Origin of the sequence: Erwinia persicina (assembly GCF_014838825.1) — a bacterium.
Taxonomy (GTDB): Bacteria; Pseudomonadota; Gammaproteobacteria; order Enterobacterales; family Enterobacteriaceae; genus Erwinia; species Erwinia persicina_A.
The window spans coordinates 513,925-570,799 of sequence record NZ_JACYMO010000001.1 but is presented as its reverse complement, the minus strand read 5'-3'; the positions used below and the strand labels follow the sequence as shown (position 1 = coordinate 570,799).

The following is a 56,875-nucleotide window of genomic DNA, read 5'->3' as shown; positions in this document are numbered from 1 at the left end:
TATAGTTACTGTAATATTCAGGCAAGTGACCATCCCTGTTAATTCGAGTAAAAAATATGTTTTGTGTGATCTACAGAAGTCCCCAGCGCGACCAGACTTATCTTTACGTTGAAAAAAAAGACGATTTTTCTCGCGTCCCGGAGGCGTTGCTTAAGGGCTTTGGTAAACCTAAGCTTGCCATGGTGTTGCCACTGGACGGGAGCAAGAAGCTGGTAGGGGCAGATATTGAGAAAGTGAAAACCGCACTGCGCGAAGACGGTTTTTATTTACAACTTCCGCCCCCACTGGAAAGTCTGCTTAAGATGCATCTTAACGATGTAAAAAAAGATTAATTCGGAATCATCTGCAAATATATCTCTGCCGGACAGGATGCGTCCTGATATTTAAACATTACGGTAGAGATAGCGATAAAAAGGATGCCCGCATGAAGCCGTTAGCCCTTAAAGCCCTCGTTGTTTCTCTTGTACTGACCGGCAGCAGCGTCAGTGACGCCAGCTTCCTTAACCCACCCGCCAGCACCAGCAGTGCCGGTTCCACCGACAGCACGCTGGCAGCGCAGGGGCGCGATCCCGCGCAGTTCCCTGCCTATGTATTGCAGCTCAAAGAGCAGGCCCGCCAGCAGGGCTTCGATCAGGCGACCATCGATACGGCGTTTAACGGGGTTCACTTTGTTGACCGGGTGATCAAATCTGACCGGGGTCAGCTAGAGAATAAGGTGACGCTGGATGACTATCTGACCCGGGTAATAACCCCGGAAAAAATTGCCCAGGGGCGGGAATACCGCCAGCAGTATCAGAACGCACTGCAGCCAATAGCGGCGGCCTCAGGGGTACAGTCAGACTATATTGTTGCTCTGTGGGCGCTGGAGAGCCATTTCGGCAAGATACAGGGTAAGGAAGAGGTGGTATCGGCGCTGGCCACGCTGGCGTTTGAAGGGCGACGTGAAGCCTTCTTCACCAAAGAGCTGATGGCTGCCGTGCGTATTATTCAACGCCAGCAGATGACTGCAGCCGATCTGAAAGGATCCTGGGCCGGTGCGATGGGGCAAAGCCAGTTTATGCCCAGCTCCTTCCTGAACTACGGCAAAGATGGCGACGGCGACGGCAAAATTGATATCTGGAATAATCTGGATGACGTGTTTGCCTCCATTGCTAACTATCTGCAACGTGAAGGCTGGCGCGCCGGGCAGGGCTGGGGGACGGAGGTTACGCTGCCCGCAGGGTTCGATGTGCAGCAGGCCGGACTGAAAACGGCCCAGGCGAAAACACCGGCCCAGTGGCAGCAGGCTGGCGTTCAAGTGATCGATCCGGCAAAGAATAGCGCGCCGGGCCAGCGGGCCTGGATTATCACCCCCCAGGATGGCGGCGGGCGTTCGTTCATGGTTTATGACAATTTCCGTACGCTGATGAACTGGAATCGCTCGTACTATTTCGCTATCAGTATTGGCATGATGGCCGATGCCATTGCCGCGCAGTAACATGACAACCAGCCGCGCTGAGACGGCATGATGCCGACGCAGCCACGCTCACTCATCAGAGGTAAAAGCATGTATCAGCATCATAACTGGCAGGGCGCACTGTTAGATTTTCCGGTAAGCAAAGTGGTGTGTGTGGGCAGCAACTACGCCCAACACATTAAGGAAATGGGCAGTGCCACCCCGACGGAGCCGGTATTATTTATCAAGCCTGAAAGCGCTATCTGTGATATCCGCCAGCCGCTCGCGATCCCCCAGCATTTGGGTGCCGTGCATCACGAGATCGAACTGGCCGTTCTGATTGGCTCTACGCTGAAGCAGGCCACGGAGCAGCATGTGGCGCAGGCGATTGCCGGCTATGGCGTGGCGCTGGACTTAACCCTGCGCGACATTCAGGCGGGCTGTAAAAAAGCCGGACAGCCCTGGGAAAAAGCCAAAGCCTTTGATAATTCCTGTCCGCTGTCAGGGTTTATCCCGGTCAGTGAATTTACCCACGACCCTCAGAATGTAGAGCTGAAACTGATGGTCAATGGCGAAATTCGTCAGCAGGGATCAACGGCAGATATGATCCATAAAATCCTGCCGCTGATTGCCTATATGAGTCAGTTCTTCACGCTGCGCGCGGGTGATGTGATCCTTACCGGCACGCCAGCGGGCGTGGGGCCAATGGCCTCAGGCGATCGTCTCGAAGTCTCGCTGGGCGGTCACGGTGTGGCTACCCGGGTACTGTAAAGTCGGCTGAAAACTTGCAACTGAAGCCCAAACCCTCTATAAGGGCGGGGCTTTTTACTTTTACCGGACACCCAACATGACTGATACCCCTTTCTGGCAGCGGAAAACGCTGGAACAAATGAGCGACGAGGAATGGGAGTCCTTATGTGATGGCTGTGGCCAGTGCTGCCTGAATAAACTGCAGGACGCCGACACCGATGAAATCTATTTCACCAACGTCGCCTGCAACCAGCTGAACATTAAAACCTGTCAGTGCCGCAATTACGACACCCGCTTCGAGCTGGAAGAGGATTGCATTAAGCTGACCCGCGATAATCTGCCGACCTTCCAGTGGCTGCCGCCGAGCTGCGCCTATCGCGTACTGGCCGAAGGCAAAACGCTGCCGCCCTGGCATCCTCTGCGCAGCGGTTCGCGTGCTGCCATGCATGCCGCGCGGATCTCGGTACGCCATATTGCCGTGCATGAAAGCGAAGTGGTTGACTGGGAAGAGCACATTATTAACCGTCCGCGCTGGTACGGTAAATAATCACGCAGGTGGGAACAGGATGGGAAAGCTCCGCTGAGGCGGGGCTTTTTTTATGCCCGCGAGAAAAGAGCAGTACAGGCGGGCCGTAGCCCGCCCGCCGGGATTAACGCGAGAACAGATCGCGTCGTTTCGGCCGGAAAGGCTGACTGATCAGCACCAGTACGGCGATAGCCAGATACACGGCAAAGATACCTGCCAGCCACTGCGGCATGCCTAGCGTCAGGAAGGACCAGGACTTCTCAGCACAGTCACCGCTGGCAACGAAGACCGAAGGCAGCCACTTATCCAGCGGAAGCCAGGTTGGGAAGCGGGCCGCAAAATCGCAGGTGGCAAACGGAGAAGGGTGCAGCTGGATCATAGTGTGTTCCCACGCCAGCCTTACGCCTTCCCAGGCACTGTACAACCATATCAGGATCGCCACCCAGCGCAGCGGTGTTTTGGGGGCGATGGCACCGACAAGGCCTGCGCCCATAATGCCAAACAGGGCACAACGTTCATAAATACACATTACACAGGGTTTCAGCATCATGACATGCTGAAAGTAGAGTGCGGTCATCTCAAGCGCAAAAGCAGTCAGGGCCATCAGCAGCCACGCACCACGACCGCGAGAGCAGCTATTCAGGTATCTCAACATTCGTCTGTCCGTCTGGAATACATTTGTACGGCAGTGTAAACGAAAAGCCGCTGCAATCCAGCCAGCCGGGAGAAAAATTTAAGCAGGAAAATGACTTAAATTAATTCTGCCGGGAATAAATATCCTTTTTCCTGCCTGGGTCAGATACCTGACAAAGCGTGGCTGAACACCCCGTCTGACGGGCAACAGAGAAAGTCAGTTTTTTGCAGACGATCGCTTTTTCCTCCCCGGGTGAGCTAGGTGATGCCTGGTGCGTCTGGTATGATGAGCTGAATATTGAAGAAATAAACGCAACGGAAAAAGAACGCTATGGTCATTAAGGCGCAGAGCCCGGCGGGTTTCGCTGAAGAGTACATTATTGAAAGTATCTGGAACAGCCGCTTCCCCCCTGGGTCAATACTGCCCGCTGAACGTGAACTGTCTGAACTGATCGGCGTGACCCGTACAACATTACGTGAAGTCCTGCAGCGACTGGCACGCGACGGCTGGCTGACAATCCAGCACGGCAAACCCACCCGGGTCAATAACTTCTGGGAAACGTCCGGACTGAGCATTCTTGAAACTCTGGCCCGTCTTGATCACGACAGCGTGCCGCAGCTGGTGGACAACCTGCTCTCCGTACGGACCAATATTTCTTCAATCTTTATCCGTCGTGCTATACGCACCTACCCGGATAAAGCGCGTGAAGTGCTGGAAACCGCCAATCACGTTGAAGATCAGGCTGAGGCCTATACCAACCTCGATTACAGCATTTTCCGCGGACTGGCATTTGCCTCCGGCAACCCGATTTATGGCCTGATCATCAACGGCCTGAAAGGGTTATATACCCGCGTGGGGCGTCACTACTTCTCTAACCCTGAGGCGCGGCGTCTGGCCCAGGCTTTTTATCAGCAGCTCCTCACCATTCTGCAGACCCAGCAGTACGATCAAATCGTGGATAGTGTGCGTGACTACGGTCGCCGCAGCGGTGAAATCTGGCACGCCATGCAAACCAGCATGCCGACCGATTTACCCCCCCCGCGCCGTTAACCGACGCCAGCAATGTAAAAAGGGCTGACCGCTACTGCGGTCAGCCCTTTTTTTGTCAGGCGGCAGACCGGCTGCCGGGCCGGTCACTGCCGGGTGGTGTCAGAGCGTGCCTCCGGGACGGGGAGGGCAGCGATCAAGAAGTTCGACGGTGCCATCATCATTCTGCTGTTCCAGATTGATGTCGAAGCCCCACAGGCGGTGCACGTGTTTCAGCACCTCACGACGGCTTTTGTCCAGCGGCGCACGGTTATGCGGCACGTAACGAAGGGTCAGGGAGCGGTCACCGCGCAGATCGACGTCATAGACCTGAATATTGGGTTCCAGATTGCTCAGGTTGTACTGGGCGGAAAGCTGCTGGCGAATCGCCCGGTATCCCGCCTCATCATGGATCGCCGCAATCTCCAGGAAGTTATTCCGGTCATCATCCAGCACGGTAAACAGGCGGAAGTCCCGCATCACCTTGGGCGACAGGAACTGACTGATAAAGCTCTCATCCTTAAACTCCTTCATGGCAAAGTGCAGCGTATCCAGCCAGTCTGAACCGGCAATATCCGGGAACCAGTGGCGGTCTTCTTCCGTCGGCGCTTCGCAGATACGCTTAATATCCTGGAACATCGCAAAGCCGAGCGCATACGGGTTGATACCGTTGTACCACTGGCTGTTGTAGGGCGGCTGGAATACCACGTTGGTGTGGCTGTGCAGGAACTCCAGCATAAAGCGCTCTGACACTTTTCCTTCGTCATACAGATGATTCAGGATGGTGTAGTGCCAGAAGGTCGCCCAGCCTTCATTCATTACCTGGGTTTGTTTTTGCGGATAAAAATACTGGCTAACCTTTCTGACAATGCGCAGGCATTCACGCTGCCACGGCTCCAGCAGCGGGGCATTCTTTTCCATGAAATAGAGCAGGTTTTCCTGTGGTTCGGCAGGATAGCGAGTGCTGGAAAAAGGGGTTTCCTCACGCTCACGGCGCGGCAGAGTGCGCCACAACATATTGACCTGGCTTTGCAGGTACTCTTCGCGGCTCTTCTGCCGGGCTTTCTCCTCCTGCAGGGAAATTTTCTGCGGACGTTTATAGCGGTCTACGCCGTAGTTCATTAAAGCGTGGCAGGAGTCCAGCAGGCGCTCAACGTTTTCCACGCCATACCGTTCTTCACACTCGGTAATGTAATTACGCGCAAAGATCAGGTAATCAACGATTGAGCTGGCATCCGTCCAGCTGCGAAAGAGATAGTTATTCTTGAAAAAGGAGTTGTGCCCGTAGCAGGCGTGGGCCATGACCAGCGCCTGCATCGTCATGGTGTTCTCTTCCATCAGATAGGCGATACAGGGGTTGGAGTTAATGACGATTTCGTAGGCCAGGCCCTGCTGACCATGCTTGTAACGCTGTTCGGTTTCGATAAATTTCTTACCGAACGACCAGTGCGCATAGTTGATGGGCATCCCCACGCTGGAGTATGCGTCCATCATCTGTTCCGAGGTGATCACCTCGATCTGATGGGGATAAGTATCCAGCCGGTAGGATTTCGCGACGCGGTCAATCTCCCTGAGGTATACATCAAGCAGATCGAAGGTCCAGTCTGGTCCATCATCGAGTCGTTTGCTGTCCTTAACCGGAACGTCAAAGATCGTGGTCATAGCGCACTCCTTTTTATAAAACCGGATTATCCTGCGGCAGAATCTCCGTTTTCATGTCGACCTGTCCGCACCCGGATGGCGCGGAGAAGCCTGGAATTAAAGCCAATATCTCAATGATAGTTCACTGTCTCTTATCCCTCCCGTTAAAACAATTGAAATCTACGATACAAAATCCATCCTTGTTTAAAAAAAGATTTTTACGTGATGGTAAATCCATTTTCAACACTCTTTTGTGGAATAAAATTCTGTTTATAACCTTATGTTATGGCACGGTGGGAATGTTCTGGCATTAGCGCATTTATGCTATTTACTGTTTATTATCTGCTTTAAAAAGCAATAAGGCAGATTATGCTACTGAATTTGGCGCTCAATGTTGTTTTTATTTACCTGCAGGGTAAAAAAGATGTGAAATATGCCAGCGCAATGTGAATGTTATCACTGGTGTTTTCCTCCGTCATGTGGGCGATAATCCAGTGCATAATGCTATTATTTTTGTTTGTGGGGGTAGGTATGCGAGTTGTCATTTTGGGCAGTGGCGTCGTCGGCGTGGCCAGCGCCTGGTATCTGGCCCAGGCCGGGCATGAGGTGACGGTTATCGATCGTCAGCCAGCCGCCGCGCTGGAAACCAGCGCGGCTAATGCCGGTCAAATCTCGCCGGGCTATGCCGCTCCGTGGGCGGCCCCTGGCGTGCCGCTGAAAGCCGTTAAATGGATGTTCCAGCGCCATGCACCTCTTGCCATCCGCCTGGACGGCAGCCGTTTCCAGCTGGCCTGGATGTGGCAGATGCTGCGCAACTGCGACATGCGTCATTACCAGCAGAATAAGAGCCGGATGGTGCGCATTGCGGAGTATAGTCGCGACTGCCTGAAAGCACTGCGCCAGGAAACCGGTATCGCCTATGAGGGGCGACAGGGCGGCACGCTGCAACTGTTCCGCACGGCCCAGCAGTATGAGAGCGCGGCAAAAGATATCGCCGTATTGAAAGAGGCGGGTGTGCCCTATGAACTACTGGAAGCTGCCCAGCTTCGTCAGGCAGAACCGGCGCTGGCGGCCACTCAGCATAAGCTGACCGGCGGGCTGCGTTTGCCTAATGACGAAACGGGAGACTGTCAGCTCTTTACCCAGCGCCTGGCAGCCATGGCTGCGGAGGCGGGGGTAACTTTCCGTTACAACACTGCAGTGGATGCTCTGGAACAGGAAGGGAATCGTATCACCGGCGTCAGATGCGGCAGTGAACGGATCACCGCCGACGCCTACGTTGTGGCCTTTGGTTCATTTTCGACGGCGCTGCTGGACGGCATTGTTAACGTGCCGGTTTACCCGCTAAAAGGGTATTCCCTGACAATACCGATAACGGATGCCGGGGCTGCCCCGATCTCTACCGTGCTGGACGAAACCTACAAAGTGGCCATTACCCGATTTGATGACCGTATCCGTGTTGGGGGGATGGCCGAAATCGTCGGGTTTAACACCCGTCTGTTACCTGCGCGCCGCCGCACGCTGGAGATGGTAGTCGGCGATCTCTTCCCCCAGGGGGGCAATATTGAACAGGCAACGTTCTGGAGCGGTTTACGCCCGATGACACCGGATGGAACGCCTGTTGTAGGTCGTACCCCTTTGAAAAACCTGTTCCTTAATACCGGTCATGGTACTCTTGGCTGGACGATGGCCTGTGGTTCTGGACAGCTCCTGGCGGATCTTATTTCCGGCGTGACACCGGCGATTTCTGCTGACGATCTGTCCGTTATGCGCTACCTGCCCGGTTTTATTCCGGCACCGGCCCGCACGACGCTGCACAGCGCCAACGTTCGTTAACGCATCGTATTGTTTTACAAGGAGAGGGTATGGCTCGTCCGATTGTCGCAACGATTAACCGCGCCGCGTTGCGGCAAAATCTGGCAGTAGCGCGCCAGGCTGCTGGCGGCTCACGCCTGTGGTCAGTGGTCAAAGCCAACGCTTACGGACACGGTATTGAACGTGTCTGGCAGAGCCTGGCGGATACCGACGGTTTCGCCCTGTTAAATCTTGAAGAGGCGATCCTGCTGCGCGAGTGCGGCTGGAAAAAACCGATCCTTCTGCTGGAGGGATTCTTCCATCCTGAGGACCTGGCGATCGTCGATCGCTACCGGCTGACCACAAGCGTACACAGTAACTGGCAGATCCAGGCCCTGGCGAAAGCGTCCCTCTCTGCCCCGGTGGATATCTACCTGAAAATGAATAGCGGAATGAACCGGCTGGGCTTTCAGCCCGGACAGGTACATAACGCCTGGCAGAAGCTGCGTTCGCTCGGTAACGTCGGTGAGATAACGCTGATGGCCCATTTTGCCGAAGCAGAAACAGCGGAAGGCATTGCCGAACCGCTCAGACGCATTGACGAGGCCGCCGAAGGTCTGAACTGCCCACGTTCGCTGGCGAACTCGGCCGCCACGCTGTGGCATCCGCAAACGCACCATGACTGGGTGCGTCCGGGGATTATTCTGTATGGTGCCTCTCCGAGCGGCCAGTGGCAGGACATTGCCAGCAGCGGTCTGCAGCCGGTGATGACGCTGACTTCCGACATCATCGGCATTCAGCAGCTGACGGCCGGTAGCGGAGTCGGCTACGGCAGCCGCTACCGTGCAACGGGCGAGCAGCGTATCGGTGTGGTGGCCTGTGGCTATGCAGACGGCTATCCGCGCCATGCTCCCACCGGTACGCCGGTGATGGTGGATGGGGTGCGCACACAGGTAGTGGGCGCCGTTTCGATGGATATGATCACCGTCGATTTAACCCCGTGCCCGCAGTCTGGCATCGGCAGTCAGGTGGAGCTGTGGGGGAATAACGTGAAGATTGATGAAGTGGCTGCGGCATCCGGCACCGTGGGATATGAGCTGATGTGCGCGCTCGCCCCCAGAGTGCCGGTGATTGTTGACTGAACTCAGAGCGCGGTCAGCGTACCGCGCACTTTTTTGCTCATCCGCCACGCGGTCAGTGCCAGCAGGGCTCCGGCCACCATCATCAGAGCCAGGGCAGATTTTTCTGCAATGGGCAGCGCCATCACCAGCAGACCGGCGGCCGAACCGCCCGCCATCTGAATGAAACCAGCCAGCGCCGAGGCCACCCCCGCCTGCTGCTGATAAGGTTCCAGCGCGTAGCTGGTCGCGGGTCCCACGGTGAAAGCCAGCCCGGCAACGGAGATGGCCACCGGCAGCATATACAGCGCCCAGTGCGTCTGTGCGGCGACAGGGAACAGCACTACCCCTGCCATCAGTGATACCGCGCCCAGCGTCATCGCCAGTGCGCCTGTGGCCAGACAGACAGGACGGCCGAGCTTGCGGATCATCTTATTCACCAGCACACTCACCAGCATGATCCAGAATCCGTTGGCCCCGAAGGCAATGGAGAACTGGAGCGCGCTGAGTTTTCCTTCGGTCATCAGCACCTGCGGGGCCAGCGAGACATAGGTCAGTACCATACCCAGCGCCCCGGCGTTAGCAAAGGCGAAGGCAAGGAAACGCGGCTGACGCAGGATCTGCCAGTATTGCCGTACCGGCAGGCTTTTTACCTTCTGCGTATCGGCAGGACGGGTTTCCGGCAGGAAAACGATCACCAGCAGGGTGATAAACAGCGCATAGCCCGTCAGGAACCAGAAGTTCGCCCGCCAGCCGAACGCACCGGCCAGCACTCCACCAAGTAAAGGGGCGAGCGCCGGAACGATATTCAGGGCACCGTTTAAGAAACCGTAGGCGCGTGCCGCCTCGTCGCCATTCAGGCGGTCGCGCACGCCGCTGAATGCCACTACGGCGGTACAGCATACGGCACAACCCTGAATAACGCGGGCGCTGAGGAACTGAGGCCAGCCACTGGCCGTTGCCGCCAGTACGCTGCCCGCGACATACAGTAACAGGCCGGTCAGCGCGACAGGTTTACGGCCAAGATTATCAACCAGCGGACCGGCAATAATCTGACCCAGGCCCATCACCAGTAAAAACAGCGGGATGGTGGTCTGGATAGCAGAAACCGGCGTGTTCAGACCGACAGCGATATCGGGCAGCGTGGGCAGATAGAGATCGATGCCCAGTGGCGCAAGCAGCACCAGGCTCAGTAACAGTAGCGTAAATTTTTGCATGGCAGGTGAGGCGTCCAGAGTAAAGCAAGCCCGACAGGGTAAAGATAACCGACAGAAAAGAAAAGGGGAAAGTGATCAACGCGGGGAGGGAGAGTGTCAATCGTCATTGCCACGGTGGCAATGACGATGACAGTCAGAGATACAGAGCGGGCCGGTTAATACGCACCGTCGCGGCGCAGTACCACCCCGGCGGTTTTAAACAGAATGGCAATATCCGTCCACAGCGCCCAGTTTTTGACGTACCAGGAATCGAAGTACACGCGGGTATCATAATCGATATCGTTGCGGCCGCTGACCTGCCACAGGCCGGTCATGCCCGGTTTGGCCATCAGATAGTAATCAACATCACCGGCGTAACGTTCCAGCTCGGCTTCGATTACCGGACGCGGCCCCACCAGACTCATTTCTCCGCGGATCACATTCCATAGCTGTGGCAGTTCGTCTAGGCTGGTCTTGCGCATAAATGAACCAATCTTCGTCACCCGGGGATCGTTCTTCAGTTTGAAGTCCTTATCCCATTCGGTCCGCGCCTCTTCGCTGGTGGCCAGCAGTGTTTCCAGCACTTCTTTAGAGTTCATCACCATTGAGCGGAATTTAAGGCATTTAAACTTTTTACCGTCCTGGCCGACACGTTCATGGCCGTAAATCGGGCTGCCGCCATCACGGCTGACCAGCCAGCAGATCAGGCCAAAGGCCGGGGCCAGAAACAGCAGCAGCAGCGACGCGACGACCACATCAAAGGTACGCTTGAGGAAGCGGGATGAACGTTTCGCCAGGTTATTGCTGACGCGTAGCAGCATTACTTCATGACTGAAGATAAAGGACATGTCAGTGCCGTACAGGGGAACCCCTCGCAGGGTGGGCACCACGGAGACAGAACGACACTTCTTCTTCGACAGTAGCTTCAGCCATTTATCGCGACTGGCGCGCTGGTCGTTCTCCATTGCAACGATAAACTGGGTGTTATCCAGGTCGACGCTGTCCCAGACGATATCCTTATGGGTGATCACCGGAATACCGTTGAACGACTCCGCGCCATCCTTCTCCCCGGAAGCGGCGACAAACGCTTTAACGTCGTAACCCAGCAGCTCTTCACTTTGCAGCGCCGCATAGGCTTCACGGGCATTTTTACCGGAACCGATGATAATCGTGTGTTTCTGCCACTGGCCGGCTTTCAGGATGGCATTCTTTACGCAGGAGCGCAGGAGAGGCACCAGAATTAAGGCATACAGCCAGGTGAAGCTCCACAGCATGCGGGAAAAATCCCATTTGGAAAACGCAATCAGTGCCAGGTCTAACAGTGAGAAAATCACCAGCGTTTTAATAATTTCTTTTAATTCAAACCAGAAGGGTTTGCGATAAGTATAGTGACGCAGCCGCATCCAGAACCAGGCGGTACATAATACTGACATTACGGATTGTGCAATAAAACGGACTTCTACTTCCTGCGGTGGGATAAAAATATCCAGGTTACCCCAAATACCCTGCAATGTGGCAGCGGATAAAAACAGGGCCAGATTGATAGAGAGTAAATCTGAAAAACTTAACGCAACTTTCGCAATAACATTCTTACGTGTGCCGCTAAACGTACGGCGACTGTCGTTGAGTACCAGAGTACTTGCCATAATGCCTGCTCTCTTTTAATGAGAAATCAATGACCTGACGAGGATCCAGCCCGCGTGCAGGCGTCTCTACATTAACCCCTTTGGGTTTATCAGACTGACGTTGTGTGGCCATTATTGTTACGGTGTTCAGGGCAGCGGAGCGGTGGTTTAAAGAGGGTGACCACGCAATTCCGTCACATAATGAAGAATGAAGTATGCAGGAGTTAATTGTGTTAGTTAATACGGGATAATCCTAAAAGCAGGTGAAAAATCAAACAGCGGATTAATCTTAAGGGGAGAGTGAAGCGGGCTGTAATAATTAAAAATGATGACAGTGGGATAAATGAATAAAGGCGATTTGATGAATCTGAACGCCTCACAGATAACAATTCTGTATTCCAATTTTGTCAGAAGGCAGAGTGCCTCTGCCAGCGGGCAGAGGCGCGGAGGAGGTTATTCTTTCTCTTCCTGAACCTTGACGCCAATCTTCACAATTTCATTGGCTTCTTTTTCTGCTACCGTCCAGATCATGTTTTTCCATTCCACCTGATCACCCACCACCGGTGCTCCGCCAATCAGGCCCAGCACCAGTTGGCCCAGCGTCTGATGCGTGTCGGCATCGTCATCCAGCTCAATACCGTAAATCTCTGAGACATCGTGCAGGCGGGCATCGGCCTGCAAAATAAAGTCACCAAAGAAGCGCTGATCGAGCGAAACCGGCGGTGACTGGCTGAACAGCTTACCCAGTGCCGGAAGATCCCGTTCGCGGCCGATGACGCACAGCACGTCATTCTCTCTCAGGCGTGTGCTACCCGTCGGGTGCAGCAGCAGATTGTCACGGAAAAGGGCAGCAATGCGTGTTTCCCGTGGCATCACCAGGTCGCGCAGCGCGGCACCCACACACCACTTGTCCGCGCTGAGCTGATAAACAAACTGCTCCCACGGGTTTTCCGGGTGAATATCCAGACCCACGCGGGAGATGGGGGAAGCCATCGGCGGCACCACCACGCGCGCCTTGCGCGCTGCCCAGCCCAGTGATGTTCCCTGAACCATCAACGATACCAGCACCACAAAGAAGGCAATATTGAAGAACAGCGAGGCATGGGGCAGCCCCGCCATCATCGGGAAGACGGCGAGAATGATCGGCACCGCGCCGCGAAGTCCGACCCAGCTGATAAACACCCGTTCGCGAATGTTGAAGCCGCGAAACGGCAACAGTCCGATCATCACCGACAGCGGACGGGCAACCAGAATCAGGCAGAGCGACAGCAGGGTGGCAGGGATAGCGATATGCCACAGGTCCGTCGGATTAACCAGCAGACCAAGAACCAGGAACATGCCAATCTGACTCAGCCAGGCCATACCGTCGAAGGTTTGCAGAATGCCATGCCGGTTGCGGATCGGCCGGTTGCCCAGCACATAGCCACACAGATAAACGGCCAGGATACCGCTGCCTTCCAGGACGGTGGTCAGGGCAAACACCAGAATGCCGCCGCTGACCGCGAGCAGTGGGTAGAGGCCGCTGGCCAGTGAAACGCGGTTAATCAGCTGCAATAAGGCCCAGCCGCCGCCCAGACCGAGCACGATGCCCAGGCCAAACTGCTGTACCAGGTGCACGACAAACATCCAGCTTAAGCCACTCTCGCCGTTCTGGATCATTTCGATCAGGGTGATAGTCAGGAAAACGGCCATCGGGTCGTTGCTGCCGGACTCAATTTCCAGTGTGGCGCTGACGCGTTCGTTCAGCCCCTTGCCGCCCAGCAGAGAAAACACGGCGGCGGCATCGGTGGAGCCGATAATGGCCCCAACCAGAAAACCGTTCATCAGATTGAGGTCAAACAGCCAGGCAGCGGCCAGTCCGGTCAGGCCTGCGGTGATCAGCACGCCGACCGTAGCCAGGGACAGCGCCGGACCTAACGCCACTTTAAAGGAGCTGGCCTGAGTTCGCATTCCCCCATCCAGCAGGATCACGGCCAGAGCGAGGTTACTGATCAGATAGGCGGCAGGATAGTTGTCAAAAGCAATCCCGCCGATGCCGTCAACGCCGGCCAGCATGCCCAGCACGAGGAAGATCACCAGAATCGGAATGCCCAGCCGGGAGGAAAAAGAACTCAGGAGAATGCTCGACGCAACCAGCACAGAACCAATAATGAACAAACTATAAATCGCGCTGGCTTCCAAAGGGCACCTCTCAGTCACGTAAAAAAAACCGGATTCACCGGGGCGGCAGGCCGCAGTAAAAGGTCAAAATCTGAACGCAAGCTATGTGCATCCAGAAAAAATTTATAACTCAGGATAAAATATCGCAAAACAAGCAGAAGTAAATGCCGCACAGTGCGCCGAAAATGGCCTTTAATTGGCCAATGGGCGACTGGGCATCAAATAAACGGTATGAAAACGCGATAAAAGCCTGTTACTGGCTATTATGCCACGTGAAAGCCGTCGGTAAGGTAACAATGCGAGGACAGGGCAGAAATATCTCAGCCGACAGGGTGCCGGCTGAGGAGGCGGCGTCAGTATTTCTCTTCCACCTGTTTATGGAACAGGGCGCGGAACACCGGATAAATGTCTTCGGGTTCACGTATGTGCTGAATGGCAAAATTATCGAACGTGGACTGCAAATGTTCATATTCGCGCCACAGGGTCTGATGGGCGCGCCGGGTGATTTCAATATAACTGTAGTAACGCACCACCGGCAGAATGTTTTTCGCCAGGATTTCGTGGCACAGCGGGGAGTCATCAGCCCAGTTGTCGCCATCCGAGGCCTGTGCTGCATAGATGTTCCACTGTGTGGGGTCGTAGCGCTCCCTGACTACCTCATCCATCAGTTTGAGCGCGCTGGAGACAATCGTCCCGCCAGTTTCCTGCGAGTAGAAAAACTCCTGCTCGTCGACCTCCTTTGCCTGGGTGTGGTGACGAATGTAAACCACATCGACATTTTTATAAGTCCGGCTGAGGAACAGATACAGCAGGATATAAAAGCGCTTGGCCATATCCTTAGTGGCCTGGTCCATCGAACCGGATACATCCATCAGGCAGAACATAACGGCCTGGCTGGAAGGCTCCGGTCGCTTCTCGAAATTCTTATAGCGCAGGTCAAATGTATCAATGAAGGGCACGCGCTTGATGCGGGCGCGCAGTTCATCAATTTCCAGCCTGAGGCGCTCCTCTTCCAGCAGTTGAGCCGGTTCGCTGTTTTCAACCTGCAGCAGGGTCTCTTCCAGTTCGGCCAGTAAACGACGCTTACCTGCGGTCATAGCGGTGCGGCGTGCCAGCGAGTTCTGCAGGGAGCGCACCACGCTGATGTTGGCCGGTACGCCGTTAGCGGTGTAGCCCGCACGGTGGGTTTTATACTCATTCAGCTGCCGGTGCTGGTTTTTTTTCAGATTCGGCAGGGCAAGGTCCTCAAACAGCAGATCGAGGTATTCATCTTTAGAAATGTTAAAGACAAATTCATCCTGGCCTTCACCGTCCTTGCCGGCATTTCCCTGACCACTTCCACTGCCGCCACCCCCTCCCTGAGGACGTTCCACCCGGTCATTTTGCACAAAGTGGTCATTTCCCGGGTGTACGCGATGGCGTTCACCGCCGCGGCCCTGATGAAATCCCGGCTCGTTAATATCTTCTACTGGAATAGAGACGGATTCCCCGCTCTCAACGTCGGTCACCGAACGCTTGTTGATGGCCTCGGAAATCGACTGTTTGATTTGCGATTTATAGCGGCGCAAAAAGCGCTGACGGTTCACCGCGCTTTTGTTTTTACCGTTAAGACGCCGATCGATAAAATAGGCCATAGCTCCCCCAAACAGTGTTGCCGTCCGGACCAGCCTTGCTGCACGGGTCCGGATGGGTGCGACTTCCGAATCAGGATGATTTTCTAACGCGCAAATACCATTCACACAGCAGGCGAACCTGTTTGCGGGTGTAGCCTTTCTCCATCATGCGGTCGACAAAATCGTCGTGTTTTTTCTGCTCATCCGTGGATGTTTTTGCGTTAAAGGAGATAACCGGCAGCAGCTCCTCGGTATTCGAGAACATTTTCTTCTCGATCACGGTGCGGAGTTTTTCATAGCTGGTCCAGTTCGGATTCCGCCCGTTATTATGTGCCCGGGCGCGTAGCACGAAGTTGACGATCTCATTACGGAAATCTTTCGGGTTACTGATCCCCGCCGGTTTTTCAATTTTCTCCAGCTCCGCATTCAGGGACTCACGATCAAACAGCTGGCCGGTATCCGGGTCGCGGTATTCCTGATCCTGGATCCAGAAGTCAGCGTATGTGACGTAGCGGTCGAAAATATTCTGACCATACTCGGAATAAGACTCCAGGTAAGCCGTCTGGATCTCCTTGCCGATAAACTCAGCGTATTTCGGGATCAGGTAGCCTTTCAGATGTTCAAGATACTTCTCAGCCTGTTCCTGAGGGAACTGTTCGCGGTCGATCTGCTGTTCCAGTACATAAAACAGGTGTACCGGGTTGGCTGCCACTTCCGCGTGATCAAAGTTAAACACGCGGGAAAGTATTTTAAAGGCAAAGCGCGTGGATAAACCGTTCATTCCTTCGTCCACGCCCGCATAGTCACGGTACTCCTGATAGGATTTCGACTTAGGATCGGTATCTTTCAGGCTCTCCCCGTCATAGACGCGCATCTTCGAATAGGTGCTGGAGTTTTCCGGCTCTTTCAGGCGTGAAAGAATTGAGAACCGTGCCAGGGTTTCCAGCGTGCCTGGCGCACACGGTGCGTGCGTCAACTCGCTGTTCACCAGCAGTTTGTCGTAAATCTTAATCTCTTCCGAGACCCGCAGGCAGTAAGGGACTTTGACAATGTAAACACGGTCAAGGAAGGCCTCATTGTTTTTGTTATTGCGGAAGGTCACCCATTCAGATTCGTTAGAGTGGGCAAGGATAATACCGTTGAACGGCAGGGCAGAGATCCCCTCCGTCCCGTTGTAGTTCCCTTCCTGCGTGGCGGTCAGCAGGGGATGCAGCACCTTAATCGGTGCCTTAAACATTTCCACAAACTCCATAATGCCCTGGTTGGCCCGGCACAGCGCGCCTGAATAGCCATAGGCATCCGGATCGTTCTGAGCGTGATTTTCCAGCTTACGGATATCCACTTTCCCCACCAGCGCAGAGATATCCTGGTTATTCTCATCCCCGGGTTCAGTTTTGGCTATGGCCACCTGTTCCAGAATGGAAGGCCAGACTTTGACGACTTTAAAGCGGGTGATATCGCCGCCAAAATCATGCAGGCGCTTTGCCGCCCACGGCGACATGATGGTACCCAGGTAGCGGCGCGGTACGCCGTACTCTTTTTCCAGAATATGGGCATCTTCCTGCGGATTAAACAGGCACAGCGGATGGTCGTTGACCGGGCTGCGCTCACCGTCCGCCGTCAGCACATAAATCGGTACGCGTTGCATCAGGGATTTGAGACGTTCAGCGAGGGAAGACTTCCCGCCGCCCACCGGTCCCAGAAGGTAGAGGATCTGTTTCTTCTCTTCCAGTCCCTGTGCTGCGTGTTTCAGGTAGGAGACAATCTGCTCAATCGCATCTTCCATACCATAAAATTCTTCAAAAGCCGGATAACGGGCGACCACTCGGTTTGAAAACAGTCGGGAAAGTCGTGGCTCCAGGGCGGTATCCACCATCACTGGCTCACCAATAGCCATTAACAGTCGTTCCGCCGCGTTGGCGTAGGCACTGCGATCCTGACGACAAATGGTCAGAAATTCCTGCAGTGTGAACTCTTCGTCCTTGGCAGCTTCATAGCGCTGACGGTAGTGATCGAATATATTCATGGGATGCCCGTCCTTTCTTTTTTAGCACAGGTACCAGGAGCCTAAGAAGAGTCAGCCCCTGAAGGAACTTAAGTGAGTACAGCAACCCTTATGCCAACCTGACGGTTTTATCGGGCGGGATAACATTGCCGCTCACTCTACTCGTTGGAATTTAGCGTCTTATAATTAAGCGTAGATCGCATTCAGGAAATTTCCTGACGGGTCTGCCATTTTCAATGAAATTTCAATAACAAAGTCATAAAGCGGCAAAACAAAGGCCTTGTCTGACGCGGGCTGACAGACTTTTGTAAAACAACCCTGCCCATTACAATTGGGAATGTGTCGGATAATTGATGATATGTGCTACTAATCATGTAAATTTATGACTCTGTCCGCCCATACTGTTTAAACTGATCAGTTGATTGTTATATTAATGGAATGAATAAATTGTGAACCAATTCAAACTTACAGCGCTTACTGTTCTTTTACCTGCCTGTTTTGCTGCGCCACTCGCACAGGCCAACCCGCTGACGCTGGGCGCGTCTCTGCTTTACAGTCAGAGCCCTTATAAAAGCGGGCAGGACCGTTACTATCCCGTGCCCATCGTTAACTATGAAGGCGACAGCTTCTATATCCGCAGTCTGCAGGCGGGTTACTATCTGTGGAAAGATCCGCAGGACCAGCTGTCTCTGACCGTGCTGGGCTCACCGCAAAACTACGATCCAGACGATGCGGACGACAGTGACATGAAGTCGCTGAATAAACGGCATATGACCCTGATGGGCGGTGTCGCTTACCGTCACAGTGCCGACTGGGGGATTGTCCGCACTACGCTGGTAGGGGATATGCTGGATAACAGCAACGGCATTATCTGGGACCTGACCTATCTCTATCGCTTCGAATTCAGCCAGTTCAGCCTGACGCCGGGTATCGGTGCGCTGTGGAGCAGTTCTAATCAGAATAACTATTACTACGGTATCTCGTCTGCGGAATCGCGCCGCAGCGGACTGGATCGCTACGATGCAGACAGCAGCTGGAGCCCGTATGTTGAACTGACCGCCGGCTGGAATATCAGCGAACACTGGAATGCCACGCTGGCCGGCCGCTACAGTCGCCTGGGCGATGAGATCAAAGACAGCCCGATGGTCGACACCAGCTCTCAGATGCTGCTGTGGACCGGGGTCAGTTATACCTTCTGATGCCAGCCAGTCTGCACCATAAAAGGGCGCTTTGCGCCCTTTTTGCCAGATGAACTGCGCCAAAACCGTGCAAGGAGAAACCAGTGAGCCGCAAAATCACCTTTGCCGATGGGACCGTTTTACCTGCTATAGGTCAGGGAACCTGGTTTATGGGAGAAGATCCGGGTCAGCAACGCCATGAAATCGCTGCACTGCAGGCCGGTCTGGAACGGGGACTGACGCTGATTGATACTGCTGAAATGTACGCGGACGGGGGTGCAGAACGCGTGGTCGGCAAAGCGCTCGAAGGGCGTCGGGATCGTGCGTTTGTGGTGTCTAAGGTTTACCCGTGGAATGCCGGCGTGGACGATGCAGTGGAGGCGTGTGAGCAGAGCCTGAAGCGCCTGAACACCGATTATCTCGACCTGTACCTGCTGCACTGGCGCGGTAATATTCCGCTGGAAGAGACAATACGCGCCATGATAGTTCTGCAGCGGCAGGGTAAGATCCGCCGCTGGGGCGTGTCGAATTTTGATACTGACGATCTGCAGGAGTTACTCGCCCTGGAGGGCGGCGGGCGTTGTGCGACCAATCAGGTGCTTTACCATTTGGCCTCCCGGGGGATTGAGTACGATTTACTGCCCGAGTGCCAGCGGCTGGCGATGCCGGTAATGGCTTACTGTCCGCTGGCGCAGGCGGGGCGACTGCGCACTGAGCTGATGAATCACCCGCCGCTGGTCGGCATTGCGAGGCAGAAGGACATCAGCGTCGCCCGCCTGCTGCTGGCATGGGCAATCCGTAAAGAAGGGGTGATGGCGATCCCCAAGGCGGGCAGCATCGCACACGTGGAAGACAATGCCGCCGCGCTGGACGTGTCACTGAGCAATGAGGAGCTGGCGCTGATCAATCAGGCTTTTCCACCTCCCGCTTCAAAGCTGCCACTTGACGTGGTCTGAAGCGGCAGGGAGCCCCCGGCGGGGGCTCCTGACCGGATCCTCAGCGGCGGTTACGCACGCGGAAGGTGGTCGCCAGGCGGGCGGGTTGTTCACCTGCACTGATCATCGGCTTACTGACGTGTGCGGTTTCAACGCAGACCATCGTTTTAAAGCCTTCATTCGCCATGTCTCCCATGCTGCAGGAAAGTTCTGCACCCGGGTTCCATGTGACAACGTCACTTTGGTAATGGTGATGGACTTCGATGACCCGCTGTCCGGCCTTATCCTCAATGACGCTGCAGTCTGACGGCTGCGTATAGATGCGGTCGATACGCTGCGGGTAGGTCTGTTTGCCGTCCACAGCGGTGCCGGTGATGCCGTTATTCACCTTGTCGATGTAGCTCTGCCCCAGGCCGCTGACTTCCACCCCTGCAATGTCAGCCACGGCAAAATAACTGTGCAGAGCGGCGGTGGCTTCAAAGTCTCCGTGCGCTTCCAGTTCGATCTCACAGCGGTCCCCCAGGCGGAAGCGGGCAAGAAGCGTGAAATCGTGTGGCCACAGTTTCCGGCTCTGTTCACTGCTTTTTAATTCAAAGGTCAGCATTACGCTGCTCTCATTTTCATCATGCGCCGTTAAGGTCCACGGCAGCGTGCGGGCAAAGCCATGTGCCGGCTCACCGGCGGGCCCGAACCACGGCCAGCAGATCGGCACACCGCCGCGAATAGCCTTGCCCGGCGTCCACGCCGTTTTTTCGCTTAACCAGATAACGGGTTTTTCACCGGCAGGCTGCCAGGCGATCAGCTGCGCACCCTGCAGCGTCACCGCGGCACGCACTTTGGGATGCACGACCACTACCACGGGCAGGTCGCCCACCTGACGCTGGGAGAGGTAAGGGGTAATCTGGTTAATCACCGGCAGTGAAAAAAGTGTCTCGTTCATCATTCAGCCTTCTGAAATTTAACCATAAAAAAAGGGCGACATTGTCGCCCTCATCATCATCGTTCCACGTCGCTTATTTAGCGATGTGTGCAACCAGGTCCAGGACCTTGTTGGAGTAGCCAGTTTCGTTATCGTACCAGGAAACCAGTTTAACGAAGGTGTCGCTCAGTGCGATACCGGCTTTAGCATCGAAGATAGAAGTCAGTGTTTCACCGTTGAAATCGGTAGAAACCACTTCGTCTTCGGTGTAGCCCAGAACGCCTTTCATTTCGCCTTCAGCAGCCGCTTTAATGACAGCACAGATTTCTTTGTAAGAAGCCGGTTTAGCCAGACGTGCAGTCAGGTCAACAACAGAAACGTTAGGGGTAGGAACGCGGAACGCCATACCGGTCAGTTTGCCGTTCAGTTCAGGGATCACTTTACCTACCGCTTTAGCTGCACCGGTAGAAGAAGGGATGATGTTCTGAGATGCGCCGCGGCCGCCGCGCCAGTCTTTGTGAGACGGGCCATCAACGGTTTTCTGAGTCGCTGTTGTCGCATGCACGGTGGTCATCAGTGCTTCAACGATACCGAAGTTGTCGTTGATTACTTTTGCCAGCGGTGCCAGGCAGTTGGTGGTACAGGAGGCGTTAGACACGATATCCTGGCCAGCGTAAGACTTGTGGTTTACACCCATAACGAACATTGGGGTGTCATCTTTAGATGGACCGGTCAGAACAACTTTCTTCGCGCCCGCTTCGATGTGTTTACGTGCAGTTTCGTCGGTCAGGAAGATGCCGGTTGCTTCTGCAACCACATCCACGCCTACTGCATCCCACTTCAGGTTAGCCGGGTCGCGCTCAGCGGTAACACGGATGGTTTTGCCGTTAACAACCAGATGGCCGTCTTTGACTTCCACGGTGCCATTGAAACGGCCGTGAGTTGAGTCGTATTTCAGCATGTAAGCCATGTACTCTGCGTCCAGCAGATCGTTGATTGCAACGATTTCTACATCAGAACGTTCCTGAGCAGCACGGAAAACGATGCGACCGATACGGCCAAAACCGTTGATACCTACTTTGATAGTCATATATTCCACCAGCTTGTTGATAGTGAATAAAAGGTTGGCTGTAAAATTACAAAAACCATACCAGGCGTCAAGCGGAATCGTGTCAATTGTTGCGACAAATCAAACTGTCGAACAGGAATTATTCAACGCGAAACCTTATTCTTGATGCACGAACAGCATTGATCTTGGGGCATGTTGCCCGAATATAAAGGGGGCAGCACGCTAAAGGGTGATCTGCGTCACAAAATGAGTGCAGACTGGATCACCCTGTGCTGACGATGCGAAAAATTCACCTGATCTTGTTAAGTATTTGTTAGAATACTAACCGATATTTCCAGAATAACACTGCCAGAGAGTCTAGCATGGCTAAAGATAATACACCTTCCTCACCCGAAAATGAGTTAACTGAGATGCAGCGCTACGTGACCCAGCAGCGGGGAACCGAACCGCCGTACTCAGGAAAACTGCTGCACAACAAAAACGAAGGCATCTACCATTGCCTGGTGTGTCAGGCGCCGCTGTTCCTTTCTGAAACGAAATATGACTCTGGCTGTGGCTGGCCAAGCTTTTACCAGCCCTACAGTGACGAGGCCATTCGCTACCTGGAAGATGACACCCACGGTATGCAACGTATTGAAATTCGTTGCGGGAGCTGCGATTCGCACCTTGGTCATGTTTTCCCGGATGGCCCGCAGCCGACCGGTGAACGTTTCTGCGTCAACTCCGCCTCGTTGAGCTTCACCGACGACGACGGCCACAGTACCCAGGGGTAGGAGGCACGATGGAACTGGAAGAGATGATTGCCAGTATGACGCCGGAAGTCTATCAGCGTCTGGTGACGGCTGTGGAAACGGGCAAGTGGGGGGATGGCGTGGCTCTGACCCCGGAGCAGAAAGAGAACAGCCTGCAGCTGGTGATGCTGTGGCAGGCCCGTCATAACGACAATCCGCAACATATGAGCATTGCGAAAGGCGGAGAGATCGTGACAAAGAGTAAAAAACAGCTGAAAGAAGCCTTCGGGATCCCCGACGATGCCGTAACGCGTATCAAGCTGCAATAAATTATTCCTGCAGGAATAATTTGCATCATGCCTCAGTCGGGGCCAGCGACACTGTGCCCCGTTTTTATCCGTCCTGAATGAGGCTGGCCCCGGCCTGCGCCATTTCTGCCAGCGCCCGTTCACTGTCATTTTTCTGCAAGTTAACCCCGCGACAGCCAGCGCTGACGACCCTAACCCGGTAGCCCAGCATCAGAGCGTCCAGCACGCTGTATTTCACGCAGTAGTCGGTGGCCAGCCCCATGACGGTCAGTGCGGTGATCCCCCGCGCCTGTAGCCATTCGTGCAGCACCGTTTGCTGGCGATGCCCGTTATCGTAAAAGGCGCTGTAGCTGTCGATGTGCGGATCCTCGCCTTTACGCACCTGGAACGTCAGCCGTGACCGATCGAGCCCGGGATGCAGTTCGGCTCCCGCGCTGTGCTGAACGCAGTGATCCGGCCACCACACCTGCGGCAGACCGTGCAGCTCGCCCAGCGTACCCGGCTGCGTACCCGCATTGCTGGCAAAACTCCCGTGATCTGCCGGGTGCCAGTCGAGGGTGGCAATCACCGGCTCCCCGCGCTGGTGGAACGCGGCGGCCAGCGCATTAGCGGGGGCGATAGTCTGATCGCCCTCACTTACCGCCAGCGCGCCGCCGGGGCAGAAATCATTCTGTAAATCGATTAATAACAGCGCCTGGCGGTCATACATGATCAGTCCTGGGTCAGTTCGCCGCGCAGGTTCTGCGTCATCAGCTGGCGAATGTCGTCCGTGGACAGATCCTGACTGAGGAGGAAGTGCAGTTTGGTCAGCGTCGCCTCCACGGTCAGGTCAGCCCCGCTCACCACCCCGGCATGTGCCAGTGCGTTACCGGTGGCGTAGCCGCCCATGTTGACCTTACCCGACATACACTGGGTCAGATTGATCACGACAATGCCGCGCTCCGACGCGGCTTTCAGCTCCTGCAGAAACGCTTTATTCTGCGGGGCATTGCCGACGCCGTAGGAGCGCAGGATCAGGGCCTTAACCGGCTGTTGCAGGAAGTTACGCACCACTTCAGCAGAGATCCCCGGATAAATGGTCACCACGCCAATGGGCTGCGGCGTGATGGGGTGGACAATCAGTGCCCCCTGGCCTGCCGGTGCGGGCGGCGTATTCAGACGACGAATGTGGATACCGGCTTCCAGCAGCGGTGGCAGGTTAGGGGAAGCAAAAGCATTAAAACCGTCAGCATGCGCCTTGGTAGTGCGGTTGCCACGGTAAAGGGTGTTATTGAAGAACAGCGTCACTTCATTGATCGGATAGTTAGCCGCAACGAACAGTGAGTTAAGCAGATTTTGCTGACCGTCGGAGCGCAACTGCTCAAGGGGGATCTGGGATCCGGTCACGATGACCGGCTTGGCCAGGTTTTCCAGCATAAAAGACAGCGCCGAGGCGGTGAAGGCCATGGTATCGGTGCCGTGTAAAATGACAAAGCCGTCGTAATGGTCGTAATTCAGGCGAATGTCATCAGCAATCGATTGCCAGTCCTGCGGCGTCATATCCGAGGAGTCAATCAGCGGCTGGTATTCATGGATAGTGAAATCAGGCATTTCCGGCCGGTGAAACTCAGGCATATTTGCCAGCTGGCGTTGCAGGTGCCCGGACACCGGGATAAAACCGTGCTCGGAGCGCTGCATACCGATCGTTCCGCCCGTATAGGCGACATAAATGGATTTCTTTTGCATTAGTAAACTCGGGACTTGCCAAAAAGGCGCAGTATAAGGGGAAAGCGGGGGAAAAGCAGCCCGACCAGATGGCGTCGGGCTGATTAGTGAACCGGGTCACATCTACTTGACGTTACCGCATGTCAGGCAGAAGGCATAGCGGTTCTGCGGGTCATTCAGCTGTCCCATCAGTCCTGGCTGCGCTTTCATGGCGTTCATCACGTCCAGCATCGGCGCAGGAAGGTAGGCCTTCAGTGCGTCAGGCAGGACCGCATGTGCCGAAGCATCGACCTGACTGAACAGCACTTCCAACAGGCCGGGCTCGGTCTGATACCAGTCCAGCTGCACGTCATTCAGCTTCGCCAGCTCTTTGGCTTTCGCCACGGCATCGTCGAAATCACCCAGCGCATCCACCAGGCCGTTGGCTTTGGCATCACTGCCGGTCCAGACGTGACCCTGCGCGATCTGGTCAATCTGTTCCGGGGTTTTATTACGCGACTTCGCCACCAGGCCAATAAAGTTTTTATACCCGTTTTCAATGGTTAACTGCATCATCTGCTGGACTTCCGGCGGCAGCGCCTTGGTACTGGCAACGTCAGCCAGCGGTGAGGTGGCCACACCGTCGGTGTGTACGCCAATCGCATCCAGTGAGTTTTCCACGGTGTTGATCACGCCGAAGATCCCGATAGAGCCGGTCAGGGTATTCGGGCTGGCGATAATGTAGTTCGCCGGCGTCGACACCCAGTAGCCGCCTGAAGCTGCCATGCCGCCCATAGACACGACCACCGGCTTACCGGCGGCTTTTGCTGCGGCCAACTCTTCACGAATCATCTCAGAGGCGGTCACGCTACCGCCCGGGCTGTTGACGCGGAATACAATCGCTTTGATTTTCGGATCCAGACGGGCATCGCGGATCTCAAGCGCGGTGGTATCGCTGCCGACGCTCCCTGGCGTTTCTTCACCGTCCATAATGGCACCGTTAGCGGTGATCACTGCCACATTACCGTCAGTCGTCGGCGCATTTTTCAGCGGATAATCATAAATGCTGGTGCCGTTATAATCCTTCGCCTGCTTGTCCCAGCCGAAGGTTTTCACCAGTTGCTGATCGACCACCGATGGTGAAGCCAGTTCGTCCACCAGCTTGCTGTCCTTCGCATACTGCGCCGTGTCGCCGCCAACTTTATTCAGAGCATCAAGGACGCCCTGGGCCCCCGGGAACACCTGATCAGCGGTGATCTGACGGTTTGCCGCCAGTGTATTCACATAGTTCTGCCACAGCTCGCCGACCCAGCGGCTGTCGGCATCGCGCGCCGCTGGTGACATATCGTCACGCAGGAACGGCTCTACCGCCGATTTATAGGTGCCAACGCGGAACACGTGTGAGCTGACCTTCAGTTTGTCCAGCAGGGTTTTATAGTAAAGGCCGTTGGTGGCGAAACCGTGCAGATCTACCGTTCCCTGAGGCGAGAGGTAAATCTTACTGGCAAAGCTGGCCAGATAATATTGCGCCTGAGTGTAGCTGTCACCGGTGGCGTAAATGGGTTTACCGCTGTCGCGGAACTCGCGCAACGCCTTACCGATATACTGTAACGAAGGCTGATCGGCCCCGGCGAAATTACGCAAATCCAGCACCATGCCGGTGATTTTTGCATCGCCCTTTGCCTGACGAATGGCATCCACCACGTCAAACAGCGAATTTTCTTTCAGGCGGTCGCTGCTGGACCCCAGAAGCTGACGGCCCAGTTTACTCATGGTGTTGCTGACGGAGGGTTTGTCCACCACCACACCGCTGAGATCAACCGTCAGTGCCCCTTTCTGCACGTCGGCCGGGGTGTTCGCACTGTTAAACTGCAACCAGATCCCGGCCCCGACGAGGATCAGCAGAACGAGGAAAAGGTTAAGAATAAATTCGCGTACAAAATTCAGCACCCGCCATGTCCACTTGAAAATATTAGCGATAATTCGCCACAAGACGCGCATAAACTCTCCATAATCGCAATGAAATGCCCGGCGCGGTGCGTGTCGCTGACAACGTAACCGCTAAACCGGGCAGTAATACACCACATCCTAATTAGCAGTGGCGTAATTGTCAGCAGGAAAAAGTGCAATGCTGTAACAAAACATCATCCTGTGCTAGTTTCTGCGGGATACCGATCATTATCAGGAGGAAGTAATGGACGCTCTGGAATTGCTGGTCAACCGTCGTTCTGCATCCCGTCTGGCCGCGCCAGCCCCGGCAGGTGAGGTACTGGAAAACATTCTGCGTGCAGGACTGCGTGCTCCCGACCACGGCACGCTGCAGCCGTGGCGCTTTATTGTTATCGAAGAGGAAGGGCGCGATCGCTTTAGTGCGCTGCTGGAAAAAGTGTCCCGTGACGGCCAACTGGACGATAAAGCCATTGAGAAAGCCCGACAGGCACCGTTTCGCGCACCGATGATCATTACCGTGGTGGCGCACTGCGAAGAGCATCACAAGGTGCCGCGCTGGGAGCAGGTTGTTTCTGCCGGTTGTGCTGTCATGGCGATGCAGATGGCGGCAGCCGCCCAGGGGTTTAACGGTATCTGGCGAACGGGGGCCTGGACAGAAAATGACGCCGTGCGTCAGGCCTTTCACTGCCGCCCGCAGGATGCCATCGTGGGCTTTCTTTATCTTGGTACACCGCAGCTTAAATCTTCGACAAATGTTTTGCCGACCGACACTGCGCCATTTGTCAGCTATTTCTGAGTAATGGAAAGATGAACGAAAAACCTCTTCGTCTGACGCAGTACAGCCACGGAGCCGGCTGCGGTTGTAAAATATCCCCCCGGGTGCTGGACACTATTCTGCACAGCGATCACCCCCTGCGTCACGATCCTCGCCTGCTGGTGGGGAATGAGACCCGTGACGATGCCGCCGTTTATGACCTCGGTAACGGAACGGCGGTGGTCAGCACCACCGATTTTTTTATGCCGATCGTCGACGATCCCTTCGATTTCGGCCGGATTGCCGCCACCAACGCTATCAGTGATATCTGGGCGATGGGCGGCAAACCGATTATGGCCATTGCCATTCTCGGCTGGCCGGTCAACGTCCTGGCCCCGGAGATTGCCCGCAGGGTGATTGAGGGTGGACGCAGCGTTTGTGAGCAGGCGGGTATCAGCCTGGCGGGCGGGCACTCCATCGACGCACCGGAGCCGATTTTCGGGCTGGCCGTGACGGGGATCGTGGCCACTGACCAGGTCAAGCGTAACAGTGAGGCCCAGCCAGGATGCCGTCTGTATCTCACCAAGCCGCTCGGCATCGGCGTGCTGACCACCGCCGAGAAAAAAGCGTTACTGCGGCCTGAACATGCCGGGCTGGCCACGGAGACCATGTGCCAGCTTAATCAGGTGGGCGCGGCGTTTGCCCCGGCAGCGGGGGTCAGCGCGATGACCGACGTGACCGGCTTCGGGCTGCTGGGGCATCTGAGCGAGATGTGCCAGGGTGCGGGTCTGCACGCTAATCTCTGGTTCAGCGCCATCCCGCGCCTGTCGGGAGTAGACGAGTACATTGCCCTGGGCTGCGTCCCGGGTGGGACAGAACGCAACTTTGCCAGCTATGGCCATCTGGTGGGAACGATGAGCGACGCACAGCGCCAGCTGCTGTGTGATCCGCAAACCTCCGGCGGCCTGCTGCTGGCAGTGCTGCCCGGTTCAGAGGCAGAGGTGGAGGCGATCGCCACCGCGTACGCTATTTCGCTTACACCCATTGGCGAACTCCTGACGGCGCAGGCCGGAAGGGCCATTATTGAAGTCAAACCCTGAGCAGGATTTACCCCCGGATGCGTTTGTTTATTGCCGAGAAACCCAGTCTTGCCCGTGCTATTGCGGATGTCCTGCCAAAACCCCACCGTCGTGGCGATGGTTATATTGCCTGTGGCACGGACCAGGTGGTGACCTGGTGTGTGGGGCACCTGCTGGAACAGGCACAGCCCGACAGTTATAACAGCCGCTTTGCCCGCTGGTCGCTGGCCGACCTGCCGATTGTGCCGGAAAAATGGCAGTTACAGCCGCGCCCCTCCGTGGCGAAACAGCTAAACGTCATCAAAGGGCTGCTGGCGCAGGCGAGCATCGTGGTACACGCCGGTGACCCGGATCGCGAAGGCCAGCTGCTGGTCGATGAAGTGCTGGACTACCTGACACTGCCCGCCGAAAAGCGGGCGCAGGTGCAGCGCTGTCTGATCAACGATCTTAACCCGCAGGCCGTCGAGCGGGCGATCGATCGCCTGCGTGAAAACCGTGAATTTATTCCGCTCTGTGTCTCTGCCCTGGCTAGATCCCGCGCCGACTGGCTGTACGGTATTAATATGACCCGCGCCTATACGCTGCTGGGTCGTAATGCAGGCTACGATGGTGTGTTGTCGGTCGGCCGCGTGCAGACGCCGGTACTCGGGCTGGTCGTGCGTCGTGATGAAGAGATCGAAAATTTCGTCGCCAAAGATTTTTTTGAAGTTAAAGCACATATCGTCACCCCGAAGGACGAGCGTTTTGTGGCGCTATGGCAGCCCAGTGACGCCTGTGAGCCTTATCAGGATGAAGAAGGGCGTCTGCTTCATCGCACCCTGGCCGACCACGTGGTGGCGCGTATCGGCGGTCAGCCTGCGCGGGTCACCAGCTACAACGACAAACGGGAAAATGACACGGCGCCGCTGCCTTTCTCCCTGTCGGCATTACAGATTGAGGCGGGGAAGCGTTTCGGCCTGAGTGCGCAGACGGTGCTGGACACCTGCCAGCGTCTTTATGAAACCCATAAGCTGATCACCTATCCGCGTTCTGACAGCCGCTATCTGCCGGATGAGCACTTTGCCGGACGTCAGGCGGTACTGAATGCCATCAACATCCACCAGCCGGATCTGACCCCGCCGGCAGATTTCAACAGCGACCAGAAGAACCGCTGCTGGGACGATAAAAAGGTCGACGCCCACCATGCGATTGTGCCCACTGCCCGCAGCAGTCGGGTGAATCTGTCCGATAATGAACGGCAAATTTACCGGCTGATTGCCACGCAGTATCTGATGCAGTTCTGTCCGGACGCGGTGTACCGCAAATGCGTGATTGAGCTGGATATTGCCGGCGGTAAGTTTGTCGCAAAGGCACGTTTTCTTGCTGAAGCCGGGTGGCGTGCGCTGCTGGGCAGCAAAGAGCGCGATGAAGAGAATGACGGCACGCCGCTGCCGGTAGTGAAGAAAGACGATGAGCTGCTGTGCGAACGCGGGGAAGTGATGGAGAAGCAAACGCAGCCACCGCGTCCCTTCACTGACGCTACGCTGCTGTCAGCCATGACCGGTATCGCACGCTTTGTTCAGGATAAAGATCTAAAGAAAGTGCTGCGTGCGACCGATGGTTTAGGGACTGAGGCGACGCGTGCCGGGATCATCGAGCTGCTGTTTAAGCGCACCTTCCTGTATAAAAAGGGGCGCTATATTCACTCCAGTCCGGCGGGGCGCGCGTTAATTCATTCACTGCCTGAGATGGCCGCGCGCCCGGATATGACGGCGCAGTGGGAGTCGACCCTGACCAAAATCAGTGAAAAGCAGTGCCGCTATCAGGACTTTATGTTCCCGCTGGTGGAAACCCTGCACAGTCTGATCCACCAGGCGCGGCAGCAGCCAGCTGCGCACGCATTCCGGGGCCTGCCTGCTCCGGCCACGAACAAAGCGAAAAAGCCGCGACGCAAGGCGGCGAAAGAGAAGGAAAATGAGTGATGAGAGTGCATCTGGCTATGCTGCTGCTGTGTGCCGTCAGCGCCCCGTCGCTGGCAGAGCGTTATATCAGTAACGGTCACGGCGGAAGTGGTCAATACGGCGGCGGCGGTAACGCTGACGTGGTGGTGGACATGCCACCGGAAGTCTGGACGCAGGGCAGTCGCGACAGTGCACCCGCCTGTCAGCGCTGCTGCACCTTTGAGAACCGCAGCTATACCGAAGGGGCCGTGCTGAAAAGTGAGGGGATGCTCCTGCAGTGCGTGCGTGACGAAAGATCGCTGGGCACCAATAACCTTATCTGGCGTATTGTAAAATAGCGGTGTGCGTCGGGAAGGGCGACTCTGCTTTCCCGTCCCGACGCTTACCGGTCAGGATGACAGGTTGAATTCAGCCCAGATCGGCGCATGGTCGGACGGTTTTTCCATGCTGCGGATCGCATAGTCAATCCCGGTGGCAACACAGCGCTCTGCCAGCGGCCTGCTGGCCAGCACCAGGTCAATACGCAGTCCGCGATTGTCATCAAAGCCTTTTGAACGGTAGTCAAACCACGAGAACCGGTCGTTGACATCCGGGTTCTGGGCGCGCCAGGTATCGACCAGACCCCAGTTCATCAGCCTGTCCATCCACTCGCGCTCTTCCGGCAGGAAAGAGCACTTTCCGGTGCGCAGCCAGCGCTTACGGCTATCTTCACCGATACCAATATCCAGGTCGGTGCTGCTGATATTCATATCACCCATGATCAATACCTGATTGCCGGCATTCTGCTGCTGTTCGAGGTAATTTTGCAGATCGCGATAGAATTTCTCTTTCGCCGGGAATTTTGTCGGATGGTCGCGGCTTTCTCCCTGGGGGAAATAACCATTCAGTACGGTGACGATCCCTGAAGGGGTCTGGATGTCTGCCATAATCATCCGCCGCTGGGCCTCTTCATCATCACCATCAAAACCCCGGCGCACGGCGACAGGCTCTGCTTTGGTCATCAGTGCGACGCCGTAGTGGCCTTTCTGTCCGTGATAAAAGACGTGATAGCCCAGTTTAGCCACGTCCTCAAGCGGGAACATATCGTCATGTACTTTTGTTTCCTGCAGGCCGATGACGTCCGGCTGGTGCTGCTCAACAATCGCTTCAAGCTGATGCGGACGAGCACGCAGCCCGTTGATATTAAAAGAAAGAAATTTCATAGCGCAGGCCATTTTGCGTGAATAAAGAGGCCGGAATGGTAGCAGGTTTCAGACGGAGAGAGAAATAGTGCTGTGACAGAAGGCAGTGTCTCACTGCGTTCGGCACAAACCTTCGTGTCGAAGCTTCTCATCCTTCCCATCGGGAAAATGAGGGTGCAGGATAAGTCAGTGAATTCAGGGAGTAATGAAGATGGTGGTGGGGGAAGGATGACTGCGTCGCTGCGCGCCTTGCCCTGCGGGCCGCCATGACTGGCGTTGTCTCACTGCGTTCGGCACAAACCTTCGTGTCGAAGCTTCTCATCCTTCCTATCGGGAAAATGAGGGGGCAGGATAAGTCAGTGAATTCAGGGAGTAATGAAGATGGTGGTGGGGGAAGGATGACTGCGTCGCTGCGCGCCTTGCCCTGCGGGCCGCCATGACTGGCGTTGTCTCACTGCGTTCGGCACAAACCTTCGTGTCGAAGGTTCTCATCCTTCCCATCGGGAAAATGAGGGGGGCAGGATAAGTCAGTGAATTCAGGGAGTAATGAAGATGGTGGTGGGGGAAGGATTCGAACCTTCGAAGTCGATGACGGCAGATTTACAGTCTGCTCCCTTTGGCCGCTCGGGAACCCCACCAGGGGAAGCGTGTTAACCAATGCAAAGCGTGAGGCACATTTTCATATAAAAACAGTCTGAAAATGGTGGTGGGGGAAGGATTCGAACCTTCGAAGTCGATGACGGCAGATTTACAGTCTGCTCCCTTTGGCCGCTCGGGAACCCCACCACTGGCCTTACTCACTCTGCTTGTTAAGCGGGGCGCATCATATCAAATGAAGTGACGCTGTAAAGCCCCGTTTTGTATAAAGCAGCGTGTTTGCCGTTTTTTTGCCCGGGATGCTGTTTTGTCAGACAAAACAGCATCATCCGGCTTACAGAATGATGGTGCGGTTACCGTAAACAAAGACGCGCTGTGCCAGTACCTGATAAAGCGCGCGGCTCAGGGCATTCTTCTCAACGTCACGGCCGGCACGCATCATATCTTCTGCGGTATAGGTGTGATCGACGTGGATCACGTCCTGCATAATAATCGGACCTTCATCCAGATTATCATTCACATAATGCGCGGTCGCGCCGATGATCTTCACGCCGCGCTCATACGCCTGATGGTAGGGGCGTGCGCCGATAAAGGCCGGCAGGAATGAGTGGTGAATGTTGATGATCTGATTCGGATAACGCTGGACAAAGCCCGGCGTCAGTACGCGCATATATTTAGCCAGCACCACGTAGTCAGGCTGATAGCGGTCAATTTCCGCCGCCATATTCGTGTCATGCTCATCGCGGGTTAACCCCTCGTGGCTGACCAGAACGAAAGGTATATCAAAGCGTTCGACCAGGGTGCGCAGCGTATCGTGGTTACCGATAACCGCTGCAATCTCCACGTCCAGACCGCCGTACGCGCTCTTCATCAGCAGGTCGCCCAGGCAGTGTGCCTCTTTGGTGACCAGAATAACAATGCGGCGACGACCCGCCGGCTGCAGCTCTCGAACAGAGCCCGCAGGCAGCGCGCTGTCAAGGTCAGCAAGCAGCGTACCGTCGTTAAAAATACCTTCCAGCTCGGTACGCATAAAGAAACGCCCGGTACGGTGATCAACGAACTCATTGTTTTGCACAATGTTCAGTTCGTGTTTGTAGCAAATATTAGTAATTTTGGCGATCAGCCCTTTAGCATCCGGGCAGATGGTGCGTAAAACTTTACGTTGCAGTGTTTGCGCTTGCATTGCGATGGTAATCCTGTCGATACAGATGGGAAATCCAGGTCACTACTGACCACAGCATTTCTTGTATTTTTTGCCAGAGCCACAGGGGCACGGGTCATTACGCCCGACTGGCGGGAAGGTTCCGTCAATATAGTACCAGCGTTGCTCCTCCTGAAGAAAGCGCGAACGTTCATGAATGAAACTTTCGCGGCCATTTTCCGTAAAACGCGCAAAAAACGTCACATAACCCACGTTACTTTCCGGCACGGTTTCCATTGAAAGAAGGGTTAATCCGCGCCACTGGGTACTGGCATAGCTCTCTTCAATACTTGTGGCAAAGTGCTGTGCGTGACAGGAGGGATGCCAGGTTGCCACCAGATAAGGTGTATCCTGCTTTACATAAGCACTGTAGCGAGAGCGCATCAGGGCTTCTGGCGTGGCCGGGAGTGTGCTCCCGTTTAGATACGGCTCGCAACATAGGCTATACTGCAATCCGCTACCGCACGGACAATGTTCAGACACGTTGACTCCGGAAGTTTTTATAACAGGTAAAATGAGATTCAGGCGTCATGATAACCGGGGAGACGCGGTGATGCCATTTTGATCGTTGAGTACTGGCCAGAGGTGGAATGAGACAGGTAAAGATCGGGCTTGCGCTGGGATCGGGAGCAGCCAAAGGATGGGCCCATATTGGGGTAATTAACGCGCTGGAGCGCGCCGGCATACGTATTGACGTCGTGGCGGGTTGTTCGGTGGGCGCGTTGGTTGGCGCCGCTTATGCGAATCAACGTTTACCGTTGATGGAGCGCTGGGTCCGGTCTTTCAGCTACTGGCAGGTGATCCGATTAATGGACTTTTCCTGGCAGCGCGGGGGATTACTTCGCGGCGAACGTGTTTTCAGCCATGTCCGCAGCCTGATGGCATGCGACACTATCGAGCAGTGCTCTCTTCCTTTTGGGGCCGTCGCCACTAACCTCAGCACCGGTCGTGAACTGTGGCTGACGGAAGGGGATATTCATCAGGCGGTGCGTGCTTCCTGCAGTATGCCAGGCCTGCTGGCACCGGTAAACTGGAATGGCTACTGGCTGGTGGACGGTGCGGTGGTCAATCCGGTTCCTGTCTCTCTGACGCGTGCGCTCGGCGCAGACATTGTTATTGCCGTCGATCTGCAGCATGACGCTCATCTAATGCAACAGGACTTGTTTTCCGTGACGCCGGAGCCTGCCGGCCCGGATACCCAGCTGCCCACCGATAGCTGGAGTGGTCGCCTGCGGCAGCGTATCGGGCGCTTTAAACCGCGTAAAATGAATTACACGCCCGGTGCCATGGAAATCATGTCTACATCCATCCAGGTCCTGGAAAACCGGCTTAAGCGTAATCGCATGGCGGGTGACCCTCCTGATGTTCTGATACAGCCATTCTGCCCGCAAATTTCCACCCTGGATTTTCATCGGGCAGAGGAAGCGATTGAAGCGGGGAGACTATCCGTTGAGAAAAAAATGGACGAACTGTTACCGCTGGTGCGTGACAGACAATAGCGTGGTCGATTAAGCATGCTACTTCAGTCAATTCTGAGAGGCGCAAAGGGCGTTTATAGACCACTATTGAGGTATCTGTTATGCAGGGGGACACAATGGAAAAACCATTAAGCGGAAAACATATTCTCATCGTTGAGGACGAAATCGTTTTCCGTTCCCTGCTGGATAATTTTCTAACAGCCCTCGGAGCTGTAGTCAGTCTGGCAGATGACGGTATTCACGCGCTCGAAACCATGAGCCGCAGCCAGCCCGATCTGATGATTTGCGATCTGGCGATGCCGCGAATGGGCGGCATCCAGCTGGTTGAACATATTCGCAGCCGGGGCGGCACGCTGCCGATCCTGGTGATCTCCGCCACGGAAAATATGTCGGATATTGCCAATGTGCTGCGTATCGGTGTGCAGGATGTGCTGCTGAAGCCGGTGAAAGACCTGGGCCGGCTGCGTGAAGCGGTATTTGAGTGCCTTTATCCGTCGATGTTTACCTCTAAGGTGGAGGAAGACGAACAGCTGTTCCAGGACTGGGATGCACTGGTTAACGATCCTCAGTCGGCGGCGAAATTGCTGAAAGAGCTACAGCCGCCTGTTCAGCAGACCATCGCCCACTGCCGGGTGAACTACCGTCAGCTGACCATGGCTGAACAGCCGGGACTGGTGCTGGACGTGGCGGCTCTGTCGGAGAAAGATCTGGCCTTCTACTGCCTGGATGTTACCCGGGCGGGGGATAACGGGGTTCTGGCCGCCTTGCTGCTGCGGGCCCTGTTCAATGGGCTGTTGCAGGAACAGCTTTCGGGGCAGGGCACAAGGCTGCCTGAGCTCGGCGCACTGCTGAAACAGGTCAACCTTCTGCTGCGTCAGGCGAATCTGAAAGGGCAGTTCCCACTGCTGGTAGGGTATTATCATCAGGGTTTAAAAAATCTGATTCTGGTTTCTGCTGGTTTAAACGCCACTCTTAATATCCATTCCCATCAAATTCAGTTGAGCAATGGCGTTCCGCTGGGCACGCTGGGCAGCACGCATCTTAACCAGATCAGTCAGCGGTGTGATGCCTGGCAATGTCAGGTATGGGGTGCCGGAGGGCGGCTGCGCCTGATGTTGTCGTCAGAATGACCACTGCCGAAGACTTTCCATCTGGCCCTGACTGACAGGGCCACGGATAACCTTTACAATTGGGTAATAGTCTTAATTTATGCAGAAAAGGTTTATCCAGGATAAATCCGCGTGGGTTCCACTGGTATACTCACTTCGTTATTTTAACTCGACATATCAAGTAATAACTTGAACGGCCTAAAGAGAGGTACTTTGATGTCTGCCTATAAGTCCAAAGTAAAAAAAGCGGTAATCCCAGTTGCTGGTTTGGGAACGCGTATGTTACCTGCCACCAAGGCAATTCCAAAAGAGATGCTGCCACTGGTTGATAAGCCGCTGATTCAGTATGTCGTAAACGAGTGTATCGCAGCAGGGATCAATGAAATTGTGCTGGTTACGCACTCTTCTAAAAACTCCATTGAAAACCACTTCGATACCAGTTTTGAGCTGGAAGCCATGCTGGAAAAACGCGTTAAGCGCCAGCTGCTGGAAGAAATCCAGTCTATCTGCCCACCGCATGTGACCATCATGCAGGTGCGTCAGGGCCTGGCGAAAGGCCTTGGCCATGCGGTTATGTGTGCCTGGCCAGTGATTGGCAATGAACCCGTTGCGGTTATTCTGCCCGATGTGATCATCGACGAATACGAATCGGACCTGTCGAAAGATAACCTGGCAGAAATGATGAAGCGTTTTGACGAAACGGGTCACAGCCAGATCATGGTAGAGCCTGTTGCTGATGTGACCGCCTATGGTGTCGTTGACTGCCAGGGTGCTGAACTGAAGCCAGGCGACAGCGCACCAATGGTTGGTGTGGTAGAGAAACCAAAAGCAGACAAAGCGCCTTCGAACCTCGCGGTGGTCGGTCGTTACATTCTGTCTGCCGATATCTGGCCACTGCTGGCGAAAACGCCTCCAGGTGCCGGTGACGAAATTCAGCTGACCGACTCGATTGCGATGCTGATGGAAAAAGAGACAGTGGAAGCTTATCACCTTAAAGGGATCAGCCACGACTGTGGTAACAAACTGGGCTATATGCAGGCCTTCGTTGAGTACGGTGTGCGTCACAACACGCTGGGCAGCGATTTCAAAGCCTGGCTTGAAAGCACCGTTAATAATAAAAAGTAAGTTTAATTTCTAACCGGGACAATTCAATGAAAGTCACCGTATTTGGTATCGGCTATGTTGGTCTGGTTCAGGCTGCGGTTCTGGCCGAAGTCGGACATGACGTTCTTTGCATCGATGTCGACGAAAATAAAGTCGAGAATCTGAAGAAAGGGATCATTCCTATTTTTGAACCGGGCCTGACGCCGCTGGTGATGCAGAACTATGAGGCAGGTCGCCTTAAGTTCTCTACCAACGCTGAAGATGGCGTTAACCATGGTGTTATGCAGTTTATTGCTGTCGGCACACCACCGGATGAAGATGGTTCGGCTGACCTGAAATATGTCACAGCGGTTGCGCGTACCATCGCGCAGCACATGAAAGACCACAAAGTGGTGCTGGACAAGTCGACGGTTCCTGTTGGAACGGCCGATCGGGTTCGCAAGGTAATGGAAGAAACACTGAAGGAGCGTGGTGAAGCGCTGACTTTTGATGTGGTTTCTAACCCGGAATTCCTGAAAGAGGGGGCTGCGGTCAGCGACTGTATGCGTCCTGAGCGTATCGTTATCGGTACTGATAACGACGAAGTGGTTGAGCTGCTGCGTGAGCTGTATGAGCCGTTCAACCGCAATCACGACCGTATGATCCTGATGGATATTCGTAGTGCTGAACTGACCAAGTATGCGGCTAACTGCATGCTGGCGACAAAGATCAGCTTTATGAACGAAATCTCTAACCTGGCAGAGCGCCTGGGTGCAGACGTAGAGAAAGTGCGTCAGGGTATTGGGTCAGATTCACGTATTGGCTACTCGTTTATCTATCCTGGCTGCGGCTACGGTGGCTCCTGCTTCCCGAAAGACGTGCAGGCACTGATCCGTACGGCAGAGCAGATTGGCTACAAGCCGCGTCTGTTGCAGGCTGTGGAAGACGTTAACGACTCGCAGAAGAACAAGCTGCCGACCTTTATCAAGCGTCATTTTGGCGACAACCTGCAGGGCAAAACCTTTGCCGTGTGGGGCCTGTCCTTTAAGCCAAATACCGATGATATGCGTGAAGCCTCCAGCCGTGTGCTGATGGAAGCACTCTGGCAGGCTGGCGCGACGGTTCAGGCGTTTGATCCGGAAGCAATGGATGAAGCACAGCGCATCTATGGGCACCGCAGCGACCTTAAGCTGATGGGAACCAAAGAAGCAGCGCTTCAGGGGGCTGATGGTCTGGTCATTTGTACTGAATGGCAGAATTTCCGCGCCCCTGATTTTGATGTGATTAAAAATGCGCTTAAAGAACCCGTGATTTTTGATGGTCGTAACCTGTATGATCCAGAAAGAATCAGCAAACGCGGTTTTGTTTATTATGCAATCGGCCGCGGAGCATCTCTTAACATTGCATAATTAACGAGGGCAGTATGAAATATCTGGTCACCGGCGCAGCAGGATTTATTGGCTTTCATGTCACTCAACGTCTGCTTGCCGCCGGTCACCAGGTTGTCGGTCTCGACAACCTGAATGATTATTACGATGTTAACCTTAAGACTGCACGTCTTGATCTGATTAACCCCCACCCTGATTTTACCTTTGTGAAAGGCGACCTGGCCGATCGTGAAGGCATTGCTGAACTATTCCGCTCTCAGCGCTTTCAGCGCGTTATCCACCTTGCCGCTCAGGCGGGGGTCCGTTATTCGCTGGAAAACCCGCTGGCTTACGCTGATGCCAATCTGATTGGCCACCTTAATATCCTGGAAGGGTGCCGACATAATCAGGTGGAACATCTGCTGTATGCTTCTTCCAGTTCGGTATATGGGCTCAACCGTAAAATGCCATTCTCTACGGACGACTCAGTAGACCATCCGGTATCCCTTTACGCGGCGACGAAGAAAGCCAATGAGCTGATGTCCCATACTTATTCCCATCTGTACGGTATTCCCACCACAGGCTTACGTTTCTTTACTGTCTATGGCCCGTGGGGGCGTCCGGATATGGCGTTGTTTAAATTCACCCGCGCGATAATTGCCGGTGAAAAAATCGACGTTTATAACCATGGCCAGATGCGCCGCGACTTTACCTATATTGACGACATCGCCGAGGCTATAGTTCGCCTGCAGGATGTCATTCCTCAGGCAGATAAAGAGTGGACGGTGGAAAGCGGCAGCCCGGCGACCAGCTCAGCGCCTTATCGGGTTTATAATATCGGCAACAGCCAGCCGGTTACGCTGATGGCCTATATTGAGTCGCTGGAAAGTGCCCTTGGCCAGGTGGCCGAAAAGAATATGCTGCCGATGCAGCCTGGCGATGTGATGGAAACCAGTGCCGATACATCGGCGCTGTATAAAGTCATCGGTTTTAAACCGCAAACCTCTGTGGAAGCGGGCGTGGCACGCTTCGTTGCGTGGTACAAAGACTTCTATAAGGTTTAATCGTCCGCGCAGAGGGCAGAAAAAAGGGAGCCAGATGGCTCCCTTTTTTAATCTTACCTGGTAACGACAACGTAAAAATAGGACCAAAAAAACCCCATTTAATTATGGGGTAGTAGAGAAGGACCCTGAGCAGAATTACAGCAGAAAGTCTTCCAGTTTCTTGCCTTGCTCTTCAATCGCTTTTTTAATCACAGCAGGCGTGCGGCCCTGGCCTGTCCAGGTCTTACTTTCGCCATTCTCATCAATGTAAGAATATTTAGCAGGACGTGCTGCACGCTTGGCTTTACCCGGTGCTTTAGCCGCTGCCAGAGTAGAAAGTAATTCGTTAGGGTCGATACCATCAGCGATAAGCATATCGCGATACTGCTGAAGTTTGCGGGTACGCTCTTCAACTTCTGCCTGAGCCTGGCTATCTTCTTCGCGGCGTTCGTTGACAACAACTTCCAGTTTTTCCAGCATTTCTTCCAGCGTTTCCAGGCTGCATTCTCTTGCCTGAGCACGCAGTGTGCGGATGTTGTTCAGGATTTTAAGTGCTTCGCTCATTGTCCAATTCTCTAATTTATATTGATAGGGATGTTTCTGCCTGATAATAATAGTGTTCGCCATTACGAACTGCAATAGATAATTTTGTAAGAAAATCGAATCAGGTAATAGCGTCTAAACGAATGGGTGAATTTGATGCGTTAATAGGAGGAAGGGATGAAAATAATGCCCATCGCCGAGCATGTCGACTGCGTCAATGCTACCGTCGGCTGGTACTGATTAATAGTTAACATGGTGTAAAGGTCTGCTAAAGAAAGACGCTGTTTTTGCTGTTCCAGCCAGATATTCTCTCCCGGTGAAAGGCTTTCATTCCCTTACTTTATGATACACTGCGCTCCTCTTTGATGACTTTTGGAGTAGGGCGGGTGGCTCAACTTTATTTCTATTACTCTGCCATGAATGCCGGTAAGTCTACGGCATTACTGCAATCTTCTTATAATTATCATGAGCGCGGAATGCGCACGCTGGTGTATACCGCAGAAATTGATAACCGCTTCGGTGCAGGCAAAGTCAGCTCAAGAATTGGCCTTTCATCACCAGCAAAATTGTATAATACCGCGACGTCATTGTATGCGGAGATAAGCAAAGAGCATCAGATGGAACCGGTTCACTGTGTGCTGGTAGATGAAAGTCAGTTTTTAACCCGCGACCAGGTTAGGGCGCTTTCAGAGGTGGTGGATCATTTAGATATCCCGGTACTCTGTTATGGCTTGCGTACGGATTTTCGTGGTGAACTGTTTACCGGAAGTCAGTACCTGCTGGCATGGTCCGATAAGCTGGTAGAATTAAAAACCATCTGCCACTGCGGAAGAAAGGCCAGTATGGTATTACGCCTGGATGAAAGTGGAAAACCCTTCGAAGAAGGGGAGCAGGTGCAAATTGGCGGCAATGAGCGCTACGTCTCGGTGTGTCGTAAACATTATTACGAAGCGTTAAACAGTGGTGCGATGACGGCTATTTTCGGTCACCGCCACCTGACGTCCGGCAACTGACGATATACACCAGCAGGAAGGTAAGTGAGCAGCGTGTCTATCCGGTCAGTAAGCGTGGCTTACGGATAGTGAAATAAAAAACCCGCCAGATGGCGGGTTTTTTGCGTCACGGGTGGCTTAACGTTTTACTTTGCGTTCGCTTTTTTTCGTTTCTGCGGCAGCCACTGGCGCTGTTACCGCCTCTGCCACATTAGCGAAAGGCTCGACAAAATCACGGCCGTAGAAGCTGTCCAGCATAATCTGCTTCAGTTCTGCAATCAGCGGGTAGCGAGGGTTAGCGCCGGTACACTGGTCATCAAAGGCATCGTCAGCCAGTTTATCAACTTTCGCCAGGAAGTCCGCTTCCTGCACGCCAGCTTCACGGATAGACTTAGGAATGCCCAGTTCTGCTTTCATACCGTCCAGCCAGACCAACAGTTTTTCAATTTTCTGTGCGGTACGGTCGCCAGGTGCGCTGAGACGCAGGTGATCGGCAATTTCAGCGTAGCGGCGACGCGCCTGAGGGCGGTCATACTGGCTGAAGGCAGTCTGTTTGGTAGGGTTATCATTCGCGTTGTAGCGGATAACGTTACAAATCAGCAGGGAGTTAGCCAGTCCGTGTGGAATATGGAACTCTGAACCCAGTTTGTGGGCCATAGAGTGACACACCCCAAGGAAGGCGTTCGCAAAGGCGATACCGGCGATGGTGGCCGCGTTGTGCACGCGTTCACGTGCTACCGGATTTTTTGCCCCTTCGTTGTAGCTGGCAGGCAGGTTTTCCTGCAGCAGTTTCAGTGCCTGCAGAGCCTGTCCGTCTGAGTACTCATTCGCCAGTACGGAGACATAGGCTTCCAGGGCGTGAGTCACTGCATCCAGTCCACCGAAGGCGCACAGGGATTTCGGCATGTCCATCACCAGGTTGGCATCCACAATGGCCATGTCCGGTGTCAGGGCATAATCGGCCAGCGGATATTTCTGCCCGGTCGCATCATCGGTCACCACGGCAAACGGGGTAACTTCTGAGCCGGTGCCAGAGGTCGTGGTCACCGCAATCATTTTGGCTTTTACGCCCATTTTCGGAAACTTGTAAATGCGTTTACGGATGTCCATAAAGCGCAGCGCCAGCTCTTCGAAGTGAGTTTCAGGGTGTTCGTACATCACCCACATAATTTTCGCTGCATCCATCGGTGACCCCCCCCCAAGGGCGATAATCACGTCAGGCTTGAAGGAGTGCATCTGCTCGGCACCCTTGCGGACGATACTCAGCGTCGGGTCAGCTTCCACTTCAAAGAACACTTCAGTCTCTACGCCACGCGCTTTCAGCACGTTAACGATTTGGTCAGCGTAGCCATTGTTAAACAGGAATCGGTCAGTCACGATAAAGGCGCGTTTGGCCCCATCTGTTGCCACCTCGTCAAGCGCGATAGGCAGTGAGCCACGGCGGAAGTAAATAGACTTAGGAAGTTTGTGCCACAACATATTCTCTGCTCGCTTGGCCACGGTTTTCGTGTTGATCAGATGTTTAGGACCCACGTTCTCAGAAATCGAGTTACCGCCCCATGAGCCGCAGCCCAGCGTCAGGGAAGGGGCGAGTTTAAAGTTATACAGGTCACCGATGCCGCCCTGCGAAGCCGGGGTATTGATCAGGATACGTGCGGTCTTCATCTTGTCGCCAAACAGATTGACGCGGTCACGCTGGTTGTCCTGGTCAGTGTACAGACATGAGGTGTGGCCGATACCGCCCATTGCCACCAGTTTTTCAGCCTTGCTGACGGCGTCATGGAAATCTTTCGCGCGGTACATGGCCAGGGTCGGAGAAAGTTTTTCATGGGCGAAGGGTTCTGACTCATCAACCAACTTCACTTCGCCAATCAGGATTTTGGTGTTACCCGGTACGCTAATGCCGGCCATTTCGGCAATTTTCACTGCGGGCTGCCCTACGATGGCAGCATTCAGTGCACCATTTTTCAGGATGATATCCTGAACCGCTTTCAGCTCCTGGCCCTGCAGCATGTAACCGCCGTGGCTGGCGAAGCGCTCACGAACGGCGTCATACGCGCTGTCGACCACAATCACAGACTGTTCAGAGGCGCAGATAACGCCGTTATCAAAGGTTTTTGACATCAGGATGGAAGCGACAGCGCGTTTAATATCCGCAGTCTCATCAATCACCACCGGGGTGTTACCCGCCCCCACGCCAATCGCCGGTTTACCTGAGCTGTAAGCGGCTTTCACCATACCCGGGCCGCCCGTGGCCAGAATCAGGTTAATATCCGGGTGATGCATCAGCTGGTTAGACAGCTCAACGGAAGGAACATCGATCCAGCCAATGATATCTTTGGGTGCACCGGCGGCAATCGCAGCCTGCAGAACGATATCGGCTGCTTTGTTGGTGGCATTTTTCGCGCGGGGATGTGGCGAGAAGATAATCCCGTTGCGTGTTTTCAGGCTGATCAGCGCCTTGAAGATAGCGGTAGAGGTGGGGTTAGTGGTCGGCACAATTCCGCAGATGATGCCAATAGGTTCTGCGATAGTGATTGTGCCGAAGGTATCGTCTGTGGCAAGGATGCCGCAGGTTTTTTCGTCTTTATAGGCGTTATAAATATATTCAGAGGCGAAGTGGTTTTTGATCACTTTGTCTTCAACGATACCCATACCGGATTCGGCGACGGCCATTTTGGCCAGAGGAATACGGGCATCGGCAGCGGCCAGGGCAGCGGCACGGAAGATCTTGTCTACCTGTTCCTGACTGAAGTTAGCGAATTCACGCTGGGCTTGTTTAACACGTTCAACAAGGGCATTTAGTTCAGTGATATTAGTAACGGCCATGAGGCACTCCTGAAAGTTAAACTCTATTAGTAAACAAGTCAGAACTAGAAATTATAGTCACCCTGCCTGTCACTGCCCGCTAAGGACTTGTCAGAAGACTAAAAACATTCCAATAGGTTTACTAAAAGAGTCTGCCATAGCGCCCGGCTACGGCTCCCTTTAGGTACTTTACCAACTCCTTTTGATGTCACTGAGCATAGCGGTTGTCCTGGGGTGAAAAGATGATTTAGATCATCAATTGTGTAAGCTGATACCTTTCAGCCCGGACAAAAATCGGTGGTTGACGCGCTCATTTCCCTCCCGACGGTGTCGTTGCGATGAGCTTGTTTTATTATGCTGGTATTTATGTGTTTTTTAGTGAAAAAGGCTGGATTTAAGTCTTTAATATAGGGTGATATTCCATACGTTGGGGGATAGTCATCATCGGGGATTTCCATTACATTAGCCGCCATGAATTCGTCCCCCTACAGGAGCGCAGTGTGAATCCTGCATTATTAGATCTCTCAGGCTATATCAAATTTTTCGTAGGCCTGTTTGCTCTGGTCAACCCCATCGGGATCATCCCGGTTTTTATCAGTATGACCAGTTATCAGGTTCCGGCGGCAAGGAATAAAACTAATCTGACGGCCAACCTGTCGGTGGCGATCATACTGTGGACGGCGCTGTTCCTGGGTGACGGTATTCTGCATATTTTTGGTATCTCCATTGACTCTTTCCGCATTGCTGGCGGTATTCTGGTGGTAACTATCGCGATGTCGATGATCAGCGGAAAGCTGGGCGAAGATAAGCAGAATAAGCAGGAAAAGTCAGAGAGTGCCATTCGTGAAAGTATCGGCGTAGTGCCGCTGGCGCTGCCGCTGATGGCCGGCCCCGGTGCGATCAGCTCGACCATCGTATGGAGTACGCGCTATCACAGCTGGCAAAACCTGTTGGGCTTTACCGTGGCGATTGCCCTGTTTGCGTTCTGCTGCTGGTTGTTATTCCGTGCGGCACCGCTGATGGTCAGAGTGCTGGGGCAAACCGGGATTAACGTGGTGACTCGTATTATGGGCTTATTACTGATGGCGCTGGGGATAGAATTTGTGGTGACAGGGATCAGAGCACTCTTTCCAGGGCTAACTCATTAACCCGGTTTATATTCTGCATTGTCTCAGCTAAAGCGCATTTAATGCGCTTTTTTTTTGGCACCCGACGCTTCACTGCACTATTAAAGTGCGAATTGCCCATTGCGTGTTCTATTTTGGTGCGTTAATTCATTTCTCTTACCTTGCCGCAGTAATTATTAATGTAATTACTGCAAACCAAAAATAAATCCATTCGTTTGTAGTGGGTGTGATTTTTTTAACATTACAACGTAGTGTATTCTGACTGTAATGATAGTTTTATATGCTGCATTAGTCACAAATGTTAGTGTTGTTATGACTATTCTTCGTTTTCAGACGATATTTGCTTAAAATTCAGCCGAAAAATTGTTTTTTTTCGATCTTTTTATCGTCAAAATCTCATTTTATGTTTATTTTTCATTAGGTTATCTGTTATTTTTCAATAATAAATAACACTTTTCCCCTGCTTTTTATCATGATAAAAGAGAAATGGTTAACATTTTTGCTATTTAGCTTTAGCGGAAATCAGTCCCTTCTGATAATTTTTTAGTGGCCTTGATAAAAAGTGGCACTGGAAATGCAATCCACAAGGGCCGTGACCGGTGATGAGCGTCGTCATCCTCCGTCAGCACAGATAGTCCTTATCTGACCCGACACGACAGCGTGCGGCCCGGCCGGGCGCTGAAAGGTGATAGCAGGCAGTCCTCAGCAGTTATGAGTATAAAAAAACAAACCGGGCGGCCTCGTTCCGCCGCCCGGTGAAGTTTTCCCTAAAAATGGGGTAACCACGGTGCCCGGCACACGTCGGTATTAATAAAAACAGGAGTAGGTAAAAAATGATCAACATCACGAAGAAAAGTCTGATCGCCGCTGGCGTGATGGCCGCACTGGGGTCAATGACAGCACATCAGGCGCTGGCCGCTGAGGTACCTGCGGGCGTCGAACTGGCCGCCAAACAGGAACTGGTGAAAGGGAACGGTGCTGAACTGCAGTCGCTGGATCCCCACAAAATCGAAGGTGTGCCGGAATCTAACGTTAACCGCGACCTGCTGGAAGGCCTGGTCATCAGTGATACCAAGGGGCATCCTATCCCTGGCGTGGCGGAAAGCTGGGAGAATAAAGACGGTAAGGTGTGGACCTTCCACCTGCGCAAAGATGCCAAATGGTCAAACGGTGAGCCCGTCACTGCCCAGGACTTCGTCTATAGCTGGCAGCGCCTGTCCGATCCTAAAACAGCGTCACCTTACGCAAGCTATCTGCAATACGGCCATCTTGAGAATATCGATGATATCATCGCCGGCAAAAAAAGCCCGGATACGCTGGGCGTGAAAGCCATCGACGCGAATACGCTGGAAGTTACCCTGAGTGAGCCAGTGCCGTATTTCTTTAAGCTGTTGATCCATCCCTCCATGTCCCCGGTGTATAAACCAGCGGTCGACAAATTTGGTGAAAAATGGACCCAGCCCGCCAACTGGGTCGGCAACGGTGCCTTTAAACTGTCCGAGTGGGTGGTGAACGAACGTATCGTCCTGGTGCGCAATACCGACTACTGGGATAACAAAGACACTAAACTGGATAAAGTGACCTTCCTGCCGATCTCGTCTGAAGTCACCGACGTCAACCGCTATCGCAGCGGCGGCAGCGATATGACCTACAACAACATGCCTATCGAGCTGTTCCAGAAACTGAAAAAAGATATCCCAGGTGAGGTTCACGTTGATCCTTATCTCTGTACCTATTACTACGAAATTAATAACCAGAAGCCGCCATTTAACGACCCGCGCGTGCGTGCCGCACTGAAACTCGGCATTGATCGTGACATCATCGTCACCAAGGTGAAAGGTCAGGGCGATCTACCGGCTTACAGCTACACCCCGCCATACACCGAAGGCATTAAACTGACCCCGCCAGAGTGGTTTGGCTGGACTCAGGAAAAACGTAATGAAGAGGCAAAAAAACTGCTGGCAGAAGCTGGCTACACTGCTGACAAGCCGCTGACGTTTAGCCTGCTGTATAACACCTCCGATCTGCATAAAAAGCTGGCCATTGCCGCCTCGTCGATCTGGAAGAAAAACCTGGGTGTGAACGTGAAGCTGGAAAACCAGGAGTGGAAAACCTTCCTGGATACCCGCCACCAGGGGAACTATGATGTCGCCCGTGCCGGTTGGTGTGCCGACTACAACGAACCGACCACGTTCCTGGGCACCATGCAGTCCAACAGCAGTAACAACACCTCGCACTATAAGAGCGAAGCCTTCGATAAAGCGATGGATGCGGCGCTGTCCTCCCCGGATGAAGCGACTCGCGCGACCCGTTATGCCGATGCTGAAAAAATCCTCGATAAGGATTCAGTGATCGTACCGGTCTATTACTACGTAAATGCCCGTCTGGTGAAACCTTACGTCGGCGGTTATACCGGTAAAGATCCGCTGGATAACGTTTACGATAAAAACTTATACATCATCAAACATTAATGACCGGCGTCGGGGAGGGTAATACTTCCCCGACAGGCCTTTTTCAAAGCAGTGTTGTGGCAGTCAGCCGGGCAGGTAGGGCAATGTTAAAATTTATATTTCGTCGTTTTCTTGAAGCGATCCCGACGCTATTTATTCTGATCACCATCTCCTTCTTTATGATGCGACTGGCACCGGGTAGCCCCTTTACCGGTGAACGTACGCTGTCGCCAGAAGTTATGGCCAATATTGAAGCCAAATATCATTTAAATGATCCGATCCTGACCCAGTATTTCAGCTACCTGAAACAGCTGGCGCACGGAGATTTTGGTCCTTCATTTAAATATAAAGATTATTCCGTCAACGATCTGGTAGCCGGGTCATTCCCTGTTTCCGCGAAGCTGGGGGCGGCGGCGTTTCTTTTCGCCCTGGTGCTCGGCGTGGGGGCTGGCGTCATCGCCGCCCTGAAGCAAAACACCAAGTGGGACTATGCGGTGATGGGGGTGGCAATGACCGGGATAGTGATACCCAGTTTCGTCGTTGCACCGCTGCTGGTATTGCTGTTCTCAATCACCCTTAAGTGGCTACCTGGCGGTGGCTGGAACGGTGGGGCACTGAAATTTATGATCCTGCCAATGGTGGCGCTGTCGCTGGCTTACATTGCCAGCATCGCGCGTATTACCCGGGGATCGATGATTGAAGTGCTGCACTCCAACTTTATCCGTACCGCGCGTGCCAAAGGGCTGCCGATGCGCCGTATTATACTGCGTCACGCGCTGAAGCCTGCGCTGCTGCCGGTGCTGTCCTACCTCGGACCAGCATTTGTAGGTATCATTACCGGCTCAATGGTTATTGAAACCATCTACGGTCTGCCCGGTATTGGTCAGCTGTTTGTTAATGGTGCGCTGAACCGCGATTATTCGCTGGTATTAAGTCTGACCATCCTGGTCGGAGCGCTGACCATCCTCTTTAATGCGATTGTAGACGTGCTGTATGCGGTCATCGATCCGAAAATTCGTTACTGATCCTGGAGCCGGGAATGATGTTTGCTAAGAAAAACAGCGAAGCTCTGGATAACTTCACTGAAAAGCTAGAAATCGAAGGTCGCAGCCTGTGGCAGGACGCGCGCCGACGCTTTATCCATAACCGCGCAGCGGTGGCCAGCCTGTTTGTTCTGCTGCTGGTGGCCCTGTTTGTGATCTTTGCCCCGATGCTGTCTGCTTTTACCTATGACGACACCGACTGGGCAATGATGTCGGCGGCACCGGATATGACGTCAGGTCACTACATGGGAACCGACTCCTCCGGGCGCGACCTGCTGGTTCGCGTGGCCATCGGGGGACGTATCTCCCTGATGGTCGGCATTGCTGCCGCGTTGGTGGCCGTGGTGTTAGGTACGTTGTACGGTACGCTGGCAGGCTATTTGGGGGGGCGCACTGACTCGGTGATGATGCGTCTGCTGGAGATCCTCAACTCCTTCCCGTTTATGTTCTTCGTCATCCTGCTGGTGACCTTCTTTGGTCAGAATATCCTGCTGATCTTCGTGGCTATCGGCATGGTCTCCTGGCTGGACATGGCACGTATTGTGCGCGGTCAGACCCTGAGCCTGAAACGTAAAGAGTTTATCGAAGCCGCCGAGGTTGGCGGTGTCTCAACCTTTAATATCGTCCTGCGCCATATCGTGCCTAACGTGCTCGGTGTGGTGGTGGTATATGCCTCACTGCTGGTGCCCAGTATGATTCTGTTTGAATCCTTCCTCAGCTTCCTCGGCTTGGGGACGCAGGAACCCCTGAGCAGCTGGGGAGCGCTGCTCAGTGATGGTGCTAACTCGATGGAGGTTTCACCCTGGCTGCTGCTGTATCCGGCAGGTTTCCTCGTGATCACCCTGTTCTGCTTCAACTTTATCGGCGATGGCCTGCGTGATGCCCTCGACCCGAAAGACCGTTAAGGAGTTTCCCGATGAGCGTAATTGAACAACAGCCTGTAATGGCAAACACCCGGGGAAGCGAACGGCTGCTGGAAGTGAAAGATCTTCGGGTCACCTTTTCCACCCCTGACGGCGATGTAACCGCCGTAAATGATCTGAACTTCAGCCTCAGTGCCGGGGAAACCCTTGGCATCGTCGGTGAGTCAGGGTCGGGTAAATCACAAACGGCCTTTGCCCTGATGGGGCTGTTGGCCAGCAATGGGCGCATTGGCGGTTCGGCGCGTTTTAACGGCAGTGAGATCCTTAACCTGCCGGAAAAACAGCTTAACAGGCTGCGTGCCGAACAGATTGCGATGATCTTCCAGGACCCGATGACCTCGCTTAACCCGTACATGCGCGTGGGCGAGCAGCTGATGGAAGTATTGCAGCTGCACAAGGGTCTGAGTGGAGCGCAGGCATTTGAAGAGTCAGTGCGGATGCTGGACGCGGTAAAAATGCCGGAAGCCCGCAAGCGGATGAAAATGTTTCCGCATGAGTTCTCCGGTGGGATGCGCCAGCGCGTGATGATCGCCATGGCGCTGCTTTGCCGGCCGAAACTGTTGATCGCGGACGAACCGACCACGGCGCTGGACGTAACCGTACAGGCGCAGATCATGACGCTGCTGAATGAACTGAAGCGCGAATTCAATACCGCCATTATTATGATCACCCACGATCTGGGCGTAGTGGCCGGGATCTGCGATCAGGTGATGGTGATGTACGCCGGGCGTACCATGGAATATGGTAAAGCGCGTGATGTCTTCTACCATCCCTCACATCCATACTCCATCGGCCTGCTGAATGCGGTGCCGCGCCTGGATGCAGACGAAGGTGAAACGCTGATGACCATTCCCGGCAATCCGCCGAACCTCTCCCGCTTGCCCAAAGGCTGTCCTTTCCAGCCGCGCTGCCCGCACGCCATGGACATCTGTTCCACTGCACCCCCGCTGGAGGCGTTCGGAGAAGGGCGCCTGCGAGCCTGCTTTAAGCCCGTGGAGGAACTGGTATGACAGAGGTTGCAGAAAAGAAAGTCTTACTCGAAATTGCCGACCTGAAAGTGCATTTCGATATCAAAGACGGGCGTCAATGGTTCTGGCAGCCGTCGAAAACCCTGAAAGCCGTGGATGGTGTCAGCCTGCGCCTGTACGAAGGGGAAACCCTGGGTGTGGTGGGCGAGTCTGGCTGTGGTAAGTCGACGCTGGCGCGAGCGATCATCGGTCTGGTGAAAGCCACGGAAGGACGGGTGGCCTGGCTGGGGCGTGACCTGCTGGGACAGAGTGCCGAAGAGTGGCGCGCCGCACGCAGCGACATCCAGATGATATTCCAGGACCCGCTTGCCTCACTGAACCCGCGTATGAATATCGGTGAGATCATTGCAGAGCCGTTGCGCACTTATCACCCGCAGATGCCGCGTCAGGAAGTAAAAGACCGCGTGAAGGAGATGATGATGAAGGTGGGCCTGTTGCCTAACCTGATCAACCGCTATCCTCACGAGTTTTCCGGCGGTCAGTGCCAGCGTATCGGTATTGCGCGGGCGCTGATCCTCGAACCCAAGCTGATTATCTGCGATGAACCCGTGTCAGCACTGGACGTGTCGATCCAGGCACAGGTGGTCAACCTGTTACAAAAGTTACAGCGCGAGATGGGCCTGTCGCTGATCTTTATCGCCCATGACCTGGCGGTGGTGAAACATATCTCTGACCGTGTGCTGGTAATGTATCTGGGGCATGCCGTGGAGCTGGGCACCTATAAAGAGGTGTATCAGAATCCGCAGCATCCTTACACCCGGGCGCTGATGTCGGCGGTGCCGATCCCTGACCCTGACCTGGAAAAGCAGAAAGTGATTCAACTGCTTGAAGGGGAACTTCCTTCACCGATTAACCCGCCGTCCGGCTGCGTGTTCCGTACCCGCTGCCCGATTGCCGGGCCCGAGTGCGCCAAAACCCGGCCTCTGCTGGAGGGCAGCTTCCGTCATGCCGTCTCCTGTCTGAAAGTCGACCCGCTCTAATCGCTTTTTCTTTGTTCTCGTTATCTTCCCGCATTGAGCATTCAATGCGGGTTTTTTTTCTTCCTCCGCTTAGTGCTTGATCTTCTGTCTGGCCCCTTCTAGTAATACAGATTCGCAAAGGATGGCCGGAGGGCATGCAGATGGCTAAACAGGAACGGAACTGGCGTCAGCGCCTCTATATTTTTTTGTTTGATGTGAGCAGCCCGGCGGGTCGCCGGTTTGAAATTTTCTGGGTTATTACGACGCTGGTCAGTGTGATTACACTGTTTATTGAGTCTGCGGAACCACACAAAATAACTCTGCAGTTGAAAGAAGCCTCGGTGTTTCTCCTGCTTGAGTATGCTTTTACCCTGCTTTTCAGTCTGGAATATGTGCTGCGGATACTGACCACGGAACGTCCCATGCGGTATATATTCAGTTTTTTTGGCATTGTCGATCTGATCACCACTTTGCCGTTGTATATCTTCTGGCTCTGGCCGGATATCGCCCTACGTTACATGATGGCGATAAGGTTGCTGCGCGTGTTGCGCCTGCTTCGGCTGATGAAGCTACTTCGCTACATGGGGTCGGCCAGCGTGCTGTGGGAGAGTCTGGTCAGTGCGCGAAAAAAACTGCTGCTGTTCTTCGGCGGGGTGATGATACTGCTGTGCATATTTGGCGGGCTGATGTATGTGATAGAAGGGCCGGAACACGGCTTTACCAGCCTGCCGGTAGCGGTCTACTGGGCGGTCGTCACCATGACTACGGTGGGCTATGGTGATATCACGCCGCACACGCCGCTGGGACGGATGGTCTCCTCAGTGCTTATCCTGCTGGGGTATTCACTGATTGCTATCCCCACCGGGGTGATGAGCTCGTATATGACCGAGGTGATGCAGCGCAACCGTCACCGGCGTCACTGCAGCACCTGCAGGCAAACCGGACACGATGCTGACGCCCATTACTGCAAAAGCTGCGGGGGTGTGCTGGAAGAGAAACAGGAATAAGGCCCGCACCCGGCGGGCCCGCAGAGGGGAGTAATGCTTACTCTCTCCACAGAATATGGCAAAGTTTGTGATCCTTTTCGCGGCACAAAAGTACGCGGGCGAAAACATCGGTGATCGGTTCACCGTCTTCTTCGCCCAGACCAATCACCACTTCGGCAAAAAAGTCAGGATTAAGGTCGAAGTCGACGTGTTCCGCCCAGTCTTCTGCCGGGTCATACAGTTCCGCGCCGCCGCGCTCCTCAAACTGCAGGTTAAACAGAATAACGTCGGCCGGGTCGAGGTTATCTACCGCCAGCTCAAGAAAAATATCGTAAGCCTGTTCGAGGGTTTCATCTTCGGTAAGGCGGTTATTTAAATCCATAATATTTCCTGTCATGCCCCGGAAGGCGCTGTGCATTTTCGCTCGTTTTACAGCAATGGACTGAAGAAGTAAAACAGTCGTTCAACGATACGCTGCCAGTAAGCACGGTGCGCCCAGCGTTTACCGTCTACCAGGCGTGAACGGGCAATGTAATCCTCCTGCACCCGCGCCAGATCGCTGCCGAAACCGTCATCATCAATGACCAGCGTGATCTCGAAGTTCAGCCACAGGCTGCGCATATCCAGATTGACCGTTCCCACCAGGCTGAGCTGGCCATCCACCAGGATACTTTTGGTATGCAGCAGGCCCCCCTCGAACTGATAGATCTTCACGCCAGCGTCCAGCAGTTCGCCAAAGAAGGCGCGGCTGGCCCAGCCGACCAGGACGGAATCGTTGTGCCGGGGCACAATAATAATCACTTCCACGCCGCGGTATGCTGCCGTACAGATGGCGTGCAGCAGGTCATCGCTGGGAACAAAGTAGGGAGTGGTCATGATCAGCTGTTCACGGGCTGAATAGACCGCCGTCAGCAGCGCCTGATGGATCATATCCTCCGGGAAGCCCGGGCCGGAAGCGATCACCTGAATGGTGTGTCCGCTTTCCGCCTCGAAGGGCATGATATTATCGTCCGGCGGTGGCGGCAGAATACGTTTACCCGTTTCAATTTCCCAGTCGCAGGAGTAAATGATGCCCATGGTGGTGGCCACCGGGCCCTCCATGCGCGCCATCAGATCGACCCACTGACCCACGCCAGCATCCTGTTTGAAGAAGCGGGGGTCCACCAGGTTCATGCTGCCGGTATAGGCGATGTAGTTGTCGATAAGCACCACCTTGCGGTGCTGACGCAGATCCATCCGCCGGAGAAAGACGCGCAGCAGGCTGACCTTGAGTGCTTCAACCACGTCTACCCCGGCGTTACGCAGCATCGCCGCCCACGGGCTGCGGAAGAAGTCGACACTGCCGGCGGAGTCCAGCATCAGCCGGCAGTGAACGCCGCGACGTGCAGCGGCCATCAGCGCCTCCGCAACCTCATCGGCCTGGCCACCGGGCTGCCAGATATAGAACACCATTTCGATATTATGACGTGCCAGCTGAATATCGCGTACCAGGGTACGCAGGGTATCGTCGGTACTGGTCAGCAGTTGAAGCTGGTTCCCTTTGACTCCGGCTATCCCCTGACGATTCTCACACAGCTGAAACAGCGAACGGGCAACGTCACTGTTGGTCTCAGCAAAAATATGATGACTGGACTTCAGTTCACTCAGCCAGCGTGCGGTAGAAGGCCACATGGTACGGGCCCGCTCTGCCCGGCGCTTCCCCAGGTGCAACTCACCGAAAGAGAGGTAGGCAATAATGCCCACCAGCGGCAGAATATAGATAATCAGCAGCCAGGCCATGGCAGAAGGGACCGCGCGACGTTTCATCAGGATGCGCAGGGTCACACTGGCGATCAGAAGCCAGTAACCAAATACCAGCAGCCAGCTCATCAGGGTGTAAAAAGTGGTCATTAAGTGAAAAATCCTGTTCACGCGTAAGTCTTAGGAGTTTACGTGCAGATGACTACGCTGGGAACCTTTAAACCATAATCGTTTGAAAGACATCGGACCTGGTACGGATTAAGAAAGGTTTATACTGCGCCGCGAGTTTTAACGTACACAGATGTGAAGACTGAGGGTGTGATGAGACGAAGCAGAAATGAAGTAGCACGCTGGCGGATGAGTCGTCAGGTTCAGCGTCGCCGGGCGCGCTGGTTAGAAGGGCAGTCGCGTCGTTATGGTCGTATGCACTCCTTCCGGCATATGGTTAGCCAGCAGCAGCGCCGTTCTATTCTGTTTATCACCCAGCATCACTGATGCCAGAGGCACGTCCGGCGGTTCAGCGAACCGCCGGAATGCGTTAAAAGGCCCGTTTGAAGGGTTTAATGTCGACGTGTTTATAAACGCCTGCGGCGATATAAGGGTCATCCTGCGCCCAGGACTGTGCTGATTCCAGTGACGGGAACTCGGCAATGATTGTTGACCCGCTAAAGCCCGCCACACCGGGTTCATTGCTGTCCACCGCAGGCATCGGGCCGGCGATAATCAGACGACCTTCATCACGCAGTAACTGCAGGCGCGCAAGGTGAGCAGGGCGCACGGCGGTGCGTTTTTCCAGTGAGTCACTATTATCTTCAGCGTAAATTACGTAGAGCACCTTCTGAACTCCTGTCGGGGATGAGATTCGGCATCACGTTAAGTGATCGTTAACATTTGTGCAAACGAAAGATAATTTGTGCTTGATAAAGGTCAGGCTGTCGCGCTTTATAGCGCAAATTAGCGATTCCTTGTGAGAGCTTATTGAAATTGATTGCTATTTGCATTTAAAATCACTCCCTCACATTTTGACCAGAAAGATTATGACGACGCTAATAACCGATCTACCTCGCCGCTCACCTCTGCCCCTGCTGATTTCGGTCTTACTGCATGGATCGGTGATCGGGGCGCTGCTGTATGCCTCCTTTCATCAGGCGGTCGAAATGCCTAAAGCGTCTGAACCTATCAGCGTGTCGCTGGTGGCACCCGAAGTGCAGCCTGAACCTCAGCCTGCACCGCCGGTGGTTGAGCCCGAACCAGAACCGGAACCTGAGCCGGAACCTGTGCCGGAGCCCCCGAAGCCGGAACCCGTCCCCATCCCTAAACCGGAGCCTAAGCCAAAACCTAAACCCCGGCCTAAGCCGGTGAAGAAAGAGGTGGTCAAACCGAAGCAGGAAGTGAAGCCACGTCCCGCAGCTCCGGCAGAGACCCGGCCGACAGAGCAGACCCGGCCCTCTACGGCACCGAAAACCTCGCAGACCCCGTCAACGGCCGTATCAACTGGCCCGCGCGCGCTGACGATCGGCAAGCCTGGTTATCCGGCGCGTGCCTTTGCACTGCGTGTGGAGGGGCGTGTACGCGTCCAGTTTGATGTTAACAGTGCCGGCCAGGTCGAGAACCTGCGTATTCTGTCGGCAGAGCCGCGCAATATGTTTGAGCGTGAAGTGAAGCAGGCCGCTCGCAAGTGGCGTTATGAAGCCGGGAAACCGGGCAAGGATGTGACGATGAATATCGTCTTTAAGATTAACGGGGGCAGCAGCATCGAATAACACCGCCCTTGCGGATATTCCGGGCCTTACTGGCGTAAGCGCCCGGGACGGATGCGGGCACTGACTCTGAGTCAGGCCGACAAAAAAAAGGCGTCAGTCTGTTTCTAAGGTGAAATGACTTTTATCATCCGGCAGCGGACGCGGTTTCCCCTCCGGATCGACAGCCACGTAGATAAACACCGCTTCGGTCGTGCAGTAGCGTTGCCCGATAGGTTCAGACGACACTTTTTTAATCCACACTTCGATATTAATGGTAATTGAACTGGTACCCGTGCGGATACAGCGGGCATGACATGTGACAACATCCCCCACGGCAACCGGCTTCAGGAACGTCATGCCGTCGGCGCGCACTGTCACTACACGACCTTCAGCAATCTCTTTAGCCAGTATCGCCCCGCCCATATCCATCTGCGACATCAGCCAGCCACCGAAAATATCGCCATTGGCGTTGGTGTCGGCGGGCATGGCCAGGGTGCGCAGCACCATTTCACCCTGCGGTGTTCTTTGTTCTTCACTCATGGTGGTATTCCCCGACATTGCTGACCGCGTCAATCCGCTTGCACCCGGCAGGCTTCTGCCGGGTAGCGCGGGTTATTTTTCTTCTTGTGGCATCAGGCGATAAATATACACGCCGCTTAACAGCGTAAAGACCAGGGTTAAGGCGCTTAAGCCAAACACCTTAAAGTTCATCCAGATATCCTGAGAAAGCCAGAAGGCCACGTAGATGTTAGCCAGCCCGCAGGCAAGGAAGAACAGCGCCCAGGCAATATTGAGACGACGCCAGGCAAACTCAGGCAGTTGGATCTCTTTACCCAGCATTTTTTGAATCAGCGGCTGCTGCATAAAGAACTGGCTGAACAGCAGAGCAAGGGTGAACAGGCCGTAAATAATGCTCACCTTCCATTTGATAAAGTCCGGGTTGTGCAGCGCAATGGTCAGGGTACCGAACACCGCAACCAGCGCGAAGGTGATCAGCGACATCTTCTCCAGCTTGCGATACAGGAACCAGCCGACGACCAGCGCCAGAGCGGAGGCGACAATCAGTGCCCCGGAGGCGACAAAAATGTCATACAGCTTATAAAAAATAAAAAACACCACGAGGGGGATAAAATCGAGTAACTGCTTCATAGCGCTTCCAGATGAAAAATAAACCGAAATATCATTAACCAGCAGAATGCCCCTGTCGAGGCATTCCTGATTAATTAACGTAACAGCATATACAGACGGGACAAATAGATAATCAGTATGGCTGAAACCAGATTGCTCAGACCATTAATCACCACTGACGCCACATCAGGCGGCAGGCGCAGCATGGATGAGGCCAGCAGCAGCAGGATCAGTTTGGCGACTATCCATAAGATAACAGCCGGGGCAATCAGGCGCAT

At 54.2% G+C, this 56,875-nt stretch carries 53 protein-coding genes, 2 tRNA genes and 2 other RNA genes (1 of these 57 cut by a window edge); 30 read left to right on the top strand and 27 right to left on the bottom strand.

Annotated elements, in window-relative coordinates; genetic code table 11:
• Positions 1 to 56 precede the first annotated feature (56 nt).
• The 4 genes from IFU29_RS02640 (at position 57) to IFU29_RS02625 (ending at position 2,732) form a co-directional block, all read left to right on the top strand.
• A complete protein-coding gene (locus IFU29_RS02640) occupies positions 57 to 332 on the top strand; it encodes a YcgL domain-containing protein (protein WP_191932542.1) in 276 nt (91 codons plus the stop codon).
• 92 nt (positions 333 to 424) lie between these two features.
• Positions 425 to 1,477: a lytic murein transglycosylase gene (locus IFU29_RS02635; RefSeq protein WP_191932541.1), complete on the top strand. Its 1,053-nt coding sequence runs from the start codon at positions 425 to 427 to the stop codon at positions 1,475 to 1,477.
• Positions 1,478 to 1,546: 69 nt separating this feature from the next.
• On the top strand, positions 1,547 to 2,206 hold the full coding sequence (locus IFU29_RS02630) for a fumarylacetoacetate hydrolase family protein (protein WP_191932540.1): 660 nt from the start codon (positions 1,547 to 1,549) through the stop codon (positions 2,204 to 2,206).
• 76 nt (positions 2,207 to 2,282) lie between these two features.
• Positions 2,283 to 2,732, top strand: coding sequence for a YcgN family cysteine cluster protein (locus IFU29_RS02625; protein WP_191932539.1), 450 nt, complete (start codon positions 2,283 to 2,285; stop codon positions 2,730 to 2,732).
• Between the two features lie 103 nt (positions 2,733 to 2,835).
• On the opposite strand, the gene dsbB is transcribed toward IFU29_RS02625, so the two are convergent.
• Positions 2,836 to 3,366, bottom strand: coding sequence for a disulfide bond formation protein DsbB (dsbB, locus tag IFU29_RS02620; RefSeq protein WP_191932538.1), 531 nt, complete (start codon positions 3,364 to 3,366; stop codon positions 2,836 to 2,838).
• Between the two features lie 309 nt (positions 3,367 to 3,675).
• Here dsbB and fadR point away from each other — a divergent pair, with 309 nt between their 5' ends.
• Positions 3,676 to 4,395 carry a fatty acid metabolism transcriptional regulator FadR gene (gene fadR, locus IFU29_RS02615; protein WP_191932537.1) on the top strand — a complete coding sequence of 240 codons (720 nt, stop codon included), beginning with the start codon at positions 3,676 to 3,678 and terminating at the stop codon, positions 4,393 to 4,395.
• A gap of 99 nt (positions 4,396 to 4,494) precedes the next feature.
• Here the strand turns inward: fadR and IFU29_RS02610 are convergent, their stop codons facing one another.
• A complete protein-coding gene (locus IFU29_RS02610) occupies positions 4,495 to 6,033 on the bottom strand; it encodes a SpoVR family protein (RefSeq protein ID WP_191932536.1) in 1,539 nt (512 codons plus the stop codon).
• Positions 6,034 to 6,543: 510 nt separating this feature from the next.
• Between IFU29_RS02610 and IFU29_RS02605 the strand changes: the two genes are divergently transcribed.
• Both IFU29_RS02605 and dadX read left to right on the top strand, forming a co-directional pair.
• Entirely contained in the window at positions 6,544 to 7,848 is a 1,305-nt protein-coding gene (locus tag IFU29_RS02605) for a D-amino acid dehydrogenase (protein ID WP_191932535.1), read from the top strand.
• A gap of 29 nt (positions 7,849 to 7,877) precedes the next feature.
• Entirely contained in the window at positions 7,878 to 8,948 is a 1,071-nt protein-coding gene (gene dadX / locus IFU29_RS02600) for a catabolic alanine racemase DadX (protein WP_191932534.1), read from the top strand.
• A 2-nt stretch (positions 8,949 to 8,950) separates the two neighbouring features.
• Here dadX and IFU29_RS02595 read toward each other — a convergent pair whose 3' ends face one another.
• The 5 genes from IFU29_RS02595 to yeaG form a co-directional block, all read right to left on the bottom strand.
• Entirely contained in the window at positions 8,951 to 10,141 is a 1,191-nt protein-coding gene (locus IFU29_RS02595; protein WP_191932533.1) for a multidrug effflux MFS transporter, read from the bottom strand.
• Positions 10,142 to 10,296: 155 nt separating this feature from the next.
• On the bottom strand, positions 10,297 to 11,766 hold the full coding sequence (wbaP, locus tag IFU29_RS02590) for an undecaprenyl-phosphate galactose phosphotransferase WbaP (RefSeq protein ID WP_191932532.1): 1,470 nt from the start codon (positions 11,764 to 11,766) through the stop codon (positions 10,297 to 10,299).
• A gap of 432 nt (positions 11,767 to 12,198) precedes the next feature.
• Positions 12,199 to 13,926: a potassium/proton antiporter gene (locus IFU29_RS02585; RefSeq protein WP_191932531.1), complete on the bottom strand. Its 1,728-nt coding sequence runs from the start codon at positions 13,924 to 13,926 to the stop codon at positions 12,199 to 12,201.
• Between the two features lie 332 nt (positions 13,927 to 14,258).
• Positions 14,259 to 15,539, bottom strand: coding sequence for a YeaH/YhbH family protein (locus tag IFU29_RS02580; protein WP_191932530.1), 1,281 nt, complete (start codon positions 15,537 to 15,539; stop codon positions 14,259 to 14,261).
• Positions 15,540 to 15,609: 70 nt separating this feature from the next.
• Positions 15,610 to 17,544, bottom strand: a complete 1,935-nt coding sequence (gene yeaG / locus IFU29_RS02575; protein WP_191932529.1) for a protein kinase YeaG — start codon at positions 17,542 to 17,544, stop codon at positions 15,610 to 15,612.
• A gap of 428 nt (positions 17,545 to 17,972) precedes the next feature.
• Between yeaG and IFU29_RS02570 the strand changes: the two genes are divergently transcribed.
• Both IFU29_RS02570 and IFU29_RS02565 read left to right on the top strand, forming a co-directional pair.
• On the top strand, positions 17,973 to 18,722 hold the full coding sequence (locus tag IFU29_RS02570) for a MipA/OmpV family protein (protein WP_191932528.1): 750 nt from the start codon (positions 17,973 to 17,975) through the stop codon (positions 18,720 to 18,722).
• An 83-nt stretch (positions 18,723 to 18,805) separates the two neighbouring features.
• The gene (locus IFU29_RS02565; protein WP_191932527.1) at positions 18,806 to 19,657 is read left to right on the top strand and encodes an aldo/keto reductase; all 852 of its coding nucleotides are present in this window, start codon (positions 18,806 to 18,808) and stop codon (positions 19,655 to 19,657) included.
• A 40-nt stretch (positions 19,658 to 19,697) separates the two neighbouring features.
• On the opposite strand, the gene IFU29_RS02560 is transcribed toward IFU29_RS02565, so the two are convergent.
• Together IFU29_RS02560 and gapA are read right to left on the bottom strand one after the other, a co-directional pair.
• Positions 19,698 to 20,576, bottom strand: a complete 879-nt coding sequence (locus IFU29_RS02560; protein WP_191933101.1) for a D-hexose-6-phosphate mutarotase — start codon at positions 20,574 to 20,576, stop codon at positions 19,698 to 19,700.
• Between the two features lie 73 nt (positions 20,577 to 20,649).
• Positions 20,650 to 21,645 carry a glyceraldehyde-3-phosphate dehydrogenase gene (gapA, locus tag IFU29_RS02555; protein ID WP_191932526.1) on the bottom strand — a complete coding sequence of 332 codons (996 nt, stop codon included), beginning with the start codon at positions 21,643 to 21,645 and terminating at the stop codon, positions 20,650 to 20,652.
• Between the two features lie 341 nt (positions 21,646 to 21,986).
• Here gapA and msrB point away from each other — a divergent pair, with 341 nt between their 5' ends.
• Together msrB and IFU29_RS02545 are read left to right on the top strand one after the other, a co-directional pair.
• A complete protein-coding gene (gene msrB, locus IFU29_RS02550) occupies positions 21,987 to 22,397 on the top strand; it encodes a peptide-methionine (R)-S-oxide reductase MsrB (RefSeq protein WP_191932525.1) in 411 nt (136 codons plus the stop codon).
• An 8-nt stretch (positions 22,398 to 22,405) separates the two neighbouring features.
• A complete protein-coding gene (locus IFU29_RS02545; protein WP_191932524.1) occupies positions 22,406 to 22,684 on the top strand; it encodes a YeaC family protein in 279 nt (92 codons plus the stop codon).
• Between the two features lie 64 nt (positions 22,685 to 22,748).
• Here the strand turns inward: IFU29_RS02545 and pncA are convergent, their stop codons facing one another.
• The 3 genes from pncA to sppA all read right to left on the bottom strand — a co-directional run bounded on the left by pncA (position 22,749) and on the right by sppA (position 26,347).
• Positions 22,749 to 23,372, bottom strand: a complete 624-nt coding sequence (gene pncA / locus IFU29_RS02540; protein ID WP_191932523.1) for a bifunctional nicotinamidase/pyrazinamidase — start codon at positions 23,370 to 23,372, stop codon at positions 22,749 to 22,751.
• 2 nt (positions 23,373 to 23,374) lie between these two features.
• Positions 23,375 to 24,388: an asparaginase gene (gene ansA, locus IFU29_RS02535; protein WP_191932522.1), complete on the bottom strand. Its 1,014-nt coding sequence runs from the start codon at positions 24,386 to 24,388 to the stop codon at positions 23,375 to 23,377.
• Positions 24,389 to 24,490: 102 nt separating this feature from the next.
• Positions 24,491 to 26,347, bottom strand: a complete 1,857-nt coding sequence (sppA, locus tag IFU29_RS02530) for a signal peptide peptidase SppA (protein WP_191932521.1) — start codon at positions 26,345 to 26,347, stop codon at positions 24,491 to 24,493.
• Positions 26,348 to 26,540: 193 nt separating this feature from the next.
• On the opposite strand from sppA, the gene IFU29_RS02525 reads away from it, so the two are divergent.
• Genes IFU29_RS02525 through IFU29_RS02510 form a run of 4 tightly spaced genes read left to right on the top strand, consistent with a single transcriptional unit; the run spans position 26,541 to position 30,407 of the window.
• Positions 26,541 to 27,092, top strand: a complete 552-nt coding sequence (locus tag IFU29_RS02525) for an NAD(P)H nitroreductase (protein ID WP_191932520.1) — start codon at positions 26,541 to 26,543, stop codon at positions 27,090 to 27,092.
• A gap of 11 nt (positions 27,093 to 27,103) precedes the next feature.
• Positions 27,104 to 28,150 (top strand): selenide, water dikinase SelD, encoded by a 1,047-nt coding sequence (selD, locus tag IFU29_RS02520; protein ID WP_191932519.1) that lies wholly within the window; start codon positions 27,104 to 27,106, stop codon positions 28,148 to 28,150.
• Between the two features lie 17 nt (positions 28,151 to 28,167).
• Positions 28,168 to 30,090, top strand: a complete 1,923-nt coding sequence (locus tag IFU29_RS02515; RefSeq protein ID WP_191932518.1) for a DNA topoisomerase III — start codon at positions 28,168 to 28,170, stop codon at positions 30,088 to 30,090.
• Positions 30,090 to 30,407 carry a DUF1496 domain-containing protein gene (locus IFU29_RS02510; RefSeq protein WP_191933100.1) on the top strand — a complete coding sequence of 106 codons (318 nt, stop codon included), beginning with the start codon at positions 30,090 to 30,092 and terminating at the stop codon, positions 30,405 to 30,407. The genes IFU29_RS02515 and IFU29_RS02510 overlap by 1 nt, the downstream gene beginning before the upstream one ends.
• A 51-nt stretch (positions 30,408 to 30,458) precedes the next feature.
• On the opposite strand, the gene xthA is transcribed toward IFU29_RS02510, so the two are convergent.
• The 7 genes from xthA to IFU29_RS02475 all read right to left on the bottom strand — a co-directional run bounded on the left by xthA (position 30,459) and on the right by IFU29_RS02475 (position 33,531).
• Entirely contained in the window at positions 30,459 to 31,271 is an 813-nt protein-coding gene (gene xthA / locus IFU29_RS02505; RefSeq protein WP_191932517.1) for an exodeoxyribonuclease III, read from the bottom strand.
• Between the two features lie 191 nt (positions 31,272 to 31,462).
• Positions 31,463 to 31,593, bottom strand: a non-coding RNA gene (locus tag IFU29_RS02500) — RtT sRNA.
• Between the two features lie 39 nt (positions 31,594 to 31,632).
• Positions 31,633 to 31,763, bottom strand: a non-coding RNA gene (locus tag IFU29_RS02495) — RtT sRNA.
• Positions 31,764 to 31,803: 40 nt separating this feature from the next.
• A tRNA-Tyr gene (locus tag IFU29_RS02490) sits at positions 31,804 to 31,888 on the bottom strand.
• Between the two features lie 63 nt (positions 31,889 to 31,951).
• A tRNA-Tyr gene (locus IFU29_RS02485) sits at positions 31,952 to 32,036 on the bottom strand.
• Between the two features lie 145 nt (positions 32,037 to 32,181).
• The gene (purU, locus tag IFU29_RS02480; RefSeq protein ID WP_191932516.1) at positions 32,182 to 33,030 is read right to left on the bottom strand and encodes a formyltetrahydrofolate deformylase; all 849 of its coding nucleotides are present in this window, start codon (positions 33,028 to 33,030) and stop codon (positions 32,182 to 32,184) included.
• Between the two features lie 42 nt (positions 33,031 to 33,072).
• Positions 33,073 to 33,531, bottom strand: a complete 459-nt coding sequence (locus tag IFU29_RS02475) for a YchJ family protein (protein ID WP_191932515.1) — start codon at positions 33,529 to 33,531, stop codon at positions 33,073 to 33,075.
• A 107-nt stretch (positions 33,532 to 33,638) separates the two neighbouring features.
• On the opposite strand from IFU29_RS02475, the gene rssA reads away from it, so the two are divergent.
• The 5 genes from rssA to IFU29_RS02450 all read left to right on the top strand — a co-directional run bounded on the left by rssA (position 33,639) and on the right by IFU29_RS02450 (position 39,149).
• Positions 33,639 to 34,547 (top strand): patatin-like phospholipase RssA, encoded by a 909-nt coding sequence (rssA, locus tag IFU29_RS02470; RefSeq protein ID WP_191932514.1) that lies wholly within the window; start codon positions 33,639 to 33,641, stop codon positions 34,545 to 34,547.
• A 95-nt stretch (positions 34,548 to 34,642) separates the two neighbouring features.
• Positions 34,643 to 35,656, top strand: coding sequence for a two-component system response regulator RssB (rssB, locus tag IFU29_RS02465; protein ID WP_191932513.1), 1,014 nt, complete (start codon positions 34,643 to 34,645; stop codon positions 35,654 to 35,656).
• 195 nt (positions 35,657 to 35,851) lie between these two features.
• Entirely contained in the window at positions 35,852 to 36,760 is a 909-nt protein-coding gene (gene galU, locus IFU29_RS02460; RefSeq protein WP_062743114.1) for a UTP--glucose-1-phosphate uridylyltransferase GalU, read from the top strand.
• A gap of 26 nt (positions 36,761 to 36,786) precedes the next feature.
• A complete protein-coding gene (locus tag IFU29_RS02455) occupies positions 36,787 to 38,127 on the top strand; it encodes a UDP-glucose dehydrogenase family protein (RefSeq protein WP_062743115.1) in 1,341 nt (446 codons plus the stop codon).
• 14 nt (positions 38,128 to 38,141) lie between these two features.
• Positions 38,142 to 39,149: an NAD-dependent epimerase gene (locus IFU29_RS02450; protein WP_191932512.1), complete on the top strand. Its 1,008-nt coding sequence runs from the start codon at positions 38,142 to 38,144 to the stop codon at positions 39,147 to 39,149.
• Between the two features lie 135 nt (positions 39,150 to 39,284).
• On the opposite strand, the gene hns is transcribed toward IFU29_RS02450, so the two are convergent.
• Complete coding sequence (gene hns, locus IFU29_RS02445; protein WP_191933099.1) at positions 39,285 to 39,692, bottom strand: histone-like nucleoid-structuring protein H-NS; 408 nt, start codon at positions 39,690 to 39,692, stop codon at positions 39,285 to 39,287.
• A gap of 365 nt (positions 39,693 to 40,057) precedes the next feature.
• On the opposite strand from hns, the gene tdk reads away from it, so the two are divergent.
• A complete protein-coding gene (tdk, locus tag IFU29_RS02440) occupies positions 40,058 to 40,684 on the top strand; it encodes a thymidine kinase (RefSeq protein WP_191932511.1) in 627 nt (208 codons plus the stop codon).
• Positions 40,685 to 40,801: 117 nt separating this feature from the next.
• Here the strand turns inward: tdk and adhE are convergent, their stop codons facing one another.
• On the bottom strand, positions 40,802 to 43,492 hold the full coding sequence (gene adhE, locus IFU29_RS02435; RefSeq protein WP_191932510.1) for a bifunctional acetaldehyde-CoA/alcohol dehydrogenase: 2,691 nt from the start codon (positions 43,490 to 43,492) through the stop codon (positions 40,802 to 40,804).
• Between the two features lie 479 nt (positions 43,493 to 43,971).
• On the opposite strand from adhE, the gene IFU29_RS02430 reads away from it, so the two are divergent.
• The 7 genes from IFU29_RS02430 to IFU29_RS02400 all read left to right on the top strand — a co-directional run bounded on the left by IFU29_RS02430 (position 43,972) and on the right by IFU29_RS02400 (position 52,008).
• Complete coding sequence (locus IFU29_RS02430; protein WP_062743120.1) at positions 43,972 to 44,619, top strand: YchE family NAAT transporter; 648 nt, start codon at positions 43,972 to 43,974, stop codon at positions 44,617 to 44,619.
• 812 nt (positions 44,620 to 45,431) lie between these two features.
• Positions 45,432 to 47,069 (top strand): oligopeptide ABC transporter substrate-binding protein OppA, encoded by a 1,638-nt coding sequence (gene oppA, locus IFU29_RS02425; protein WP_191932509.1) that lies wholly within the window; start codon positions 45,432 to 45,434, stop codon positions 47,067 to 47,069.
• A gap of 83 nt (positions 47,070 to 47,152) precedes the next feature.
• A complete protein-coding gene (gene oppB, locus IFU29_RS02420) occupies positions 47,153 to 48,073 on the top strand; it encodes an oligopeptide ABC transporter permease OppB (RefSeq protein WP_191932508.1) in 921 nt (306 codons plus the stop codon).
• 14 nt (positions 48,074 to 48,087) lie between these two features.
• Positions 48,088 to 48,996 carry an oligopeptide ABC transporter permease OppC gene (oppC, locus tag IFU29_RS02415; RefSeq protein WP_191932507.1) on the top strand — a complete coding sequence of 303 codons (909 nt, stop codon included), beginning with the start codon at positions 48,088 to 48,090 and terminating at the stop codon, positions 48,994 to 48,996.
• An 11-nt stretch (positions 48,997 to 49,007) separates the two neighbouring features.
• Entirely contained in the window at positions 49,008 to 50,024 is a 1,017-nt protein-coding gene (locus IFU29_RS02410; RefSeq protein ID WP_191932506.1) for an ABC transporter ATP-binding protein, read from the top strand.
• Entirely contained in the window at positions 50,021 to 51,022 is a 1,002-nt protein-coding gene (gene oppF, locus IFU29_RS02405; protein ID WP_191932505.1) for a murein tripeptide/oligopeptide ABC transporter ATP binding protein OppF, read from the top strand. The genes IFU29_RS02410 and oppF overlap by 4 nt, the downstream gene beginning before the upstream one ends.
• A gap of 140 nt (positions 51,023 to 51,162) precedes the next feature.
• Positions 51,163 to 52,008: an ion transporter gene (locus IFU29_RS02400; RefSeq protein ID WP_191932504.1), complete on the top strand. Its 846-nt coding sequence runs from the start codon at positions 51,163 to 51,165 to the stop codon at positions 52,006 to 52,008.
• A gap of 37 nt (positions 52,009 to 52,045) precedes the next feature.
• Here IFU29_RS02400 and IFU29_RS02395 read toward each other — a convergent pair whose 3' ends face one another.
• Both IFU29_RS02395 and cls read right to left on the bottom strand, forming a co-directional pair.
• Complete coding sequence (locus IFU29_RS02395; protein ID WP_191932503.1) at positions 52,046 to 52,369, bottom strand: HI1450 family dsDNA-mimic protein; 324 nt, start codon at positions 52,367 to 52,369, stop codon at positions 52,046 to 52,048.
• A 47-nt stretch (positions 52,370 to 52,416) separates the two neighbouring features.
• Entirely contained in the window at positions 52,417 to 53,877 is a 1,461-nt protein-coding gene (cls, locus tag IFU29_RS02390) for a cardiolipin synthase (RefSeq protein ID WP_191932502.1), read from the bottom strand.
• 171 nt (positions 53,878 to 54,048) lie between these two features.
• Between cls and IFU29_RS02385 the strand changes: the two genes are divergently transcribed.
• Positions 54,049 to 54,222 carry a YciY family protein gene (locus IFU29_RS02385; protein ID WP_137269397.1) on the top strand — a complete coding sequence of 58 codons (174 nt, stop codon included), beginning with the start codon at positions 54,049 to 54,051 and terminating at the stop codon, positions 54,220 to 54,222.
• A gap of 43 nt (positions 54,223 to 54,265) precedes the next feature.
• On the opposite strand, the gene IFU29_RS02380 is transcribed toward IFU29_RS02385, so the two are convergent.
• Positions 54,266 to 54,562 (bottom strand): YciI family protein, encoded by a 297-nt coding sequence (locus tag IFU29_RS02380; protein WP_062743128.1) that lies wholly within the window; start codon positions 54,560 to 54,562, stop codon positions 54,266 to 54,268.
• Positions 54,563 to 54,764: 202 nt separating this feature from the next.
• Here IFU29_RS02380 and tonB point away from each other — a divergent pair, with 202 nt between their 5' ends.
• The gene (gene tonB, locus IFU29_RS02375; RefSeq protein ID WP_194710577.1) at positions 54,765 to 55,490 is read left to right on the top strand and encodes a TonB system transport protein TonB; all 726 of its coding nucleotides are present in this window, start codon (positions 54,765 to 54,767) and stop codon (positions 55,488 to 55,490) included.
• 93 nt (positions 55,491 to 55,583) lie between these two features.
• Here tonB and yciA read toward each other — a convergent pair whose 3' ends face one another.
• The 3 genes from yciA to IFU29_RS02360 form a co-directional block, all read right to left on the bottom strand.
• Positions 55,584 to 56,009 (bottom strand): acyl-CoA thioester hydrolase YciA, encoded by a 426-nt coding sequence (gene yciA, locus IFU29_RS02370; RefSeq protein ID WP_191932501.1) that lies wholly within the window; start codon positions 56,007 to 56,009, stop codon positions 55,584 to 55,586.
• Between the two features lie 72 nt (positions 56,010 to 56,081).
• Positions 56,082 to 56,618: a septation protein A gene (locus tag IFU29_RS02365; RefSeq protein WP_191932500.1), complete on the bottom strand. Its 537-nt coding sequence runs from the start codon at positions 56,616 to 56,618 to the stop codon at positions 56,082 to 56,084.
• Positions 56,619 to 56,692: 74 nt separating this feature from the next.
• On the bottom strand, positions 56,693 to 56,875 hold the 3' end of the coding sequence (locus IFU29_RS02360; protein ID WP_191932499.1) for a YciC family protein. It continues 555 nt past the right edge of the window; the window shows 183 of its 738 coding nt (coding positions 556-738); its start codon lies off the right edge, out of view; the stop codon is at positions 56,693 to 56,695.

What these genes read in the sequence shown, in the direction of transcription:
- IFU29_RS02385 (WP_137269397.1), top strand. Translation starts at nt 54,049, where the DNA reads ATGAGACGAAGCAGAAATGAAGTAGCACGCTGGCGGATGAGTCGTCAG.
- selD (WP_191932519.1), top strand. Translation starts at nt 27,104, where the DNA reads ATGAACGAAAAACCTCTTCGTCTGACGCAGTACAGCCACGGAGCCGGC.
- IFU29_RS02365 (WP_191932500.1), bottom strand. Translation starts at nt 56,618, where the DNA reads ATGAAGCAGTTACTCGATTTTATCCCCCTCGTGGTGTTTTTTATTTTT.
- oppF (WP_191932505.1), top strand. Translation starts at nt 50,021, where the DNA reads ATGACAGAGGTTGCAGAAAAGAAAGTCTTACTCGAAATTGCCGACCTG.
- dadX (WP_191932534.1), top strand. Translation starts at nt 7,878, where the DNA reads ATGGCTCGTCCGATTGTCGCAACGATTAACCGCGCCGCGTTGCGGCAA.
- yeaG (WP_191932529.1), bottom strand. Translation starts at nt 17,544, where the DNA reads ATGAATATATTCGATCACTACCGTCAGCGCTATGAAGCTGCCAAGGAC.
- IFU29_RS02595 (WP_191932533.1), bottom strand. Translation starts at nt 10,141, where the DNA reads ATGCAAAAATTTACGCTACTGTTACTGAGCCTGGTGCTGCTTGCGCCA.
- wbaP (WP_191932532.1), bottom strand. Translation starts at nt 11,766, where the DNA reads ATGGCAAGTACTCTGGTACTCAACGACAGTCGCCGTACGTTTAGCGGC.
- IFU29_RS02510 (WP_191933100.1), top strand. Translation starts at nt 30,090, where the DNA reads ATGAGAGTGCATCTGGCTATGCTGCTGCTGTGTGCCGTCAGCGCCCCG.
- oppB (WP_191932508.1), top strand. Translation starts at nt 47,153, where the DNA reads ATGTTAAAATTTATATTTCGTCGTTTTCTTGAAGCGATCCCGACGCTA.
- rssB (WP_191932513.1), top strand. Translation starts at nt 34,643, where the DNA reads ATGGAAAAACCATTAAGCGGAAAACATATTCTCATCGTTGAGGACGAA.
- IFU29_RS02450 (WP_191932512.1), top strand. Translation starts at nt 38,142, where the DNA reads ATGAAATATCTGGTCACCGGCGCAGCAGGATTTATTGGCTTTCATGTC.
- adhE (WP_191932510.1), bottom strand. Translation starts at nt 43,492, where the DNA reads ATGGCCGTTACTAATATCACTGAACTAAATGCCCTTGTTGAACGTGTT.
- IFU29_RS02410 (WP_191932506.1), top strand. Translation starts at nt 49,008, where the DNA reads ATGAGCGTAATTGAACAACAGCCTGTAATGGCAAACACCCGGGGAAGC.
- yciA (WP_191932501.1), bottom strand. Translation starts at nt 56,009, where the DNA reads ATGAGTGAAGAACAAAGAACACCGCAGGGTGAAATGGTGCTGCGCACC.
- oppC (WP_191932507.1), top strand. Translation starts at nt 48,088, where the DNA reads ATGATGTTTGCTAAGAAAAACAGCGAAGCTCTGGATAACTTCACTGAA.
- IFU29_RS02395 (WP_191932503.1), bottom strand. Translation starts at nt 52,369, where the DNA reads ATGGATTTAAATAACCGCCTTACCGAAGATGAAACCCTCGAACAGGCT.
- IFU29_RS02630 (WP_191932540.1), top strand. Translation starts at nt 1,547, where the DNA reads ATGTATCAGCATCATAACTGGCAGGGCGCACTGTTAGATTTTCCGGTA.
- msrB (WP_191932525.1), top strand. Translation starts at nt 21,987, where the DNA reads ATGGCTAAAGATAATACACCTTCCTCACCCGAAAATGAGTTAACTGAG.
- IFU29_RS02545 (WP_191932524.1), top strand. Translation starts at nt 22,406, where the DNA reads ATGGAACTGGAAGAGATGATTGCCAGTATGACGCCGGAAGTCTATCAG.
- pncA (WP_191932523.1), bottom strand. Translation starts at nt 23,372, where the DNA reads ATGTATGACCGCCAGGCGCTGTTATTAATCGATTTACAGAATGATTTC.
- dsbB (WP_191932538.1), bottom strand. Translation starts at nt 3,366, where the DNA reads ATGTTGAGATACCTGAATAGCTGCTCTCGCGGTCGTGGTGCGTGGCTG.
- IFU29_RS02560 (WP_191933101.1), bottom strand. Translation starts at nt 20,576, where the DNA reads ATGAACGAGACACTTTTTTCACTGCCGGTGATTAACCAGATTACCCCT.
- oppA (WP_191932509.1), top strand. Translation starts at nt 45,432, where the DNA reads ATGATCAACATCACGAAGAAAAGTCTGATCGCCGCTGGCGTGATGGCC.
- IFU29_RS02525 (WP_191932520.1), top strand. Translation starts at nt 26,541, where the DNA reads ATGGACGCTCTGGAATTGCTGGTCAACCGTCGTTCTGCATCCCGTCTG.
- IFU29_RS02635 (WP_191932541.1), top strand. Translation starts at nt 425, where the DNA reads ATGAAGCCGTTAGCCCTTAAAGCCCTCGTTGTTTCTCTTGTACTGACC.
- IFU29_RS02605 (WP_191932535.1), top strand. Translation starts at nt 6,544, where the DNA reads ATGCGAGTTGTCATTTTGGGCAGTGGCGTCGTCGGCGTGGCCAGCGCC.
- rssA (WP_191932514.1), top strand. Translation starts at nt 33,639, where the DNA reads ATGAGACAGGTAAAGATCGGGCTTGCGCTGGGATCGGGAGCAGCCAAA.
- xthA (WP_191932517.1), bottom strand. Translation starts at nt 31,271, where the DNA reads ATGAAATTTCTTTCTTTTAATATCAACGGGCTGCGTGCTCGTCCGCAT.
- IFU29_RS02400 (WP_191932504.1), top strand. Translation starts at nt 51,163, where the DNA reads ATGGCTAAACAGGAACGGAACTGGCGTCAGCGCCTCTATATTTTTTTG.
- IFU29_RS02610 (WP_191932536.1), bottom strand. Translation starts at nt 6,033, where the DNA reads ATGACCACGATCTTTGACGTTCCGGTTAAGGACAGCAAACGACTCGAT.
- ansA (WP_191932522.1), bottom strand. Translation starts at nt 24,388, where the DNA reads ATGCAAAAGAAATCCATTTATGTCGCCTATACGGGCGGAACGATCGGT.
- fadR (WP_191932537.1), top strand. Translation starts at nt 3,676, where the DNA reads ATGGTCATTAAGGCGCAGAGCCCGGCGGGTTTCGCTGAAGAGTACATT.
- purU (WP_191932516.1), bottom strand. Translation starts at nt 33,030, where the DNA reads ATGCAAGCGCAAACACTGCAACGTAAAGTTTTACGCACCATCTGCCCG.
- IFU29_RS02640 (WP_191932542.1), top strand. Translation starts at nt 57, where the DNA reads ATGTTTTGTGTGATCTACAGAAGTCCCCAGCGCGACCAGACTTATCTT.
- tonB (WP_194710577.1), top strand. Translation starts at nt 54,765, where the DNA reads ATGACGACGCTAATAACCGATCTACCTCGCCGCTCACCTCTGCCCCTG.
- sppA (WP_191932521.1), bottom strand. Translation starts at nt 26,347, where the DNA reads ATGCGCGTCTTGTGGCGAATTATCGCTAATATTTTCAAGTGGACATGG.
- IFU29_RS02515 (WP_191932518.1), top strand. Translation starts at nt 28,168, where the DNA reads ATGCGTTTGTTTATTGCCGAGAAACCCAGTCTTGCCCGTGCTATTGCG.
- IFU29_RS02455 (WP_062743115.1), top strand. Translation starts at nt 36,787, where the DNA reads ATGAAAGTCACCGTATTTGGTATCGGCTATGTTGGTCTGGTTCAGGCT.
- IFU29_RS02625 (WP_191932539.1), top strand. Translation starts at nt 2,283, where the DNA reads ATGACTGATACCCCTTTCTGGCAGCGGAAAACGCTGGAACAAATGAGC.
- IFU29_RS02580 (WP_191932530.1), bottom strand. Translation starts at nt 15,539, where the DNA reads ATGGCCTATTTTATCGATCGGCGTCTTAACGGTAAAAACAAAAGCGCG.
- gapA (WP_191932526.1), bottom strand. Translation starts at nt 21,645, where the DNA reads ATGACTATCAAAGTAGGTATCAACGGTTTTGGCCGTATCGGTCGCATC.
- galU (WP_062743114.1), top strand. Translation starts at nt 35,852, where the DNA reads ATGTCTGCCTATAAGTCCAAAGTAAAAAAAGCGGTAATCCCAGTTGCT.
- hns (WP_191933099.1), bottom strand. Translation starts at nt 39,692, where the DNA reads ATGAGCGAAGCACTTAAAATCCTGAACAACATCCGCACACTGCGTGCT.
- cls (WP_191932502.1), bottom strand. Translation starts at nt 53,877, where the DNA reads ATGACCACTTTTTACACCCTGATGAGCTGGCTGCTGGTATTTGGTTAC.